This window comes from Syntrophomonas sp. DTU019, from assembly GCA_913757435.1.
In the GTDB taxonomy this organism is placed as follows: Bacteria; Bacillota; Syntrophomonadia; order Syntrophomonadales; family Syntrophomonadaceae; genus DTU019.
Genome location: CAJYDM010000005.1, coordinates 173,015 through 230,533, shown reverse-complemented (window position 1 = coordinate 230,533; position 57,519 = coordinate 173,015). Strand labels below are relative to the sequence as shown.

General features: G+C 51.4%; 56 protein-coding genes, 5 tRNA genes and 2 riboswitches (1 of these 63 running past the window's edge). Of the genes, 7 read left to right on the top strand and 54 right to left on the bottom strand.

The genetic code is table 11. From position 1 onward, the window contains the following. Positions 1–73: 73 nt before the first annotated feature. The 5 genes from AC15IQ_RS13075 to AC15IQ_RS13055 form a co-directional block, all read right to left on the bottom strand. Positions 74–161 (bottom strand) — tRNA-Leu (locus AC15IQ_RS13075). A gap of 17 nt (positions 162–178) precedes the next feature. Beyond that, a tRNA-Cys gene (locus tag AC15IQ_RS13070) sits at positions 179–254 on the bottom strand. A gap of 345 nt (positions 255–599) precedes the next feature. Further along, a tRNA-Gly gene (locus AC15IQ_RS13065) sits at positions 600–674 on the bottom strand. Positions 675–680: 6 nt separating this feature from the next. Beyond that, positions 681–756, bottom strand: a tRNA-Phe gene (locus AC15IQ_RS13060). 5 nt (positions 757–761) lie between these two features. Beyond that, a tRNA-Asp gene (locus tag AC15IQ_RS13055) sits at positions 762–837 on the bottom strand. Positions 838–940: 103 nt separating this feature from the next. Here AC15IQ_RS13055 and AC15IQ_RS13050 point away from each other — a divergent pair. Then, positions 941–1,483 (top strand): hypothetical protein, encoded by a 543-nt coding sequence (locus tag AC15IQ_RS13050; RefSeq protein ID WP_483179584.1) that lies wholly within the window; start codon positions 941–943, stop codon positions 1,481–1,483. A 10-nt stretch (positions 1,484–1,493) separates the two neighbouring features. On the opposite strand, the gene AC15IQ_RS13045 is transcribed toward AC15IQ_RS13050, so the two are convergent. Further along, positions 1,494–2,363 (bottom strand): NAD(P)/FAD-dependent oxidoreductase, encoded by an 870-nt coding sequence (locus tag AC15IQ_RS13045; RefSeq protein WP_483179582.1) that lies wholly within the window; start codon positions 2,361–2,363, stop codon positions 1,494–1,496. Between the two features lie 174 nt (positions 2,364–2,537). Beyond that, a complete protein-coding gene (locus tag AC15IQ_RS13040) occupies positions 2,538–3,224 on the bottom strand; it encodes a hypothetical protein (RefSeq protein ID WP_483179581.1) in 687 nt (228 codons plus the stop codon). Positions 3,225–3,403: 179 nt separating this feature from the next. On the opposite strand from AC15IQ_RS13040, the gene AC15IQ_RS13035 reads away from it, so the two are divergent. Next, on the top strand, positions 3,404–4,612 hold the full coding sequence (locus AC15IQ_RS13035) for a cofactor-independent phosphoglycerate mutase (RefSeq protein WP_483179580.1): 1,209 nt from the start codon (positions 3,404–3,406) through the stop codon (positions 4,610–4,612). Between the two features lie 131 nt (positions 4,613–4,743). Here the strand turns inward: AC15IQ_RS13035 and thrC are convergent, their stop codons facing one another. Then, on the bottom strand, positions 4,744–6,234 hold the full coding sequence (thrC, locus tag AC15IQ_RS13030; RefSeq protein WP_483179626.1) for a threonine synthase: 1,491 nt from the start codon (positions 6,232–6,234) through the stop codon (positions 4,744–4,746). 493 nt (positions 6,235–6,727) lie between these two features. Here thrC and AC15IQ_RS13025 point away from each other — a divergent pair, with 493 nt between their 5' ends. Next, positions 6,728–7,264 (top strand): DUF2726 domain-containing protein, encoded by a 537-nt coding sequence (locus AC15IQ_RS13025; RefSeq protein ID WP_483179579.1) that lies wholly within the window; start codon positions 6,728–6,730, stop codon positions 7,262–7,264. A gap of 145 nt (positions 7,265–7,409) precedes the next feature. Here the strand turns inward: AC15IQ_RS13025 and AC15IQ_RS13020 are convergent, their stop codons facing one another. The 3 genes from AC15IQ_RS13020 to nuoE are packed head-to-tail and all read right to left on the bottom strand — an operon-like array spanning position 7,410 to position 10,877. Then, positions 7,410–9,134 carry an NADH-dependent [FeFe] hydrogenase, group A6 gene (locus AC15IQ_RS13020; protein WP_483179578.1) on the bottom strand — a complete coding sequence of 575 codons (1,725 nt, stop codon included), beginning with the start codon at positions 9,132–9,134 and terminating at the stop codon, positions 7,410–7,412. 22 nt (positions 9,135–9,156) lie between these two features. Next, positions 9,157–10,380: an NADH-quinone oxidoreductase subunit NuoF gene (nuoF, locus tag AC15IQ_RS13015; RefSeq protein WP_483179577.1), complete on the bottom strand. Its 1,224-nt coding sequence runs from the start codon at positions 10,378–10,380 to the stop codon at positions 9,157–9,159. Positions 10,381–10,433: 53 nt separating this feature from the next. After that, on the bottom strand, positions 10,434–10,877 hold the full coding sequence (nuoE, locus tag AC15IQ_RS13010; protein ID WP_483179576.1) for an NADH-quinone oxidoreductase subunit NuoE: 444 nt from the start codon (positions 10,875–10,877) through the stop codon (positions 10,434–10,436). Positions 10,878–11,144: 267 nt separating this feature from the next. Between nuoE and AC15IQ_RS13005 the strand changes: the two genes are divergently transcribed. Then, positions 11,145–12,734, top strand: coding sequence for an aldehyde dehydrogenase family protein (locus tag AC15IQ_RS13005; RefSeq protein ID WP_483179575.1), 1,590 nt, complete (start codon positions 11,145–11,147; stop codon positions 12,732–12,734). Positions 12,735–12,861: 127 nt separating this feature from the next. Here the strand turns inward: AC15IQ_RS13005 and folE are convergent, their stop codons facing one another. The 38 genes from folE to AC15IQ_RS12815 all read right to left on the bottom strand — a co-directional run bounded on the left by folE (position 12,862) and on the right by AC15IQ_RS12815 (position 51,511). Then, positions 12,862–13,437 carry a GTP cyclohydrolase I FolE gene (gene folE / locus AC15IQ_RS13000; RefSeq protein ID WP_483179574.1) on the bottom strand — a complete coding sequence of 192 codons (576 nt, stop codon included), beginning with the start codon at positions 13,435–13,437 and terminating at the stop codon, positions 12,862–12,864. A 138-nt stretch (positions 13,438–13,575) separates the two neighbouring features. Then, the gene (locus AC15IQ_RS12995; RefSeq protein ID WP_483179573.1) at positions 13,576–15,243 is read right to left on the bottom strand and encodes a formate--tetrahydrofolate ligase; all 1,668 of its coding nucleotides are present in this window, start codon (positions 15,241–15,243) and stop codon (positions 13,576–13,578) included. Between the two features lie 141 nt (positions 15,244–15,384). Beyond that, positions 15,385–15,918: a spore maturation protein gene (locus AC15IQ_RS12990; protein ID WP_483179624.1), complete on the bottom strand. Its 534-nt coding sequence runs from the start codon at positions 15,916–15,918 to the stop codon at positions 15,385–15,387. A gap of 5 nt (positions 15,919–15,923) precedes the next feature. Next, the gene (locus AC15IQ_RS12985) at positions 15,924–16,514 is read right to left on the bottom strand and encodes a nucleoside recognition domain-containing protein (RefSeq protein WP_483179572.1); all 591 of its coding nucleotides are present in this window, start codon (positions 16,512–16,514) and stop codon (positions 15,924–15,926) included. Positions 16,515–17,048: 534 nt separating this feature from the next. Next, a complete protein-coding gene (gene ltrA / locus AC15IQ_RS12980) occupies positions 17,049–18,371 on the bottom strand; it encodes a group II intron reverse transcriptase/maturase (RefSeq protein WP_483177505.1) in 1,323 nt (440 codons plus the stop codon). A 550-nt stretch (positions 18,372–18,921) separates the two neighbouring features. Continuing rightward, positions 18,922–19,365 (bottom strand): GerW family sporulation protein, encoded by a 444-nt coding sequence (ytfJ, locus tag AC15IQ_RS12975; protein WP_483179571.1) that lies wholly within the window; start codon positions 19,363–19,365, stop codon positions 18,922–18,924. Between the two features lie 2 nt (positions 19,366–19,367). Then, positions 19,368–19,892 carry a DUF2953 domain-containing protein gene (locus AC15IQ_RS12970; protein WP_483179570.1) on the bottom strand — a complete coding sequence of 175 codons (525 nt, stop codon included), beginning with the start codon at positions 19,890–19,892 and terminating at the stop codon, positions 19,368–19,370. A 179-nt stretch (positions 19,893–20,071) separates the two neighbouring features. After that, entirely contained in the window at positions 20,072–20,641 is a 570-nt protein-coding gene (locus tag AC15IQ_RS12965; RefSeq protein WP_483179569.1) for a DnaJ family domain-containing protein, read from the bottom strand. Further along, positions 20,634–21,158: an SMC-Scp complex subunit ScpB gene (scpB, locus tag AC15IQ_RS12960; RefSeq protein WP_483179568.1), complete on the bottom strand. Its 525-nt coding sequence runs from the start codon at positions 21,156–21,158 to the stop codon at positions 20,634–20,636. Before scpB ends, AC15IQ_RS12965 begins: the two co-directional genes overlap by 8 nt. Then, positions 21,145–21,882: a segregation and condensation protein A gene (locus AC15IQ_RS12955; protein WP_483179567.1), complete on the bottom strand. Its 738-nt coding sequence runs from the start codon at positions 21,880–21,882 to the stop codon at positions 21,145–21,147. The genes scpB and AC15IQ_RS12955 overlap by 14 nt, the downstream gene beginning before the upstream one ends. 14 nt (positions 21,883–21,896) lie before the next feature. After that, entirely contained in the window at positions 21,897–22,520 is a 624-nt protein-coding gene (locus AC15IQ_RS12950; protein WP_483179566.1) for a site-2 protease family protein, read from the bottom strand. Further along, on the bottom strand, positions 22,504–25,143 hold the full coding sequence (locus AC15IQ_RS12945) for a CBS domain-containing protein (protein ID WP_483179565.1): 2,640 nt from the start codon (positions 25,141–25,143) through the stop codon (positions 22,504–22,506). Before AC15IQ_RS12945 ends, AC15IQ_RS12950 begins: the two co-directional genes overlap by 17 nt. 366 nt (positions 25,144–25,509) lie before the next feature. Further along, positions 25,510–28,608 carry an S-layer homology domain-containing protein gene (locus AC15IQ_RS12940; protein ID WP_483179564.1) on the bottom strand — a complete coding sequence of 1,033 codons (3,099 nt, stop codon included), beginning with the start codon at positions 28,606–28,608 and terminating at the stop codon, positions 25,510–25,512. Between the two features lie 237 nt (positions 28,609–28,845). Beyond that, positions 28,846–29,940 carry an S-layer homology domain-containing protein gene (locus AC15IQ_RS12935; RefSeq protein ID WP_483179563.1) on the bottom strand — a complete coding sequence of 365 codons (1,095 nt, stop codon included), beginning with the start codon at positions 29,938–29,940 and terminating at the stop codon, positions 28,846–28,848. 254 nt (positions 29,941–30,194) lie between these two features. Next, the gene (gene lysA, locus AC15IQ_RS12930; protein WP_483179562.1) at positions 30,195–31,487 is read right to left on the bottom strand and encodes a diaminopimelate decarboxylase; all 1,293 of its coding nucleotides are present in this window, start codon (positions 31,485–31,487) and stop codon (positions 30,195–30,197) included. A gap of 625 nt (positions 31,488–32,112) precedes the next feature. Next, a complete protein-coding gene (locus AC15IQ_RS12925; protein WP_483179561.1) occupies positions 32,113–32,436 on the bottom strand; it encodes a LapA family protein in 324 nt (107 codons plus the stop codon). An 80-nt stretch (positions 32,437–32,516) separates the two neighbouring features. Then, a complete protein-coding gene (locus tag AC15IQ_RS12920) occupies positions 32,517–33,407 on the bottom strand; it encodes a cation diffusion facilitator family transporter (RefSeq protein WP_483179560.1) in 891 nt (296 codons plus the stop codon). Between the two features lie 159 nt (positions 33,408–33,566). After that, positions 33,567–34,406: a protein translocase subunit SecF gene (gene secF / locus AC15IQ_RS12915; protein WP_483179559.1), complete on the bottom strand. Its 840-nt coding sequence runs from the start codon at positions 34,404–34,406 to the stop codon at positions 33,567–33,569. A 13-nt stretch (positions 34,407–34,419) separates the two neighbouring features. Further along, entirely contained in the window at positions 34,420–35,625 is a 1,206-nt protein-coding gene (gene secD / locus AC15IQ_RS12910) for a protein translocase subunit SecD (RefSeq protein ID WP_483179558.1), read from the bottom strand. Between the two features lie 24 nt (positions 35,626–35,649). Beyond that, the gene (locus AC15IQ_RS12905; protein WP_483179557.1) at positions 35,650–36,309 is read right to left on the bottom strand and encodes an HD domain-containing protein; all 660 of its coding nucleotides are present in this window, start codon (positions 36,307–36,309) and stop codon (positions 35,650–35,652) included. A gap of 2 nt (positions 36,310–36,311) precedes the next feature. Further along, entirely contained in the window at positions 36,312–36,590 is a 279-nt protein-coding gene (gene yajC, locus AC15IQ_RS12900; protein ID WP_483179556.1) for a preprotein translocase subunit YajC, read from the bottom strand. 65 nt (positions 36,591–36,655) lie between these two features. Further along, positions 36,656–37,756 (bottom strand): tRNA guanosine(34) transglycosylase Tgt, encoded by a 1,101-nt coding sequence (gene tgt / locus AC15IQ_RS12895; protein ID WP_483179555.1) that lies wholly within the window; start codon positions 37,754–37,756, stop codon positions 36,656–36,658. A gap of 179 nt (positions 37,757–37,935) precedes the next feature. Then, positions 37,936–39,012 carry a tRNA preQ1(34) S-adenosylmethionine ribosyltransferase-isomerase QueA gene (gene queA, locus AC15IQ_RS12890; RefSeq protein ID WP_483179554.1) on the bottom strand — a complete coding sequence of 359 codons (1,077 nt, stop codon included), beginning with the start codon at positions 39,010–39,012 and terminating at the stop codon, positions 37,936–37,938. Positions 39,013–39,062: 50 nt separating this feature from the next. Next, positions 39,063–39,290, bottom strand: coding sequence for a DUF2905 domain-containing protein (locus AC15IQ_RS12885; protein ID WP_483179553.1), 228 nt, complete (start codon positions 39,288–39,290; stop codon positions 39,063–39,065). After that, entirely contained in the window at positions 39,287–39,859 is a 573-nt protein-coding gene (locus AC15IQ_RS12880; protein ID WP_483179552.1) for an epoxyqueuosine reductase QueH, read from the bottom strand. Before AC15IQ_RS12880 ends, AC15IQ_RS12885 begins: the two co-directional genes overlap by 4 nt. Before the next feature lie 15 nt (positions 39,860–39,874). Further along, on the bottom strand, positions 39,875–40,918 hold the full coding sequence (ruvB, locus tag AC15IQ_RS12875; protein ID WP_483179551.1) for a Holliday junction branch migration DNA helicase RuvB: 1,044 nt from the start codon (positions 40,916–40,918) through the stop codon (positions 39,875–39,877). Between the two features lie 14 nt (positions 40,919–40,932). Then, positions 40,933–41,535, bottom strand: a complete 603-nt coding sequence (gene ruvA, locus AC15IQ_RS12870; RefSeq protein WP_483179550.1) for a Holliday junction branch migration protein RuvA — start codon at positions 41,533–41,535, stop codon at positions 40,933–40,935. A gap of 95 nt (positions 41,536–41,630) precedes the next feature. Further along, entirely contained in the window at positions 41,631–42,128 is a 498-nt protein-coding gene (gene ruvC, locus AC15IQ_RS12865) for a crossover junction endodeoxyribonuclease RuvC (RefSeq protein WP_483179549.1), read from the bottom strand. A 137-nt stretch (positions 42,129–42,265) separates the two neighbouring features. Beyond that, positions 42,266–42,835 (bottom strand): hypothetical protein, encoded by a 570-nt coding sequence (locus AC15IQ_RS12860; protein ID WP_483179548.1) that lies wholly within the window; start codon positions 42,833–42,835, stop codon positions 42,266–42,268. Between the two features lie 134 nt (positions 42,836–42,969). Further along, on the bottom strand, positions 42,970–43,725 hold the full coding sequence (locus AC15IQ_RS12855; protein WP_483179547.1) for a YebC/PmpR family DNA-binding transcriptional regulator: 756 nt from the start codon (positions 43,723–43,725) through the stop codon (positions 42,970–42,972). A 24-nt stretch (positions 43,726–43,749) separates the two neighbouring features. Beyond that, positions 43,750–44,436, bottom strand: a complete 687-nt coding sequence (locus AC15IQ_RS12850) for a methyltransferase family protein (RefSeq protein WP_483179546.1) — start codon at positions 44,434–44,436, stop codon at positions 43,750–43,752. Between the two features lie 42 nt (positions 44,437–44,478). After that, on the bottom strand, positions 44,479–45,228 hold the full coding sequence (gene nadE / locus AC15IQ_RS12845) for an NAD(+) synthase (RefSeq protein ID WP_483179545.1): 750 nt from the start codon (positions 45,226–45,228) through the stop codon (positions 44,479–44,481). Positions 45,229–45,475: 247 nt separating this feature from the next. Continuing rightward, positions 45,476–46,246 (bottom strand): UPF0280 family protein, encoded by a 771-nt coding sequence (locus tag AC15IQ_RS12840; RefSeq protein ID WP_483179544.1) that lies wholly within the window; start codon positions 46,244–46,246, stop codon positions 45,476–45,478. 6 nt (positions 46,247–46,252) lie between these two features. Then, positions 46,253–46,675, bottom strand: a complete 423-nt coding sequence (locus tag AC15IQ_RS12835) for an NIL domain-containing protein (RefSeq protein ID WP_483179543.1) — start codon at positions 46,673–46,675, stop codon at positions 46,253–46,255. Between the two features lie 5 nt (positions 46,676–46,680). Continuing rightward, on the bottom strand, positions 46,681–47,916 hold the full coding sequence (locus tag AC15IQ_RS12830; RefSeq protein WP_483179542.1) for a homocysteine biosynthesis protein: 1,236 nt from the start codon (positions 47,914–47,916) through the stop codon (positions 46,681–46,683). Between the two features lie 12 nt (positions 47,917–47,928). Beyond that, positions 47,929–50,421, bottom strand: coding sequence for a homocysteine S-methyltransferase family protein (locus tag AC15IQ_RS12825; protein WP_483179541.1), 2,493 nt, complete (start codon positions 50,419–50,421; stop codon positions 47,929–47,931). Between the two features lie 78 nt (positions 50,422–50,499). After that, a riboswitch (SAM riboswitch) is annotated at positions 50,500–50,608 on the bottom strand. 43 nt (positions 50,609–50,651) lie between these two features. Next, entirely contained in the window at positions 50,652–50,921 is a 270-nt protein-coding gene (gene tatB / locus AC15IQ_RS12820) for a Sec-independent protein translocase protein TatB (RefSeq protein ID WP_483179540.1), read from the bottom strand. A 248-nt stretch (positions 50,922–51,169) separates the two neighbouring features. After that, entirely contained in the window at positions 51,170–51,511 is a 342-nt protein-coding gene (locus AC15IQ_RS12815) for a phage holin family protein (protein WP_483179539.1), read from the bottom strand. A 168-nt stretch (positions 51,512–51,679) separates the two neighbouring features. On the opposite strand from AC15IQ_RS12815, the gene AC15IQ_RS12810 reads away from it, so the two are divergent. Then, complete coding sequence (locus AC15IQ_RS12810; RefSeq protein ID WP_483179538.1) at positions 51,680–51,913, top strand: hypothetical protein; 234 nt, start codon at positions 51,680–51,682, stop codon at positions 51,911–51,913. Positions 51,914–51,934: 21 nt separating this feature from the next. Here the strand turns inward: AC15IQ_RS12810 and AC15IQ_RS12805 are convergent, their stop codons facing one another. Both AC15IQ_RS12805 and AC15IQ_RS12800 read right to left on the bottom strand, forming a co-directional pair. Beyond that, on the bottom strand, positions 51,935–52,852 hold the full coding sequence (locus AC15IQ_RS12805; RefSeq protein WP_483179537.1) for an MBL fold metallo-hydrolase: 918 nt from the start codon (positions 52,850–52,852) through the stop codon (positions 51,935–51,937). 20 nt (positions 52,853–52,872) lie between these two features. Beyond that, the gene (locus tag AC15IQ_RS12800; RefSeq protein WP_483179536.1) at positions 52,873–53,091 is read right to left on the bottom strand and encodes a transposase; all 219 of its coding nucleotides are present in this window, start codon (positions 53,089–53,091) and stop codon (positions 52,873–52,875) included. A gap of 153 nt (positions 53,092–53,244) precedes the next feature. On the opposite strand from AC15IQ_RS12800, the gene AC15IQ_RS12795 reads away from it, so the two are divergent. Continuing rightward, on the top strand, positions 53,245–54,777 hold the full coding sequence (locus tag AC15IQ_RS12795; protein ID WP_483179535.1) for a YifB family Mg chelatase-like AAA ATPase: 1,533 nt from the start codon (positions 53,245–53,247) through the stop codon (positions 54,775–54,777). 94 nt (positions 54,778–54,871) lie between these two features. Beyond that, positions 54,872–54,994 carry a hypothetical protein gene (locus AC15IQ_RS12790; protein ID WP_483179534.1) on the top strand — a complete coding sequence of 41 codons (123 nt, stop codon included), beginning with the start codon at positions 54,872–54,874 and terminating at the stop codon, positions 54,992–54,994. Positions 54,995–55,040: 46 nt separating this feature from the next. After that, positions 55,041–55,162, top strand: a riboswitch (molybdenum cofactor riboswitch). Positions 55,163–55,837: 675 nt separating this feature from the next. Here the strand turns inward: AC15IQ_RS12790 and AC15IQ_RS12785 are convergent. From AC15IQ_RS12785 to AC15IQ_RS12775, 3 genes are all read right to left on the bottom strand, one after another. Next, positions 55,838–56,380 carry a cob(I)yrinic acid a,c-diamide adenosyltransferase gene (locus tag AC15IQ_RS12785; protein ID WP_483179533.1) on the bottom strand — a complete coding sequence of 181 codons (543 nt, stop codon included), beginning with the start codon at positions 56,378–56,380 and terminating at the stop codon, positions 55,838–55,840. 150 nt (positions 56,381–56,530) lie between these two features. Further along, the gene (locus tag AC15IQ_RS12780; protein WP_483179532.1) at positions 56,531–57,352 is read right to left on the bottom strand and encodes a bifunctional 5,10-methylenetetrahydrofolate dehydrogenase/5,10-methenyltetrahydrofolate cyclohydrolase; all 822 of its coding nucleotides are present in this window, start codon (positions 57,350–57,352) and stop codon (positions 56,531–56,533) included. 5 nt (positions 57,353–57,357) lie between these two features. Next, a protein-coding gene (locus AC15IQ_RS12775) for a deoxyribonuclease IV (RefSeq protein ID WP_483179531.1) crosses the window boundary here: on the bottom strand, positions 57,358–57,519 show its final stretch. The gene runs 687 nt beyond the window's last position; the window shows 162 of its 849 coding nt (coding positions 688–849); the start codon falls outside the window, past its right edge; the stop codon is at positions 57,358–57,360.

Below are 57,519 nucleotides of genomic sequence, written 5' to 3'. Positions count from 1 at the left end.
TGAGGTCTTGGCCTTGGCTATGCAGAAAACACTTAGCCGAGAGCCTAATGACTCTCGGTCGTTTTTGCTTAAGTGGTGCCCGAGACCGGGGTCGAACCGGTACGGCCTTTGGGGCCGCGGGATTTTAAGTCCCGTGCGTCTGCCTATTCCGCCACCCGGGCAATTGTTGGCATAAAAATGGAGGGCGGAGCCGGATTCGAACCGGCGCATGATGATTTTGCAGACCATAGCGTTAGCCTCTTCGCCATCCGCCCCCAACTGGCGCATTTCGCGCAGTCATAATTATATCAACTTTGCCGAGTTAATGCAACAGTAAGTGTAGGCCGTTGTTGTCAGTCAGCTGAAATGTCATCCCCTAGCCATTGGGCTACAACATCAAAGAACTTAACATCCTACATATGGTTGCAGGATCTATCCTGGCTAAAGGAAACTTATGAGATAAGCCAACCCCCAATGCAGATAACAGTGGTGGAGGTAAGAAGCATCCCTGATCTGTGGCTTTGTCCTAAATTGATACTGCTTCGTGCGTATAACTTCGGAAGGCTCTCTTTAAGAACCGCCAAAAGAATAAAGCGCCGCGAAAGCAGCGCTTGTTTTCATGGAGCGGAAGAAGAGATTCGAACTCTCGACCCTCGCCTTGGCAAGGCGATGCTCTACCACTGAGCCACTTCCGCATTTGATGGTGCCTCGGGGCGGAATCGAACCACCGACACGCGGATTTTCAGTCCGCTGCTCTACCAGCTGAGCTACCGAGGCTTATATGGCGAAGCCGAAGGGATTTGAACCCTCGATCTCCGGCGTGACAGGCCGGCATGTTAACCGCTACACCACGGCTCCGCAACGAATTTTATTATAGCATCCTCTGTTTTTTTAGTCAACACACCAGTTTTACTATGTGTCTTGGTTTTTTTAGACGCTGGAAATATAAACAGCGGAGTGCATGGCAAACGTTTTCAAAGGCAAGCACCCCGCTTTGGACCTGGCTGAATGGACGTTTTATCCCTGCACTGCCAGGTGTTGGCATCATGAATGCCGCCATGCTGCAGATACTAAAGCCAAAAGAGGTGTTATCATGCCCAGACACAAAGCGGATGTTCACCCCAAGCGGCGCAATACAGCTATGCAGATGGCCAAAGGCGACACCGGGCAAAACCGGCTCAATGATTTTTTCGGTGTATTCACTCAGAGTATAGACAATATGTTATTCGAGTTCGGTCTATTTAAGGATCAGGAAAACAGGCCCGGACCGGCCAAAAAGCCTTTAGAAGGGCAGGAATCTGCTCAGCCGCCTTCAGCAGGCACCGGAACAGAATCAGATGACAGCGGCCCTACTCCAGCAGGCCAATCACTATTTGAATATATCCAGCCACAGGTAGGCAATACCGGTGGGACATCAGTCATTATTCAACGGGCTACCGAAAGCCGACCGGTGTCTGAAGACCGGATGAAGCCAGAAGATTCTAAATCCTCTGATTCAAAATAGACCCTTTATGTTATGGCCGGATCTGTGAAGCCAATAAGCTGGCCTGCAGCCCGGCCACTTGCCCTTCACCGATGGATTTAGCCACCTGATAGGGCTTGCCGGTGCAGTCTCCGGCGGCCAGAACCCCATGCAGATTGGTTTCTTGTTTTCGGTTGACTTTGATGTGGCGGTCATCCATCTCCAATCCTGGCACCAGGCGACTGGGTGCGGTTTCACCGCCCAGTATGAACAAACCATCTAGCGGTATTACCTGGCCATTGGCCATGCGCACTCCGGTCACCTCATCCTGGCCTAGTATTTCCTGCGGCCTTTCTTGCAGAGCTTTGACCCGGGCATCCATAGTTCCTACCTTTTTATATAGCGGCACATAGTACACATTGCGGCAGATCTGCACCATAAAATCAGCCTCGGCCTCACCTTCCTGATCGTGGGAAATCAACATCACGGTTTTATCGCGGTACAAAGGCCCGTCGCAGGTAGCGCAGTATCCCAGGCCTTTGCCCAGGAGTTCCTCTTCCCGGGGCAGGGTGCTCTTATAGGGAACCCCGGTGGCGATGATTATGGTTTTGCTGTTTATGAATTGCTCCTGCAGCATTAGCTGATAGCCCTTACCCAGGTCGGTGATGAGATCGACTTTGCCATTTACGATTTCTATATCCATAGCCTGAGCATGGGCCATGAAACGCTCCAATAATTCAGACCCGCTCACCGCTGGCAGGCCCAGATAATTGTCTATTTTCTGCGCCTTATGCATAGGCGGACTGCACGGGTCGCCTCCGATGACCAGCACCTTTTTGTTGCGAATGGTGGCGTTCACCGCCGCTGACAGCCCGGCAGGGCCGCATCCCAGGATGACCACATCGTAGCCGCTATGTTTCATAATTTCCCTCCTTGCTCAATGGCATTCAACGGTTTCGCTGACTAGCTTGCCATGCTTGGTGGCTTTTCTGCCGACAGTATGCCCTTTAAGCAGGCATACGGTGCGCCAGCTGCTTTGCTAACAGTATGCACTCTAAACGGGTCCTATTACCGATGTGTTATTTATAAGCGAAGTTTAGATCTCATGGGCGATGCGGTTTAAATCATCGATGTCTTTGGCCAGCTCCTTGACCCGGTGGCTTAATATCTGTGTCAGACTGGCTTGCCGGTCGCTGCGCTGCAAGATGGTCTGCGCTTCATCAGCCATCATCTCCAGATCGGCCTTCATGGCCGTTAGCGCGCTGATGGTTTCCTCGCACAACGGCCCGCTGTTCTCGATCTTTTCAAGGGATTGCCGGATATTCTGAATACGCTGGTAAAGTGCGGCATTGTTGATCCTTACCCCATGGCTGTCCATGGCCATCCTTTTTAAGGCGATACCTATCTCAGCCATCCCCACCTGGAAGGTGTTGGCCAGGTTGCGCAGCAAAAAGGCACTATCCCGGCTCAGTGATATGGCGAAGGCACCCAGCAGCAAATCGGGCTGTTCTTCGTCAAATATCGGTGCCGCATATACTTTGATAGGTTCTCCATAATAACTGATGTCCAGTTCCATAGTGACCACCTGTTCAGTGCGTATCGCGGTGCCGGAGGGGCCATGAGCTACGTAGGGCTCCCCCACTTTCACCCCGGGGACCGCATCAGCCGGTGCCTTGAAGATCACTTTCTCCAGGTTGGAGAGATAAAAGGTGTATCCTGGCGGCAGGGCTTGCAGCATACCTTCAACGACTAGCGGATAGGAATCCCAAAATTTGCTGCCCATGATAGCGCCTCCTTCGTTCTATACATATAATTGATTCAAGCTATTTTAATTATACGGGTCATGCCATTATATAGCAATTACAGGACCCGATCGCCAATTATTGAGGGTTGCGGTGGCCATTTTACCATCCTGCCCCGAAGATGCTATACTGTTGCTAGTTGAAAAGAGGAGGAAACCAAATGAAATATCTGCTAATCCTGGCCGACGGCATGGCCGATGACGCCATCCCGGAATTGGGCAACAAGACTCCCTTAGAGTATGCCCAAACACCCAATATGGATTTTTTGGCCAGGACTGCTGCTATAGGCACCGCGCAGACCGTCCCTGAAAACTTCCCGCCCGGCAGTGATGTGGCCAATTTGTCGGTGATGGGATATGACCCCAGGCGCTATTACACCGGACGCAGCCCACTGGAGGCGGTCAGCATGGGAGTCCCCATGGATGATGAGGATCTGGCTCTGCGCTGCAACCTGGTTACGCTTTCCGAAGGCAAGGTTTACGGAGAACGGACCATGGTGGATTACAGTTCCGGGGAGATCACCACTGAAGAGGCGCGGCAGTTGATAGCCTTGCTGCAGAGTAATCTGGGCCGCGAGCAGTTCAGCTTCCATCCCGGGATAAGCTACCGCCACCTGCTGTTGTGGAAGAACGGTGCTCAGCGCAGCATGGATCTCACCCCTCCCCATGACATAACCGGGCGCGTGGTAGGGGATTATCTCCCCCAGGGGGCGGATAGTGCGGTGTTGATGGAACTGATGGAGAAGAGTCTGGCTTTGTTGGAAAACCACCCAATTAATATGGAACGACGCAATCAGAGCAAGAATCCAGCAGTATCGGCATGGTTCTGGGGACAGGGCAGAAGGCCCACTTTGGATAGCTTTGCCGACAAATACGGGTTAAAGGGCTCGGTGGTCGCGGCGGTAGACCTGGTCAAAGGCCTGGGGATATGCGCCGGGCTCAGACCGGTAGCGGTGCCGGGGGCTACCGGCGCAGTGGAGACTAATTTTGCAGGCAAAGCCCGTGCTGCTCTGGATGAACTCTTGAGCGGGCAGGATTTTGTCTATATGCATATTGAATCACCCGATGAGGCTGGACATCAGGGCAATCTCAAGGCCAAAGTGTGGAGCATCGAACAGATCGATAAAGAAGTGGTAGGATTGGTGCGCTCGGAAATGGAGCGCTTCGATGAGCTGCGGGTGATGATCATTCCCGACCATCCTACTCCACTGGCCATTAGAACGCACAGCAGCGGCATGGTGCCGTATATGATATTTGACAAGAACCGTCCGGTCAATGATGGCATCGGGCAGTATACTGAGGCTGCCGCCCGGCAGGGCCGCCACTTCCCGGCAGGCCACGAGATCATGGACTACTTCATCCGCGGGTAACAGCGGTGTGAAAGGGACAGGGACGGGGGAGGGGGATAGGACAGAGGACGGTTCTTTGTCACTTTTAAAAGTGACAAAGAACCGTCCCCGTCCCTATCCCCCGTCCCCCGTCCCTCCGTCACCCGCAGACCTTACAGGTTGAGGAACCGGGCTACAGTGCTCTGCATTTCCTCCGGGCTGGTGTTGGTATCGTGGAGCACGGGGCGCTTATCCAGATCGCGGATACCCGGGGGAACCGCACATCCAGTCCATTCGGAGAGGATGCGGATCAGGCTGAATTCGTCCTGGCCTCGGCGTACGGCTTCGGGGAGTATAGCTTCAGCCACGCTGCTGCCAAACTTGAAAGGACTGGCAGTGGAAACCACTATGGCATTAGCAGCATCCCCGGTTTTTTCCTGATAGCGCCTGTAAACGTGCAATGCCACCGCGGTGTGTGTATCGACCAGATACTGATACTGTTCCCAGGTGTGGCGGATGGCAGCAATGGTCTCTTCATCATTGCCGGAATCCGACCAGAACAGTTCCTGGATTCTATCCCGCACCGCATCCGAAACCTGGTAACGCCCATCTGCGGCCAATTGTTTCATCCAGTCATTCAGCTGCAAAGAATCATGCCCGCTGACTTCTGCCAGCAGCCGCTCCAGATTGGAGGAGATGAGTATATCCATGGACGGGGAGATAGTCTTGTAAAACGGACGGTTGCGGTCATACACCCCACTGTTAATAAAATCGGTCAGAACGTTATTAGCATTGGCAGCGCATATCAGTCGCCCTATCGGCAGGCCCATTTCGCCGGCATAATATGCTGCCAGGATGTTCCCGAAATTGCCTGTAGGCACCACGATGTTGACCTTTTCTCCGTAAGCCAGCAATCCTTTGTGCATGAGATCAGCGTAGGCTGACAGGTAATATACTATCTGCGGCAGCAGCCGCCCCCAGTTGATGGAGTTGGCTGAAGACATTTTTATCCCGCCATCCGCCAGACGAGTTATGAAGCCCTGATTGCTGAAAATGCGCTTGACTCCGTTCTGAGCGTCATCAAAATTGCCTAAAACACCGGCCACGTTTACATTGGCTCCAGTCTGAGTGACCATCTGCAAACGCTGCACTTCGCTGACCCCTTCAGCCGGATAAAAGACCACAATACTAGTCCCGTCAACGTCCTTGAAACCCTCCAGGGCTGCTTTGCCGGTGTCTCCGGAGGTGGCTACCAGGATGGCGATCTGCTTGCTCTCTCCGGTTTTCTTAATGCTGGTGGTCAACAGATAAGGCAATATCTGCAGGGCCATATCCTTGAAAGCACTGGTAGGACCGTGCCAAAGCTCCAGGATGTGCATGCGGGGCGATAATTCTATCAACGGGGCGATCTCCTGATGATCAAAGTTGGTCTGGTTGTAGGCGCCATATACACAGTGAGCTATCTCGTCAGGAGTGAAACCGCCCAGATAGCGCTGCAAAACAGCTTCTGCCCTACCCTGATAAGGCATTTGGGCCCATGTAATGAAATCCTCTGCACGCGCTGAGGGTATGTTTTCAGGTATGTACAGGCCGCCGTCCGGCGCGATGCCGTTTATTATGGCCTGAGCGGCGGACACCTCGGGGCTGTTTCCCCGGCTGCTCATATATTGCACTTAATCCATCTCCTTCTCGCTGCTCCTGGCGGACCGGGCTAGCCGGCTGCTTAACAGGGCCTGTTCTTCATTTTATACTGAAAGCACTCTATATAAAAGCCTGGTGAGAAATGGGTAACAAATAAGGACTGCCCCACTTGTCACACAATTGTCACACAGGCTGGGAAAGGCCGTTTGGCCGCACGACTAACCATGGCCAGCATGGGCAAGGATTCCTCGGTAAATAAAACTTGGGGCACAATAATTCTTAAACAAAAATCTTATTCAGCAACTCATGGCTGTTATCAGTATATAATATAGATATATACTAAGATAATTGGTGCAGGAATAAAACTCCTGCTGACCGATACGACATTCCCCAAAAAACGGTTATCAAAACGGGTTTGGCTTAGGATAAGTAACCGTTCCATTCCTAACAATATAATGACAGAATAACAAGTTATGGAATTATTTTTTTACACATTCTACCCGGGAGGTGTTATTTTTGGCCCAATTCCTAGCTTTATTAATCATAGCTATATTTGCTAAGCTGGCCTGGGATGCTTATCAAGAATACCAGACCAAAAACAAGCGCAATGGCAAGGTCATTGATCTCAGCAACGCCTGGGTTGATGTCAACGATATGCCTTACCGCAAGCGCGATTTTATCCTTAATGCGCGCGAACTGGCAGGTTTTCGTTTGATCTCAGAAACCCTGGATGACCGTTATGTGGTTTTTCCCAAGGTGCGCCTGGCTGACCTTCTGTCCATGCCAGCCGATGCCCCGCGCCGCCAGGAGTATCTGGAGCGGGTTAAAGACCGCCGGGTTGATTTTGTCATCTGTGCCAGTGATAATCTGGCTCCATTGCTGGTGGTGTTTACCATCAGTACCAGCAACAACAAAAAGAAACCAGCCGGCGATCGTTTTACCCTCAGAGCTTTGGAATCCGCCGGGCTGCCCTACACTAGCATGGATGTTGCCAACCTGCCTGGCAGTCAGGATCTGGCAAGAACACTTCAGGAAGCCGGCCTGGCCATATAATGTCACGGGGACGGGGTTGTTGACACACTCAAGAGTGTGTCAACAACCCCGTCCCCGTGACAACGTCCCCGTGACAAGAGGCTGCCCTTCAAAAGGGCAGCCTCTTTGCTATTTAGCAGCCTCTTTGCTACTTAGTATTGATGCTTTACAGGTACTTTTTCTTTTTGTCGTGATAATGGGTGTGCAGTAGTTCATGAGACTTGTGTCCCAACGGCTCATGCAGGAATTCATCGTAGAGCACCTTGACTTCAGGATTCTCATGGGATTTCCTGATGGGCAGTCCTTCGTCCTCCAGGTAAATGGCTTCAATGCGCTCAACGCGTTTCTGATTCCGCTTGGTGATGGGCTGTCCGCCGCCGCCAATGCAGCCGCCCGGGCAGGCCATAACCTCGATGAAGTGGTAGGGTGACTCTCCAGCTCTGACCTGATCCATCAGCTTGCGGGCATTGGAAAGGCTGTGGGCGATAGCCACTTTCACTTCCAGGCCGTTCAGGTCGACAGTGGCCTCCTTGATGCCGTCAAAACCACGGGTCGCAGTGAAGTTAACATCCTCCAGGGTGTTGCCGGTCACTACTTCATAAACCGTTCTTAAAGCCGCTTCCATGACCCCGCCGGAGGCTCCAAAGATAACGGCTGCGCCGGTGTAGGCCCCCATCCAGGAATCGAAGTTTGAAGGAGGCAGTTTGCTGAAATCGATGCCGCTCTGTCTGAACAAACGCCCGATCTCACGGGTGGTTAGGACGATATCCACATCTTTGTAACCGCTGTCTCTCATTTCGGGGCGATCCGCCTCAAACTTCTTGGCCACACAGGGCATGATCGACACACTGAAAATCTTGGCAGGGTTGATATTCATCTTTTCGGCCCAGTAGGTTTTTACCAGGGCGCCAAACATCTGCTGCGGTGATTTGCAGGTGGATAGATGATCTAACAAATCGGGATAGAAGGTTTCACAGAAGTTTATCCATCCCGGGCTGCAGGAGGTGAACATAGGCAGTGTGCCGCCTTCTTTCACCCTCTTTAACAGCTCGTTGCCTTCTTCCAGTATGGTCAGGTCGGCGGTGAAGTTAGTGTGCAAGACATAGTCGAAGCCAATCTGGCGCAACCCGTTCACAAACACATCCATCGGCAGTTCGCCGGTTGCCATGCCAATCTCTTCAGCAATGGCCACTCTGACTGCAGGGGCAATTTGAGTGACCACAATGGTCTCAGGATCAGCCACTGCGGCCAGGAACTGTTCGATATTTTCTATTTCACCGATAGCACCTACCGGGCAGGCATGTATGCACTGACCACACATTACGCACGGGCTGTCGATGAGGTCTTTGCCCAGAGTAGGAACCACCATGGCGTTATTGCCGCGGCCTTCAATCCCCAGGGCATTGACGCTCTGAACCACCGAGCAGGCCTCAATGCAGCGCCGGCATAAGACGCATTTATCAGGATCCCTGAACAATGACGGTGTAGAGGTGTCTTTTTCATAACCGCGGATCATCAATTCAAAAGGATTGTCGCGAATAATCAGTTCCTCAGCCAGGGTCTGCAGTTCGCAGACACCGTTCCTGATACAGTTCAGGCAATCCTGGGGATGGTTGGCCAGGATCAACTCTACTATAGTTTTGCGAGCTTCCAATACCTTGGGGGTGTTGGTTCTAACCACCATGCCTTCGAAGACCGGGGCCGAACAGGCTGCTTGCAGAAGCCTGTTGCCTTCAACTTCGCAAACGCACACCCTGCAGTTGGCTTTTATGGACTGATCAGGGTGATAACACAGAGTTGGAATATGAATACCGACTCGCTGTGCCGCCTGCAGGATGGTTGAGCCTTTGGGAACGGATACATTCATTCCGTTAATTGTGACGTTTACCAATTAGTTTCCCTCCTTTGCTCCCCTACAATAATTTGGCATTATAGTCGGCTTTGAAATGCTTGATAGTACTTAATACCGGAGTCGGTGCCGCCTGGCCCAGGCCACACAGGCAGGAATAGGACATAACCCGGCCCAACTTTTCTAACAAGGCGATGTCATCATTTGCCCCTTCACCCGCTTCGATCTTTTCCATCAATGCTGCGGTGCGCATGGTTCCTTCTCGGCACGGAGCGCATTTCCCGCAGGACTCATGTTCAAAGAATCCGGCAATTCGAGTGACCACGTCCACTATGTCGCGGCTGTCATCCAGAACGAATACTGCGCCGGAACCCAGGGTCGCACCAATCGCGGCCATGGCATCAAAAGCTACCGGCGTGTCCAACTGCGCCTCAGGAATAAATGCACCTGAGGTCCCCCCGATTTGGACCGCTTTGAATTTTCTGTCGCCGGGGATCCCCCCTCCCAGCTTGTAGATGATTTCTCTGATAGTAGTGTTGGTCGGTACTTCGAAGAAGGTTTTGTTATTGATGTCGCCGGTCAAGGTGAAAACTTTGGTTCCGGGATAAGCCGGGGCTCCGATGGCGGCAAACCATTCTGCACCTTTATCAACGATCACGGGGATGTTGGCAAAGGTTTCAACATTGTTGACGATGGTGGGCTTTTGCCACAAACCCTGGGCTGGCGGGAAAGGCGGTTTAAAGCGCGGCTCACCCCTCTTGCCCTCAATGGATTCAATCAAGGCAGTCTCTTCACCGCATACATAAGCTCCAGCTCCCATTCTGACTTCAATGTCAAAATCGCCCAAAACCCCTTTATCTTTCGCCTGGGCGATAGCCTGGTTGAGAACCTCCACTACATAGGGATATTCACCCCGGCAGTAAATATAGCCTTGGTTCGCTCCGATGGCATAGCCGCATATGGCCATCCCTTCAATAAGTGACTGAGGGTCATTCTGCATAATTAAACGGTCTTTGTAGGTTCCGGGTTCACCTTCATCAGCATTGCACACCACATATTTCTGCTCTGCCGGTGCCATGTAAGCAAACTGCCATTTCTGACCGCAATTAAATCCAGCCCCTCCACGCCCCCTCAAACCAGATTGCTTTATCTCTTCTATTAAGCCTTTCTGATCCATGCCGCGAGCCTTCTCTAATGCTTTATATCCACCCAGAGCAATATAGGAGTCTATATTGAGCGGGTCGATTTTGCCGTAGTTACGCAATACGATGCGCAGTTCTTCGGCCATCGTATGACCTCCTTTCTGAGGTATGTTATTAATCATGAATGGCGGACGCGCCTCTATCTATATTCCGCCAGAATTGCAGCAATCTGAGCCGGAGATACGCCTGCATAAGGCTTGCCGTTGATAGTTATCACAGGCGTGGACTGGCATTGGCCGACACACTCGGTATACTCTAAGGTGAACTTGCCATCAGATGTGGTTTCGCCCATAATGATGCCAAGTTCCCTTTCTAAAGCCGCAATAACTTCAGCTGCCCCTGCTATGTGACAGGGAGCGCTTTCACAAATGCGTATAATATTCTTCCCTCTGGGCTCTACGGACAAGTAAGAGTAAAAGGTTGCTACTCCATAGGCTTCGGCTACCGGCATATTGAAGATCTTGGCCGCTTCAACTATCACCTCTTCGGGCAGATAGCTCAGCTCTTTCTGTACAGCATGGTAAGCTTCGATGATTCCCCCCGGAACATCCTTGTATTTAGCAATAATACCCTGGTAATCCATTCGCATTCCTCCTTTCCCCTAAATTAAGCCTTAACCTAAAACAGGCTCACTTATATAAAAATACCTGATGGGGGCAAGATAATAAAAAGCTGAGGAAGGTTGTTTGTCTTGATTTAGGGCAATTTTTATTAAATTTCTTTGTATTAGTTTGTTTGTGTCATCCTTCCTTCGCCTTAGTCATTAATGCTCTGATTTCTTTGTTAAAATGGCATTTGTAATGCCTGCATCAATGTGCATACAAATTCCCCTAATTTTCGAGGTATTTTTATGTTAGTTGTATCTAATTTTGACATGCGAACCGTGCCTGAGAATTACCGTATCACACCGGTCAATGATGGTTTGGATTACCTGATCGATGGCCAGGTATTTACCTGGAGAGGCCCCAATTCACCGGTTTACTCCCCTATCGGTAAGAGTTCCCTTAAAAATGATGGGGTTTACCTGGGGTCGGTTGGTGAGCTCACTCAAGATGAGGCCATAAGGGCTTTGCGTTCAGCCCGGAAAGCTTATGGGAACGGTGCCGGAGGATGGCCATTGATGACCACAGCCCAGCGCATCTCCACTCTGGAGTGTTTCCTGGAGATGCTCCGTGAAATGGAGGAACCCTTTATTCGCATGGAGATGTGGGAAATCGCCAAACCTCACCCAGCCTGCCGGGATGAGTTCGAGCGCACCGTCAAATATATTCAGGCGTCGATCTCCTTTTTGGAGGATAACCTCGATTCATCAGCACGGCTCAGCCGCATCAATAACTATGTTTCCATTCTACGCCGCACGCCTTTGGGTGTGGTCCTGTGCATGGGGCCTTTCAATTATCCCTTGAATGAGACCTTTGCCATGCTCATCCCGGCTCTGTTGATGGGTAATACTGCGGTAGTAAAACCTCCCCGCTTCGGCTCTTTGTGCACTATGATGCTGCTCGATGCCTTTGCAGCCGCTTTTCCTCCGGGGGTAGTGAATGTAATCAATGGTGACGGGGAAACCATAATCGACCCCTTAATGGCCTCGGGCGAAGTTGACACGCTGGCATTTATTGGTTCTACTTCAGTGGCTAGTCACCTCATCTCCCTGCATCCCGCCCCCAATCGCCTCACCACTGTATTGGGACTAGAGGCTAAGAATCCGGCTTTTGTTTTTGCCGATGCCGATCTGAAACTGGCCTCAGATGAGTGCCTGGCCGGGGCTATGGAGTACAACGGACAGCGCTGCACGGCTATCAAGCAGGTATGGGTGCATAAGCAGGTGGCTGAGAAATTCGTACAGCTCATCAGCGATAAAGCCGATGGTATCCATTGCGGCATGCCCTGGGAAGAGGACGTAGTGATAACCCCGTTGCCCGCAGAGGACCGGGTGGAGTGGCTGCAGGGGCTGGTCGAAGATGCGACGACGCAGGGTGCTGCAGTGAGCAACCAGCGCAGCGGTTCAGGGGAAGGTACGATGTGGTATCCGACTATACTGTACCCAGTAGATCTGGAGATGAAGATCTCCCAGGTGGAACAGTTCGGGCCAGTTTTGCCGATCGGGGTATTTACAGATCAAGATGAGCTTATAAAATATATGCAAGATTGCAGATATGGTCAACAGGCCAGCGTTTTCAGCCAGAATCCAGAGACCTGTGCTCAGTTTATAGATGTGTTAAGCAATATGGTGGCTAGAATCAATTTAAATGCGCAGTGCCGCCGCAGTCCCGACGAATTACCGTTCACCGGGCGCAAGGATTCGGCCGAGGGTACCCTGTCGGTGGGAGAAGCCCTGAAAACCTTCTCTCTGCCCTCACTGGTCACAGCCAATCCCAACGGTCAGGCCTTGTTCTGGGATCTATTCAAAAGTAATCGATCTCAGTTCATGCGGATTTAGTGGGGTCAAAGGTTTTACGCACCAAAAAGGCTCCAAAATTCAGCTAATAACTGAAACTTGAGCCTTGATATACCGGACACACCGGTATGCGTCGTTTCTGGATAGACCGGAACCGTGTAACATTGCCCTAATCGTTGAGGATCAGGGTCAATAGTTCATTACGGGTCTGGGCGCGGGTCTCGAAAAGTCCGCGCACTGCTGAGGTTACCGTCAGGGCCCCCGGTTTGCGGATACCACGCATGGTCATGCACATGTGTTCGGCTTGAATGACCACCGCCACCCCAAACGGTTGGACGGTGTCGTAGATGCAATCAGCAATCTGTGAAGTGAGCCGTTCCTGCAGTTGCGGGCGCCGGGCATAGGCCTCCGCCACCCGGGCCAATTTGCTTATGCCGACTACCCTCCCGCCTTTGGGAATGTAAGCTACGTGGGCTTTGCCGTAGAAGGGCAGAAGATGGTGCTCACACATGGAATACAAGGGAATGTCCTTGACTAAGACCAGTTCATCATGATACTCGGTGAAAGAAACCTTCAGAAACTCGCGAGGATCCTGATCACACCCGGCAAAAATCTCCTCATACATGCGCGCCACTCGCTTGGGGGTATCGATCAAACCTTCACGCTGCGGGTCTTCCCCTACTGCTTCTAATAACATCAATATGGCTCGCTCGATTTTTTCCTTATCGATCGGTTTGCGCTCCATTATTCAAACCCTCCTGTTTTTGGGACGTTTCAGGTACATGCGGGTACAGAGAGACGGTTCGACGGTTCTGTCGTCCCCAATTTTCGAACCCAACAAAAAGAACGTCCCTCTGTTGGCCCTGTTGGCCCTGTTGGCCTTTTAGAACAAACCTACGATCTCGCCGTTGGCCTTGATGTCGATGTTGTCTGCAGCCGGGGTCTTACCCAGACCGGGCATGGTCATTATATTGCCGGCAATGGCCACTATGAAGCCTGCCCCGGCAGAGAGGCGCACTTCGCGGACATTGACATCGAATCCCTGTGGCCGCCCTTTTAGATCAGCATTATCAGATAACGAATATTGGGTTTTGGCTATGCAAATGGGCAGTTCTCCATATCCCAATTGTTCGAGGGTCTTTATGACCCGATCAGCTTCACCGCTGTAGGTAACTCCATCAGCACCATAGATTTCCTGGCAGATAGTTTTGATTTTCTCCTTTACCGGGAGCTGTAAGGGGTACAGGAAGCGGAAGTCGCTGCCGCCTTCAGCCGCGGCGATCACCTTGTGAGCCAGTTCTTCGCCGCCGGCTCCGCCATCGGCCCAGACCCTGGAAAGCGCGCATTCTACACCCATGCTCCGGCAGCAATCGATCACATAATCGATCTCTTCCCTGGTATCAGTTGGAAATTCGTTCAGAGCCACTACCGGGGTCACCCCGTATTTTTTAACGTTTTCCAGTTGTTTCTTCAGGTTGGCATAACCGGTCTTTAAGGCCTCCAGATTAGGCCTGGACAGGTCTGCTTTGGCCACTCCGCCATGGTTTTTAAGTGCTCTTACGGTGGCGACCACTACCACTGCATCGGGTGTCATCGCCCCGTAGCGGCATACTATATCGAAGAATTTTTCAGCTCCCAGATCTGCACCGAAACCGGCTTCGGTAATCATGTAATCACCCAGTTTCAAGCCCAGGCGGGTGGCGATAATGCTGTTGGCACCGTGGGCTATGTTGGCGAACGGTCCGCCGTGTATGAATGCCGGAGTGCCCTCTAAAGTCTGCACCAAATTGGGCTTAATGGCATCCTTCATCAACAGCGTCATGGAGCCGGCAGCTTTTAGATCATCAGCGGTGACCGGTTGTCCATCGTAGGTATAAGCCACCACGATGCGTTTGAAGCGTTCCTTAAGGTCCATGAGATCGGTGGCCAGGCACAATGCCGCCATAACCTCTGAAGCCACACTGATATCGAACCCTGATTCCCGTGGCACTCCATTTATTTTTCCGCCCAATCCCAGCACGATGTTGCGCAGGGCGCGCTCATTCAGATCCATTGCTCGGCGCAAAACTACCTGGCGCGGGTCGATGCCTAGAGCATTGCCCTGGTGCAGGTGGTTGTCCAGCATAGCCGCAAGCAGATTATGGGCGGTGGTCACAGCGTGAATGTCGCCGGTAAAATGCAGATTGATGTCCTCCATGGGAACCACCTGGCTGTACCCTCCCCCGGCGGCCCCGCCCTTGATGCCGAAACTCGGACCTAGCGAAGGTTCTCGGAGGCCGATGATAGCCTTCTTGCCAATTCTATTCAGAGCCTGTCCCAGCCCAACCGTAGTAGTGGTTTTGCCCTCCCCGGCCGGGGTGGGGGTGATAGCGGTGACCAGGACTAATTTTCCTGAAGGTCGGTCTTTGAGGCGCTCCCACACCGGCAAAGCTACTTTGGCTTTGTATTTGCCGAATAGTTCAATGTCGTCATCATAGAGACCGAGTGACGCGGCAACATCAACTATGGGCCTCATCTGTGTTTCTTGGGCTATTTCAATATCGCTTTTCAAGGTGGTCCCTCCATCATGCAAATTTTGCGTCAATATGTATGATTTTATCATAATTTGGCACAGAAACCATGCCTGGCCAAAGATATTCTATTCAGATACCTGGCCCTCTATATAAGGCGAGGAACTGAACTATTTCTTAGTTTAACCAAAAACGCGATGGCATAAGTAGAGGGCGGCCAGAAAACCGGTAATATCAGCACTGAGCCCGGTCAAAACCGAATAGCGATAGCGGGTAATCCCGATGGAGCCGAAGTAAACGGTGAGCACGAAGAAGGTGGTGTCAGTAGTGCCTTGCATCACTGAGGCCAGGCGGCCGATGAAAGAATCCGGCCCGTGAACCCGCATAATTTCTGTGGCCATACCCAAAACCCCACTGCCGGAAAGCGGGCGCATGACCGCCAAAGGGATAATCTCGGCAGGCGCGCTGATCAGCTCGGTGATAGGCTTGATCAGGTTGGCAAAGACCAGCATGGCACCGGAAGCCCTAAAAACTGAAATGGCCACCATCATTCCCACCAAAAAAGGGATAATCCGGATTGCGGTGTGAAAGCCTTCCTCAGCACCTTCCACAAACTTCTCGTACACCGGAACCTTTTTGATGAAGCCATATAATGGGATGCTGAGTAGCAAGAATGGTATGGCCCATTGCGATATAGTGTTTAATGCGTTGACCAGCACGGCTATCTCCTCCGCCGGCGGTTGCGCCGCCGGAATAGGTAATCCAGGGTCACCGCTACCGTCATGGAGGTTGCAGTGGCCAGAATACAGGGACCAACGATCTCTGTGGGATTGGCGGAATTAAATGAAGCTCTCACCCCAATAATAGTGGCCGGCAAGAGGGTTATGCAGGAGGTATTCAAAGCCAGAAAAGTACACATGGCTTCAGAAGCCACCCCCGGCCTGGGGTTGATTTCCTGCAGCCCCTGCATGGCTTTCATGCCGAAGGGTGTGGCGGCGTTGCCAAGACCCAGTACGTTGGCGGACAAATTTAAGATGATCGCACCCATAGCAGGGTGATTGGGAGGCACAGTGGGAAATAGGCGAACCATCAGCGGTCTCAGCATACGACCCAAGACCCTAATCAGGCCGCCAGACTCGGCTATTTTCATAATACCCAGCCACAACGCCATCACGCCCACCAAATTGATGCACACCTCTACCGCATCATGGGCAGCCTGCAACGCTGCTTTGGTGACCACCTCGATATTGCCATGCCAGGCCGCCACCACAATGCCCGAGGCCAAAAGGACCAACCATATAAGATTTAGCACGGACATCCCCCTTAAAGCCTTCTAAAGAAGGGTTATGTCCAGCTGTAGAAAAATAGAACGAATCCCAGGAAGGATGCCTCGCGCACGAGAAGATACTGTTTCAGGAGGTTGAACAGGTTCCCGGCGGCAGGGCTACAGTATGGAGGCCATAGGTGGGGCATCTATAAACTGCAATGCGGTTTTCGCATGGTCTGATATCATTGCTACAGAAGATGGAGCAGATAATACTTGCCCGCGTGACACCCGCGTATCATAGAAAGAAAGCATATATAAAACCATACCCGCATATTCAAATGACACAGACAAAGGGTCCCCGCGTGACACAGATAAAATGACACAGTGAAAGTCGAGTAGGCAGGGCCTCTCGCCAGATGATTAAGGTTAGGTTGAGCCTACTCGGTTTCTGCCCCTTTCGGTTGGCAGTGTCTCACTAGCTCAACCGTACTTAATTTCCATACGATTGTACCCTTACCCCTCACAGAACCGTACGTGCGCTATTAACGCATACGGCTCTTCGTATTATCATTTGCCTTCTCAGCTAGAGATTTCCCACCTCATGTCAAATATGTTTACAGCTATCTTTGGCCTTGGTAGTGGGTACTTTCTTAGCATTTTCTGGAATTTGTCCCATCCAAAACTCTTCCTCTGACTTCGTCGGTTTAGCCACTTGAATAGGAGTCTCTCTATCTGTTCCTTGTACCGATAGAGCGCGTCGCTGTTATCCGTCACTGCATAGTACTGATAGTAGCCCTGCAGCTTCCTCTTCAGCACCTCCATAATATCCGGCACCGGAATGTGTCGATGTGACTTTATCCATTCCTTTGCCTTGGCTACACTAATTTTGAATTTCTTGCGACAGGTTTTCCGCTTTACACGAAATTTACCATGCCTGCTCTTTCCGCAATAGTGTGTGAAACCTAGAAAGTCGAAAGTCCCGGGTTTGGGCAGCCCGTTTGCTTTAGCCTCTGCCTCCGCCTTCTTTCCGAATGCTATGATCTGGCTTTTGTCAGCGGCCAGCTCGAGGTTGAATTTCGCCAGTCTCTTCTCTAGTGCGACGTAGAATCTTCGGGCGTCTTCCTCAAATTCAAAACAGCATACAAAGTCGTCTGCGTACCTTACCATATGGGCCGAACCACGGCAATGCTTTCGCACTACTTTCTGAAACCATAGATCCAATACATAGTGTAAGTACACATTTGCCAGTATTGGTGATATTACCCCGCCCTGGGGAGTTCCCTCGGGGGTATCATATCTTACCCCGGCTTCTATCACCCCTGCTCTGAGGAATCGGTAGATGAGTCGTAGCATGTTCGTGTCTGCTATGCGTTCCTTTAGAAATTCCATTACCCATTTGTGATCCACATGGTCAAAGAATCCCTTGATGTCAGCGTCCACGATGTAGTTTACTCGATGATCCTCTATGAGCTTGTTAAGGTGCTTTAATGCATCGTGCGCACTCCGCTTGGGTCGAAATCCATAGGAGAAACCCATGAAGTCCTGTTCATAGATGGCGTTTAGTATCTGTGCTGCTACTGCCTGTACAAGTTTGTCTTCATAGGCGGGTATTCCGAGCGGACGCGTTTTGTCTGTTCCTGGCTTGGGGATGCGAACCCGCCTGACCTCTTGCGGTTTGTAGGCTTGTTTCTTCATTCTTGACACCAGGTTTTTGATGTTTTCTTCCAGGTTTTCGCCGTAGTCTTTTCTGGTTACCCCATCCACTCCTGGTGCTTTTCGTGCTGCCATCTGGTTATGTGCAGCACTTAGCGTATCCTCGTTGATGAGATGGATTAGGGTCATGAATTTGTACTTGGGATTTTCTCTTGCTCGTTCGGCTATCCTTGCCAGTTGCGTTTCCACTGTCTTCTCCTCTCCAGTAGGACAATGTTTCCTTGACTAAGGGCTATAATACGTTGCCGCCTTTCCTCCCCAGGCATTACCCTGTTCATCAGTACTATGCAGCAATCCGACTCCCTGACAGACTTTTGGCTCCCTTGCTTTGTATTGCTTGTCGGCCATACTCCCCTGCGGAAGAACTGTCAGGGTCTCCCGAGTTACCGTGACTTAACAATGTGTAACGTGCCAAGGTCTCTGACCCCGGAGGAGCCTCAGCGTTCTCGCCCTATCGACCGCTGAGGTGTTGCCTTCTGCTGGACGTACGGCATCGGCCTCCTCATCCACACACATTTCGGGGCTCATTCCCTTCAGCCTCTGGCTTTCGGCCCATTACCTCGCCTGCCTACGCTTAAACGCTTCTGTTGCCAGTTGCGCTCCAAGGCTGGCTACGAGTGGTTGGCTAGTCCTTTCTCGGTGGGCTTCTCACCCACTATATGTCACGACCTTGCTCGGTCGCTCACATCCCCGCGTGTCCCCGCGTGTCATTCGTTTCCTGTGTCATTTTAGTCGGTTATTATTGTATGGGGTTAGTCGGTTGTTGCTCAGAGCCGCGGTTCTGGAAAGCATTCTGGATTTTGTCCACGAACTGCGGCAGAAGGTCCAGGGCCCTCTCGGCTACGTGATTGCCGTTAGTGGAGAGCAGTCTGACGTCATTGGCGCGTACTACTAAAAAGCCAATAGGCTTTACGGACACTCCGGCACCGCTGCCCCCTGCGAATGGCTTGTCGCCTTGCTGCCCGCCTTCCACCTCATAATCGCCACCACCTGCCGCGAATCCGCAGGCCACCTGCGAAATAGGAATAATCACGCTGCCATCATTGGCCTCTACGGCATCGCCTACCACGGTATTGACGTCCACCATCTCTTTGATGCTCTGCATGGCAGTCTTCATTAAGCCTTCGATAGGATGGCTCTGGTCGCCAGAGCGCTGTTGCTGCTGCTGATACCCTTCGTCCATTTTTATTCTCCCTTCGCTTTAAACCTCATCCAATTGACTATATAGATATAATGCACCAGGCGTATTTTGAATATGCAGTCCAGCTGCGATGTGCAGCGCCAGGCGCAGAAATCTGGGTTGACTTCCAGCTTGCAGGCCCTGATCACACTGAAGCGGTTAAGATGACTGACAGCGGCTCCCTTGAGTCCCCATAAGGCTCCGCTGCCGACTGCGGTGAGCATGGCATCATCCAGGCCCAGCCAGGTTCGCCATATCACTTTCTGCACCCCCAGTTGCTTGAGGAATTGGCGCACTAAGAATTTCTTGGCCTGTGTTGAATTGCCTGAACCCATTTTTAGCAAGGCCTGACCGAGTTGATCGGCCTGCAGACGTTGACTATTGTTAAATCGGCGCAGTTTGGATTTCGTTTCTATTTCGAGGGAAAGCGGCTGGGCCTCAAAGGTGACCCGCAGCGTGATCGTGTAAGGAAGCTGCGCGAACGCGGCCAACCCGGCTACAACCACCACTATGATAATGGCATACCACATCGTGATCTCCGTTTTACCATATTATTACCGGGTTGGGACACTTTATGCAATTTAGCCAGGAACGGCCTGCAAAAGCTGTGCGCTAGAACCAGACGCAATTAGGGTATTTATTCAATTTAGCCAGCTGGCACGCAAAGGCCGTGCGATAAAACCATACGCAGTAAGGGTACTTATGCAATTTAGCGAGATGCTTGGCGAAGGGTTTCCAGATATGCTTCCATCTGGGTTATGACTTCCAGCATGATTTCTTCTACGGCAATGTTCTGCCGGCCCAGATGGTAGGTGGGACACATCAGATTGTAGTCCAGGATCTTTTTGTTGATGGCTTCAAGCCGCACTCGTTCTTCAAAATACAGCGACTCTTTGCGCTTTTCAAAGCGCTCCACCGCCTGGCGGTTATGCTTGGAACCATAGAACATGACCGCGTATCTGCGGAATTTTTCCAGTTCCCGCTGGTGTCTATCAAAGTCCGCGTCGATCTCCTTGCCCAATTCGATCCAGTAAGGGGCACAGTCATTGTCCTTAAGAATTTTGAATATCATGCGCAGCTCCGGCGGTTCATACGGGTTTTCATCAAAGCGCAGCGGTTTGCCATGACCGTCGAGGTTGTTGAAATCGCCCCGTTGCTGAGCTTTTAGAATCTGATTCTCCACCAGGTCGGCGGTACTGCTCATATAGCGAGCCAGTTTGCGCGCCTCTTGGGATTTTATCTTAACCTGTTCTTCCATGGATTTGTTTTGCTCAGACATTACCTGAATCCTCCTCTAAAACGGGCAGGTCTTTCAGACTGGTCAAACCGAATATTTTCAGAAACTCGGGGGTGGTCTGATACGACATCGGTTTGCCTGCTACCGGCTTATGGCCGGCCTCTTCGATCAGGTTTTTTTCTAATAACATGGTTATGATACGGTCGATCTTCACCCCGCGCACTGCTTCGATCTCGGCACGGGTGACCGGCTGCTGATAGGCGATCACCGCCAGGGTCTCCAGAGCTGCCCCGGACAGGCGTTTGCGCAGCGCTGGCCGTGTTTTGGCCAGCAAGCCAGCAAATTCCGGCCGGGTGCACATCAAATAGCCGCTGCCGGTGTCTACGATCTGCAGGCCGCGTTTTTCTTGATTATACTGTAAAATCAATTCCCGCATAATGGGTATCAGATCCAGCAATCCCACATCCAGGATCTCCACCAGTTCCTCCAAGGAGACTGCTTCGGCGCGGGTAAACAGAATGGCTTCTACGGCCGCTTTTACCTCATCACGCATCAACATGTTTATTTCCTGCCTGTAAGTATATTCTAATTTCAGCCCGGTGTTCGCTCTGCATGGCCCTCACCCGATGCTGCCTCAACAGCTCCAGCAAGGCCAGGAAATAGCCCAGCAATTCCTTGCGGCTGGCCGCGCTCCCCAGTAGTTCATGAAAAGCCATGCCACGGCGCTTTTTCTCCCCCAGCATAGACATCAAACGGTTCATCATCAGGTTTATGTCCACATCTCCGCCGGGGATCTCCATTTGCTGCTGGCTCTGCTTGAGCTGTTCGCGCAAGGCTTTATAAGCCGACACCAGTGATTTGACATCGGCCACCAATTCTTCCTCACGCGGAGTGTCATCAGGCTGGCGGTAGAAAACCCGATGCACGTCACCTTGTTCCATGGCGGCCAGATAGTTGGCCACCTGGCGGTAGCGTTTGTAGGACAATAGCTTTCGTACCAGTTCCTCTCGAGGATCAATGTCGCTCTCTTCCGGCTCCTGGCGTTCCAGGGGACTTTTGGGCAGAAGCAGGCGGCTTTTCAGCTGCATCAGGTATGAAGCCATCACCAGAAAGTCGCCCAGGCGGTCCAGGTCCCAATCCCCGGTATCGGAGAGATAGGCCATATACTGGTCGGTTATCCTGGCGATAGGTATATCATAAATATCGAGCTGATTCTCCTCGATCAGGTAGAGCAGCAAGTCCAAAGGCCCGTGGAAAGCCTCCAGGGCTACAACGTAGGGCATATAGCCATCCCCTCTTAGAAAAATACCAGGGCATGGAGTAAACCATATAAAAACCCGGCTATGGGCAGAAATATCTTGGATGCCACCCCGGTCACGATCAACAGCAACAGGATAAACATGCCGTATTGTTCCAGAGAATACATCAGACGGGTACCACTATCAGGCAATATCCCAGCTAGGATCTTGGATCCATCCAGGGGTGGCAAAGGGATTAAATTGAAGGCCGCTAGTATGATGTTTATAGTTACCAGCGGCTGCAGCAACTGCAGGGCAATGAGCCCCCATTCGCTCTGGTGAAACGGGATCAACAGACGCAGGGCAATCATGCCGGCCAAGGCCAGAAGCAGATTCATCCCTGGCCCGGCCAGGGACACCAGCATCATGCCCTGTTTAATAGAGGTCTGCTTGAACCTATAAGGGTTTACCTGTACCGGTTTGGCCCAGCCGAAGTGAAAGATGAACAGCATGGCAAAACCGATCCAGTCGATGTGTGGCAGGGGATTTAAGGTCAGCCGGCCCTGCAGGCGCGGGGTATCGTCTCCTAAAGCGTTGGCCACCCAGCCATGGGCAAATTCATGGAAAGTAATGGCTATTAAGATGCCGGGCAAAAATATCATCATATCATACAGGGAATTCATTTGAAAAACGCTCCTCCTTCAGCCATTTCCTGACTGTTTCCAATTCTTCCTGGCTGTCCTTGATCACGCCGTCCAGTTTCAATTTATACAGTTCGGAAAAAATCTCCGTGAACACCGGTCCCGGGGATAAGCCCAGGCTTATTAAAGTTTGACCGTCCAGGCTGACTGTCACTCGCTCCTTCTGGTCCAAATAGAAAACCAGCCTTTCCCAGGTTTCCTCATCTTTGATGCACAGCAATAGATAGATGATGCCTTCCCAGGTCCAATTGTACAGGTCGCCGTCCATATCGCTGGGGCGTACTTGAGGATTATCGCGATAAGAGGCTGCCAAGGCCGGGGCCAAAAAGGATTCATCGATGCAGCGATACGCCGCTTTTTTCAGGGGAAAGCGCGAAACCGCCAGCAAGGCTGACTCTCGGGTCAATACGGACAGAAATGCCAGGAGATAAACCAGCCAGCCCTGCACCCCGGTAATATGATAACGCTCTTCGAACCAGCCCAGGAGCACACTTATACGGCGCATATCATTCCAATTGAGCAGTTTCAAATCGATCTCGGGGAAAATATAGGCCCACACCCCTATCTCCTGCATGCGGTTCAGAGCCGGCAAGGGGTCCTTTTCATTTAATATCAGAATCAATTCGTTGAGAATGCGCCCATATGACAGCTGGCCCAGCATGCGGCGCTCGATGGCGTCACAGGCGAAGCGCAGGGTGTCGGCTTCCATGGTAAAGTGGTAGCGCTGTTCAAAACGGATGGCGCGTATTATCCGGGTGGGGTCTTCCACAAAGCTGAGATTATAAAGGATTCGAATCAAACCGGCTTCGATATCGCGGCGCCCCCCGAAAAAGTCGATCAATTCGCCAAAACAATTGGGATTGAGAGCAATGGCCAGAGTATTGATGGTAAAATCCCGGCGATACAGATCTTCTTTAATAGAAGACCGCTGCACCTGCGGCAAGGCTGCCGGGAACTCATAATACTCCGCCCGGGCGGTAGCCACATCAATTTTGAAGCCATCGGCCATGATCAGCACGGCGGTTTTGAAGCGCTGATGCACTCTTACCCGGGCTGGCAAGGCTTTCCCCAATAAACTGGCGAATTCAGGCCCATCCCCTTCAACCACCAGATCAACATCAAAATTAGGCACCCTTAGGAAAAGGTCGCGCACCAGCCCCCCCACCAGATAAACCTGATAGCCTGCATCTTGCGCCACCTGTCCGATGCGTTCCAGGATGTTCACCATCTGCTCGGGCAACTGCTCCCGCATCAACTCCAGACAACTGGATTCATTGCTATAGTTCTTATCGTAGAGCACCGCATGGTCCTCGGGATAATCATCCCCGTGCAGGGTGCGCAACACGTCGGTCCTGGAGACTATTCCCACCATATCGCCCTCATCGCCAAGTATGGGCACCCTGCCGATATCGTGGCTGATCATGGCTTTCTGGATCTCATTTACCGGAGTGTCGGGGTTGGCAGTGATGACCCGGGCGCTCATGAAGCCTTTCACCGGAGCATGGCCTAAATTGTGCTGCCGGGCTTTATCCACGTCGCGGCGCGAGATCAAGCCCACCATTTTATTGCCGTCCATAACCGGCATACCAGTATGTCCATAGCGCAGCATGATCTTGCCGGCTTCTTCCATGGACACATGTACCGGAACGGTCTTAACTGGCGAGGACATGATATCTCTGGCTACCAGCGGAGCTTTGGTTTTTTCCTTAATGGCCTCTAAGAGCAGAGGAGCGATCTGCCCGTCGTCCTTGCCCTTGATACTGGCCGAAGCGGCTTTGCTGTGGCCGCGCCCTTGAAATACGGCCAGGATTTCATTGACGGGAATATTAGCAGTGCGGCTGCGGCCGATGATATTGATCTTTCCTGCCTGGCTGGCGATCACAAACACAGCATCGCAGTTTTCGATAGTCAGAAGTCGTTCGGTAACCGTTACCAGGCTGACATATTCCCGGCTGTGGCAGCTGGCTACCACGATATCGTAATCTTTGATATGGTAGCGCATGGTGCCGTTGAGCAATTCCTGCATCAGGCGGCGCTGAGTGCGGGATAAGGGCTGATCAATGAAATTGGCGACCACACTGAGATTGGCGCCCTGTTCCACCAGAAACGCGGCCGCTCTGATATCCCGAGCAGTGGTCGAACTAAACAACAGGCTGCCGGTATCCTCGTAAACCCCCAGGGCTAAAATGGTGGCATCAAAAGCATTTACATCCAATCCCCGGGCGATGATCTCTTCAACCAGTATGGTGGTGGTGGCACCTATAAGATGGACTTCATGACGCTCGCCTTTGATATCGTCGGGCATTGCAGGGTGGTGATCGAATACATCGAAAGCCATGCCCGGCTGGCTGGCCAGAGCACGAAGTTGATCGAGGCGTCTGGGGTTGGCGGTATCCACCACAATCATTTTCGTTACCTCTGCCGGTTTGATGTCCTGCGGCTGGTAAATACTGATGAGATCTTTATACAAGGCCATGAAACGTTTGACATTGGGCGATTGAGTTCCGGAAAAGACCTTTACCGCCTGGGGGTAGAGCAAATTGGCGGCCACCATGGCGGCCAGACCATCGAAATCCAGTGCTGTATGTGAAACGATTATCTCCATTCCATAACTTTCCTTCCCAAGGATATAAGCATTATATCATACCTGCCCATTGCCCGCACCGCAGAGGCACCCAACAGTACCCAACAGAGGGACGTTCCTTTTGTTGGCTTAACAGCCAACAAAAAGAACGTCAGACCGTGCGAAAAGTGCTCGAATTCATGGACTGTGCTCTCATAGTGGGGGACAGTCGTGCCACTAGGAACTAAATGCCAGCCCCCATCCCATATATCAGCCCTAAAACAGCCAAAAGTGGGGCGCCCAAAAAACGTAGAATAGTTTTTACACAGTCTGACGTCCCTCTGTTGGGTCGAAAAAAGGCTCCTTCGGGCTGCTTACCCGAAGGAGCCAGTAGGTTCTATTGAAGTACTAATTCAATGCGTTGTAGATGACGGTTACGGCTTCCGCCCTGGTAGCATTGTTCTGAGGCCGGAAGGTATTGTCCTCATAACCACTCATCAGCTGGTTGTTCACCGCACTCATTACCCAGCTGTAGGCCCAGACTGAGACTTTGCCACTATCGGCGAAACTCAGCTGTCCGCTGGCTTGCTGCAGTTTGGCAGCCTTGACGATCATGATTGCCATTTGCTCGCGGGTGATGAGATCATCCGGTCCGAAACGGGTATCGTCATAGCCCTGGATAATACCGGCTGCATAAGCGGCTGAGATGTAGTCCTTGGCCCAGTGGGTGGTAGTGTCATTGAACACCTTACCCTGTCCGTCCGGCAGGTCGAAGGCCTTGACCAACACGGTGGCGAATTCCGCTCTGGTGATGGTGTTGTCCGGCCTGAAGGTTTTATCGGGATAGCCAGCAATAGCATCCATTCCTACCAGGCTCTGGATAGCATTTTCAGCCCAATGTCCGCTGATGTCAGTCAGTAAAACTGGATCCGGTTCTACCGGTGGCTCCACCGGCGGTTCAACCGATTTCTCAGTTGCAATTACAGCGAAGTAGCCAGTTTTGAAGGTTTCGCCGTTGATACTGTACGTCTTCACTTCTACATTTTCCAGCTCCACCCATTCATCCGCATCTTCATCAAATCTGTAGATGGATAAGGTGTATTTGTCGATGTCTACTGCACCCTTGTCGTATGGCAGTTTAATGTTGACCGGTTCGAGAAAGTTACCCGGGGCTTCTTTGCTAAACTCGTAGATGTAGCCCAGGATAACGCTGTCCTCAGGGGCGTTGATCTCATCATTGTCCAAGCGCTCAATGTCCCCTCTGGTGTCCTCATCTACTGCACCCTCAGGTATATCGACCACCATGTTGTACATTTCCGCTGTGGTTCCGCTGGTGCGGATGGCAAAGCCTGAGAGGCCTCCTCCGCCACCACCGCCACTGGAAGATTTCCTAGTGATAACGATGGTATAGGTTGTGGCACCATATCCTGCACCAGTTACATCGATTTCAAAAGTATTAGCTCCGACTACGAGGTCGAAGGTACCAGTTCCTGATGCAGTCAAACCTACATTAGAAACAGTTTCAATAGTCACTGATTTTACCGAATTCGCAACTGAGGCAGTGTAATCAAATGTCTCTGGATCAAATGTCGGGGTCAGAGTTCCCTGGCTGATGGTCAAGTCGATTAGCAAAGCTGGCTCATATACCTTCAGGGTATAATCAGCTGTTGCCGTAGACACAGGAGCAGGAGCCTGATTATCACGCGCAATGACGGTGAAACTGTAGTCACCTGCTGCTGTGGGTGTGCCAGTCAGGGCTCCGGTAGCCTCATTCAAAGCCAATCCCGGAGGAACAGTTGATCCTGCATCAATTTCCCAAGTAATAGTCCCAACTCCGCCCCCGGTAGCCATAGCAAGCTGCCATTCATATGGCATTCCCCGGGTAGCCGCGTTCAAGCTCCCACCGTTTATAAACAGGGCAATCTTAATATCGTAGCTGGCCGAGAATGCCGGATTGGGATTATCGGCCTGTACCTCAAGTATATCCCCGGCGGCTAGAACCGTATCACCCGCTTGAACCGTTCCGTTGCGGGTTACAGTGTATTCCTGCGGGGAACCATCAGTGGCTTCAATGCCAGCCAGGAGTTGGCTTACAGTGGTCCCGTTTGCAACAAAAACCCTTTCTGCATCTGTACTGTTGTCGACGTGCTTAACGACATCGTCATGGCCGGTTATAACCTGAATGGTAGTAACTTCGCTCTCACCGACTTGAATGGTTACTGACCAATCCTGGGTTGAACCGTCCTCGGCAGTAACCGTATAGGTTTGTGGATTGGTAAAGTCTAGTCTGGTTCCATTAACAGGGTCAATGGTTGCACCTATTGATAAATCGAAATACGGAGCCAGATCTGTAAGAACGCTTCCGTAGGGAAGAGTTATAGTTACTTTATGGGTTACGAAATCAGTACTGTCGTTATAGTGTTGCAACTCAACTGCTGAACCGGAACTAAAGTCCTCTACTTTCAAGACCCCAAGTATTGCCTTTTCGCTGCTGGGGGGCCCCGACCCTTCCACCGTCACAGTAAACTTGTATAACCAGTCATAATCCGGGTCAGCGCCATCATAGTCACGGTACACAATCAACTCGGTCTCGCCCGGAGCTATGGCTTCAATGACAAAATTCCCGGTATCGGGGTCCTCGCCTATGTCAACCACACTGGAATCAGCGCTTGCCCAGGCTACCAGGTCGGTGGCATAGCGTCCCATTATTTTAATGGTGTACTCATCCACGTCTGTACTGCTTCCCACCTGTAAGGTAGTAGGGCCTGCCTCCAGCACGGTCTCAGAGCGAACCGCGGCCAATGCCAATGAGATCCTGGCGTTTCCGGCGGTATCCACTATTTCGGCCAGGGCTTCTTGTTGGTTAATCAACATGGATGAGGACCAGCCGATCGCTGACAACCTGCCGCTAAAAGTTAAATTCTCGGGCAGCGATAAGGCGTCATCCATTGCCGCTACCAGGTAATTCGGCATTTTCTCCAGCAGATACTGGTTGTCCTCGGTGGCCAGCAAGCCAGCTTGTGATTCACTGAAAGCGCCAGGCAGCGCTTCGCGGGCATCGAAGAATAACCCATAGAGCTCATCCAAGGTGATATCGTCCCCGAAGAGGGTCTTGAATTCATCATTATACTTGTCTTTGAAGTCCTCCAGGGTGGTTCTCAATTGTGTGGAGTCAGTGGAATAATAGACATTGCCCAGTCCGGTCACAATATCCTGAGCTGCGGCCCGGGCAGCAGTCTCATCACCGAATCTGAGGATCACCTGATTGGTCAAAAGGTCATTAAGAACATCATCCCATTGGGGATCGGTATCGTCGGTTGCAAAACTCTGCAGTTCATCGCGCGCCGCGCTAATATTGTCCTTGTCATAATCACTCATGAATCCGTAAATCTCCTGCATTTGAGCGACCATGTCATCAATAGCGTCCGCAGCAGCGTAATTGGTCATAGAGAAAATACAAAACAAAGCTAGCAACAACACAAAACCTGGTTTTCGCATCCATTTCATTTTGATAATCTGCTCCTCCCTTCCAAAAAGTACAAATTCTGGACAGCCATTTACCCCCCCTCCGTAATACCCTTGTTTATCGCACCTTACTACCTTGAGACTGCTTTCGCCAAGCTGTACCGCAGCCTTTTTCCCATACCAACTGTTGGTCCAAAACAAATTCCCTAAAAACCGCATGCTGGTTAAGCACCCAGTCTAAAGGGCTCTTACAGGTATATCGGTTGAAACTATAATGTACTAAACCTCATGTAACAACTGATATACTTTTAAAATTACTACCGTTGCTTCAGCACGAGTGGAATCCTGTGCGGGAGCAAAAATACCTTGACCCCGACCGGCCATGATTTCGTTGGTAAGACAGAATGCCACTCCTGATCTAGCCCATGGGGAGATTTGACTCTGGTCGGAAAACGCACTGAGGATCAGCGGGATCTGGCTTTCACTAACCTTGGCCCCTTTTTCACGTAACAGCAGAGCACGACTGATGATCACGCTGATCTGCTCTCGGGTTATGGGATCTTCAGGTCCAAATTGAGTCTGGCTGTAGCCGTCTACTATGCCCAAATCGGCAGCTTGATTAACAGCGTTGCAATACCAGGCGGTGAGCGGAACGTCATCGAACCTGCTCTGGTTATAAGAACCGGGCTGCTGCCCCAAAGCCTGCAGCATCAAGGTTGCGAATTGTGCTCTGGTGATGGGTGTCTGAGGACTGAACTGGGCCGGGGTCATGCCAGCCACTAGCCCCTTTTGGGAGGCCTCAGTAATGGCATCTTCAGCCCAGTGATCGACGATATCTGTGAACGGGCTCTTAACCAGAGCCGGGGTAGGGATAATATCCTGGACTGGCTTAGGCTTTTCCTGATCGTTTTTGTCGCCTGAGGATGAGCCTCCTCCCCCTCCCCCGCCTCCAGGCGAATTAGGTTCAGTGCCCGGATCTTTGGGGTCTTCCTCCTCACTGCTCAGTAAAACCTCCATGATGGCATCATGTATTGGCATCAAAGAAGGGTGCAGTTCTTTGTTTTCCTTGGTGTAGTCGATTTCATCCCCGTAGCTGGTCAGCAGGGCATTAAAGAAAGTACGGTGCTTGCGCCACAGTACAACTTCCTGGAAGGATTGATACATGATGGAATCAAAGTTCTCTTCGGTGAGGGTGCCGTATTCGGCAACGGTGCTCTCCAGGTCTTTCAGAAACGATTCTATGTCGTCCTCGGAAGCTCCACCGGCGACGATATTGTCAACCACTTCCGAATAATCTTGTTTCAGTATCTGGTAACTGGATAAAAAATTGGCTGCTGTACACGGCTGAAGGACGGGAAATAGTATAGTCAGCATAAAAAGCATTAACATGACTAAGGCAATATTCCTCGGATACGCACATCTATACATTATCTGCTGCTTACCTCTCTCTTACCAAACTATAGAATATTTTGGCATAATATTATCTTTTTTCTAAATCTTCGCTAGGGGATCCATAATCTCCTGCCAAAAAACATAAAATATCGGGATAAACGCACAAAAGGGGACCTGCTGGTCCCCGCGGTGATACATACGTTTATGCTATATTAAGGTAGCAATTGAAATTAGGTTTACTTGAGATATTCTGGCAACAGGTCGTTGCGGACGATATCCTGATAGGTCTCACGCTTGAGAATCGGATAGGATTTGCCATCTTTGACCAGCACCATGGCCGGTCTGGGCAGGCGGTTGTAATTGCTGGACATGGCGTAATTGTATGCGCCGGTGGCAAAAACCGCCAGTATATCGCCGCTTTCCACTGGGGCCAGCCTGGCATCCCAAATCAGCATATCCCCTGATTCGCAGCATTTGCCGGCGATGGAGACCAGTTCCGTGGCCTCCAGGTTCGCTTTGTTGGCTATGACCGCCAAGTATTTGCTGTCATACAAGGCAGGCCGTGGATTATCGGTCATGCCACCATCCACCGCGACATACTTTCGAATGCCTGGAACTTCTTTGCTAGAGCCGATGGTATACAGGGTTATCCCTGCCGGTCCGACAATGGCCCGGCCTGGCTCTGTAATAATGCGCGGTCTTTTTAAACCGTATTGAGCCGCTCGGGCTTGTACCGCTGCATTCACTGTCTGAGCCCAATCACACGGTTTGCCGGGCTCGTCACCGGGGAAATAGTAGATCCCAAATCCCCCTCCAATATCAAGTTCATCGAATTCATGAGCGGTTAGTTGTTTCACCTCAGCCATGAACTGCATCATCAAGTCGACCGCGTGTTCAAAGGATTCCATTTCAAATATCTGCGAGCCTATATGACAATGCAGTCCCACCAAGCGCAATGCCTCACACTTCAAGGCCGCCTGCACTGCTTCCATAGCCTGACCGCCGGGCAGGGTAAATCCAAATTTGGAGTCGATTTGTCCGGTCTTGATAAATTCATGGGTATGGGCTTCGACACCGGGAGTGATACGCAGCAGAATATCCTGCCGGACCGCCCGTTCCGTACAAATGTCGTTCAAGGTCTCTAATTCCTGAAAGTTGTCGACTACCATCCGGCCCACTCCCGAGGCCACCGCCATTTCCAATTCTTGCGGAGATTTATTGTTGCCGTGAAAATAGACCTTTTCCAGGGGAAAGCCGGCGTTCATAGCGGTGTACAGTTCTCCGCCAGAGACTACGTCCAGCCCCAGGCCCTCTTCAGCCACGATTTTACATAGGGCTGTGTTGCACAGAGCCTTGCTGGCATATAGTACCAGATTGTCGCCACATACCTCAAAGGCATTGCGGAAAGCTCGGCAGTTTTCCCGGAAACCGGTTTCATCAATGACCCATAACGGGGTCTGATATTGCTCCACCAGTTTAGTGGTGTCTACCCCTCCGATCTCCAGGTTGCCAAATTCATTTATTTTCATAGTGCCTGTCAAATGCAATATTTCCAGCTCCCCACTCACCAAATCGTGACTATTGTATCATTTAGGGTTATTCAGGGTCAACCAACCCAGGCCGATATACAGCATACATGCATCGAACATAAGAGCATTGGTCGGAATTGATTTGCGTTACAGCAGGCAGGCATGGAAACCTGCCCCTACGGGCGGAGCAGAGCCCTGCCCCTACGGGCGGAGCAGAGCCCCGCCCCTACGTTTGCGAATGATGCTGCCGAGACAATGGTCTAAGAAGTTGACCATATCCCCTTGAGGTATACAAAAGGCCCCCTCTTTTCCCAGGGAAAGCTCCGTCGGCTGTAATTAAATTTGACAACATGTTAACTAAAAGACCGTATCTTCGGTAATTGCGGGCGCCCCCATACCACCTCTATTGTCCTGGTATACAAAAAGCCCTCCCTTTTCCCAGGGAGAGCTCTCTCGGCTGTTATTAAATATGAAAACACGCCTATCTTACCTTGGGTGACAGACAGTTGTGACAAAAAAGGAACGCCTCCATCTGTCACCCGGCGATAGGGTCATCGCCCCCTACTACGCTCTCATCAATGCATTCCTAATTCCTCGCATTGTGAAAAACGTGCCTTCATTGGCGTTAGGATGTTGTACTACCGCTATTCTTATTAGCATCTTTTTCCAGCTTATCCTTGGCTGCTTGCAGCTCATGAATCTGCTTTTGCAGGGTGCCGTTGTTGTTGCGCAAGTCCTTGATAGTGCGGGCGATTTTAAAATACCTGACACTATCCAATAGAAAGGTTATCAATGCCCCGCCCAGGGCAGCGATCAATACCACCAGGGCCAATGATATCTGCGGAGTGCTCCAGGTCAAAAAATTGATCTCCACGGCAGCAGGATTCTGAAAGATAAAGGTTACCATAGCCGCCAAAAAAATCACTGCTCCAATTAAATAAACCTGCATTCTAACAACCCCATTTCCCTACGTTTTCATTTCTATGAGCATATATTTCTTTCTTTTTGACAAAATTCCTGCATCACCGCTCATTGCTCCAGGAGCCTTTGCTTGATTTCGCCACTCGGTTCAACATGTATCAAAACCGATGAAAAGGGTACTCTTTCCCCGATGGACTTCTCAATGGAATCACACAGGTCGTGGGCCTCCTGTACGCTAGCCTGGGCATCTATGACCAGATGCAGGTCGATATGGGCTTCGCGCCCAGAACGGCGGGTGCGCAAATCATGATATTCCAGATATCTGTACTCATATTCGGCCAGGACGCATTGCACCGCTTCAAGGTGGTGATCTTCCAACGAGGTGTCCAGCAGGGGAACGAAAGCCTTTTGGGTAAGATCATAAGCCGCTTTGATAATGAGACCGGCGACCACCATGGCTGCGATGGGATCGATGATCTGCAGCCCGGTTACCTTAATGAGCAAAAGACCTGCAAAAACGCCTAGAGATGTATAGACATCGGTGCGAAGATGCATGCCATCGGCTTCCAGTGCAATAGAATGGTGTTCTTTAGCAACCCTCAGCAAGTATTCTGAGACACCCAGATTTAAGACAACGGACACGCCCATCACAATCAATCCCCAGGTAGGCTCAATGACACCTTCGCCGAACCTGATTTTTTCCACCGCCTCTTTAATAATTAAGGCAGCGGCCAGAAATATTAATAGTGCTTCGATGGTTCCGGAAATATTTTCAATTTTGCCATGACCGAAAGGATGCCTGTCATCAGGTGGTTTGGAGGATTCTCTGACTGCAAAAAGGGCAATAAACGAAGCCAAAAGATCATTGGCGGAGTGGATGGCTTCGGAAATCACACTTATAGAGCCGGTCAGGAATCCGACTATGAATTTGGCAGTCATCAGAAACAGATTGCTTATTACTGAAATAACGGCTGCTTTGGTTTTTATCTGCGTATCCATGGCACCCTCCGTAAGAAAAAGCGGGACTCCATATTTGAATGAAGTCCCGCGGTGTTCCGCTGCTCAGTGAGCCCAGCCTACGGCCTGACCAAATGTACCAATATCACTTTGTTAAATTTTAGTATAGGTTACCAGGCCTTATCCTGTCAAAGGAATATATTAGGCTGCTTTTTTGATCTCATACCATAACGAGCTGGCTATGCAGATGGATGTATAGGCACCTACCACAAAGCCGATCAGCATAGCGGCTACAAAATACTTGAGAGTGGCCCCGCCAAGAAGCAGCAAAGCTACCAGGACTAGAGTTGCAGTAAGCACCGTATTGATGGAGCGGTTTATCACCTGTAGGATGCTCTTGTTCAACAGATTAAGGTAATCGGGCCTTCTGCTGCCGCGCAGGTTCTCCCTGACCCGGTCGAAGACCACTATGGTGTCATTGATAGAAAAGCCCACCACTGTCAGGATAGATGCTATGAAAAATGTATTTATTTCCCACTGAAATATGGAGAAAGCTCCGACCACTACCAATACATTGTGCACCAGGGCCAAGACCGCCGCCACCCCGAAGGTCCATTCAAAGCGGAAGGATATATATACCAGCATCAAAGCCAGACCTATACCTAAGGCCAGCAGGGCGTTCAAGCTCAACTCCCGCCCTATAGTCGCACCCACGCTCTCAGCGCTCAGCAATTCAACCTCTCCAAATTTGGACTCCAGCGCATTGAGCAGAGCACGGGTTTGTTCCTGGTCCAGTTCATGGCTGCGAATATAATAGGTATTATCGGCGCTCCGCTGCACCTCGGAGGCATCCAGTCCCACCGGAATCAAGGCTTCCCGCACTTCGGGCGCGGTTACGTCGGCTGCCATGCGCACTTGTACGATGGAACCGCCTTTGAAGTCAATGCCCAGGTTGAGCCCATTGATAAACAGCGAGGCCAGTCCCGGTAAGATCAATATCAGCGATATGATGTAGAAAATCTTGCGTCGTTCAATAATCAATGTTCTCCCCTCCTTATACCCCGTATAGCCGAGTGTTCTTGGTGAAGTTGGAAGCCAAAACCAGCAGATAGCGGGTAAAGGTCAGGGCGGTGAACATATTTATGACCAACCCTATGGAAAGTGTGACCGCAAATCCTTTTATCGAGCCGGAACCAAAGTACATCAATACCAATGCGGCTATTAATGTAGTGAGGTTGGAGTCGAATATGGTCCAGAAGGCCCGTTTAAATCCGGCGTCGATAGCGGCCTGCAGGGTTTTACCCCACCTGATTTCCTCTTTGATGCGTTCATAGATGATTATATTGGCATCCACCGCCATGCCTATGGACAATACGAAGGCAGCGATGCCCGGTAGAGTCAAGACCGCATTGAGCAAGACCATACTGCCTAAGACCAGCAATCCGTACAAGATGATGGAGATGTCGGCAATTAATCCCGGCAAGCGGTAATAGCCGAGCATGAAGATGAATATTGCCAGTATGCCGATTATACCAGCTTTAAGGCTCTTGTCCAGGGAGTCTGCGCCCAGACTGGGTCCAATGGAGCGTTTCTCCATAACGGTGAAGCTCACCGGCAAGGCGCCGGAGCGCAGCAGCACCGCCAGATCCTGTGCCTCTTTGGCCTCAAAACCGCCTTCTATGATCGCATTGCCATCAGTAATAGCCTGCCTTACAGTGGGAGCACTGATCCGTTTCCCGTCCAGGACTATTACCAGGGGTTTGCCCACATTGGCAGCAGTGGCTTTGGCAAAGGCCTCAGCCCCTTCTTTGTCAAATTTCAGCTCCACATAGGCTTCTTGGGTGTTCTGATTGAGGCGCGCCTGGGCATCGATCAGGTTCTTGCCGCTGACCAGCACATTGCCGCCTTCATCTTGGAACTCCAGTTGGGCCACATTCTTTAAAATATCGACCGCAGCCTCGGGATTATCCTCCCCGGCTATCTCGATGACCACTCGATCTTTACCCTGTGGGTAGAGGCTGGTCTCTCTGACACCCAGGCTGTCCACGCGGTCGCGTAATATGCCTACTGCTTTTTGAATAGTGTCCTCGGTGATCGGTTCACCTGGCTTTTCCTCAGCCTGCAGGACCACCCGCAGACCACCCCTCAGGTCCAGACCCAGGTCAAGGTTGTTGACCAAGGGCTTCTGCAGGAAAAACGCGGCTAGTGCCAAAGCGACTACAATCACCACACTGATAGCGATACTCATGGTTCGGTTCACAAAAATATCCCTCCGCAACTTAACTTAAATCAGCTTGGCTCCATTTATAATGAGTTCAAACTCACATCTCAGAAACTCCGCAGCATATCGACACATCAACATGCGGGTCATAAAAATCTCGAAATACTCCATCACCGGGCAGATTTCAGTATCAATGGCTATCTCCATGGAGATGACACGTTCCTCGGCATCAATATTGACTATGGAGTATTCCACCGCGTAGTTTACCCGGTCATGGATGTCGAAGGTGGCCACATCGGTATTCCTTACCCGGTTGCGGTGCACATGCGATTTGTCAGCCAGGATCAGAGCGGCAGCTACCTCATTAACCGGCTGGCCGCAGCCTTCATCATGGTTCCCGATGGCGGCGCAGATCACTGCGATTTCTTCCTGGGGCATGTTCATTCGATGGAGCAATTCCCAGGCGATCAAGGCGCCGGCCTGGCTGTGGCCGTTGCGGTTGATAACATTGCCGACATCATGCAGGTACCCGGCTATGGCTGCCAGTTCAGCCCTACGTTGAGGATACTTCAGTTTAAGCAGTATCTCCCGGCTGAGCCTTGAAACCACTGCAACATGGATCGGCCCGTGATCTGTAAAGCCGATAGCCTCCAGATGTGCATTGCCTTGTTTAATGAAACCTTTCACCAGGGGATGATGTTTCAGATCAGCGGCCTCAATCATCCTTATTCGGCCTCATCCTGGCGGTATGCCACCGCGGTCTTAAGAAACTCAATCTCGGTGTTGTCATTGACCCTCAACATGATGGTCTTTTCTTTAATGCGAGCAACTTCCCCCCTTATGCCGCCGATAGTCACAACCTTCTCGCCCCTTTTAAGCGTTTCCAGCAGTTCTTTATGACGTTTCTCCTGCTTCTTGCGAGGCTGTATAATAAACACATAAAAAATCGCAATGAACCCGCCAAAGTATAGGATCATGGTTATTACTGAATTGTCCAATTGCATGCTTTATCACCCCTTATTTATGTTCAACTTAGTTTAAATTCGTGACTAATGCCCAAAATCCTCTATTATATTTTGTACCCGGCCAGAAAATCATGGTAAAACTCCATATAACGGCCCTCACGGATAGCCTGGCGGGCTTTTTTCATCAGGTTTACCAGGAAATATACGTTATGGTAGGTTATCAGCCGGTGAGCCAATATTTCACCTGCCTTGATCAGGTGTCTGATGTAAGCCCGGCTGAAACCCTTACAAACCATGCAGTCGCAAGCCGGGTCCAGAGGCAGGAAATCCTCGGCATAGTCACGGTTGCGTACCGTGATCCGGCCCCCTCTGGTATAAGCGCTGCCATGGCGGGCCAGTCGGGTAGGCAGTACGCAATCGAACATGTCCACTCCATTGCGCATACCCTCCAGAAGATCCTCCGGCGCACCCACTCCCATCAAATAACGCGGGCGCTCCCGGGGCAAGAGGCTGTCCATATTCTGCATTACATGATACATATCGGCTTTAGATTCACCTACACTGAGGCCCCCGATGGCATAGCCCGGAAAATCCAGGGCCATCAATTCCTGCGCGCTCTTAAGGCGCAAGTCCGGAAAGACATTGCCCTGCACGATGCCAAACAACACCTGGCTGCTAGAATGATGGGCTTCCCGGCACTTTTTAGCCCACAGTGTCGTCCGTTCCACCGCTTGCCGGGCTTCCTCGTAATTACAAGGGTAGGGGGCGCATTCATCAAAACACATGGCGATATCGGCCCCCAAGTCCATCTGGATGTGCATCACCTTTTCGGGGGTAAGGAAATGGGTCGATCCGTCGATGTGGGATCTGAACTCCACCCCCTCATCGCTGATAGTCCGCATGGCGCTGAGGCTGAACACCTGGAAACCGCCGCTATCAGTCAACACCCCCCGCTCCCAATTCATGAAGCGGTGCAGACCGCCGGCCTGCCTGATCAGCTTCTCACCGGGGCGCAGATAGAGGTGATAGGTATTCGATAATATTATGGACGCCCCGATCTGGTAGAGATCGTCGGGGGTCAGGGTTTTTACTGTGGCCTGGGTGCCTACCGGCATGAACACCGGCGTTTCAGCTTTGATATGACCGGTTGTAAGGCACCCGACTCTAGCCTGACACAAGGGATCATTCTTCTCTATTGTAAACATCATGCATCCTCAACTGTACTTGTAATTTTATCCGTGTACCCGGGGCCTAGCTTTTTGCCGTCTCTGAAAAACCCTTCAGCTGCCTGCTGATACAAACGCCGCTTCCCTCGGCATTGACATATAATCGTGGCATCCGACCGGGGCGAAGGCGTTATCTCTTTAAGTAACCGGATCGGTTGTCAATATATGAACATGGCATCTCCATAGCTGAAAAACCGGTACCTCTCTGTTACTGCATGCTGATAAGCCTGTCTCGTCTTCTCCACCCCCAAGAAAGCGGAAACCAACATCAACAATGAGGACCCCGGCAGGTGAAAATTGGTTATCAAACGGTCAATGGCATTAAAATCGTATCCCGGGTAGATGAAGCAGTCGGTTTCTCCTTGTCCGGCCAGGTAGCCCCGTTCTTTATCGTAGATGGACTCCAGCGTGCGCACCACAGTGGTTCCCACTGCAATGACCCGTCCCCCATTTTGCCGGGCTCTATTGAGCATTTGCGCGGTCTCCGCACTGACCTGGTAGAATTCGCTGTGCATCTTGTGCTGACGTATATCCTCACAACTTACCGGACGGAATGTTCCCAGGCCAACGTGCAGCACCAGAGTGGCCACCTCTATCCCTTTAGCCTGGAGATTCTCCAGCAGGGAGGCTGTAAAATGCAGCCCCGCGGTCGGGGCGGCTGCCGATCCGCTGTGGCGGGCGTAGACGGTCTGGTAACGCTCCGCGTCAAGGGGCTCGTCATGGCGCTCGATGTACGGCGGCAGGGGGATATGCCCTGCCCGGGCTATAAAATCCTGCTCGTCGCAGTTTACTAGCTTAAGCAGCCTTCCGCCGGGCAAATCCAGCTCAGCGGTAATGACGGCTGCAGCGTTTTCGAAACCGGGAAAGAGAATGCGATATCCGGGGCGCAGGCGGCGGGCTGGTTTCACCAAAGCTTCCCATTCTTGACCTTGTTTGCGCAAGAGCAGGATTTCCACCTGCCCGCCACTCTCTTTTACACCCAGCAAACGGGCCGGGATCACCCGGGTATCGTTTAAGACCAGAACATCACCCGGATGGATATAGTCTGCTACATCATGGAAGTGGCGGTCATGCAGAATCCCGCTGCTCCGCTCCACCACCAGCAAGCGCGAGCTGTCGCGGGGCTCCACCGGGTACTGGGCTATCAAATCCGGGGGCAAATGGTATTGGTACTGTTTCAGGTCATAATAGCAGCTGTGTTCGTCGGCTGACAATAGTGTTATCTCCTCTTTCATAGATCAGACCGACCTGGATGCGCCAGCCTGGTCGCCGCCAGTCAATCGTATTATCTCCTCAAAAACAGATTCAGCAAAACAGTCACGATAATGCTCAAAATTATACCGCTGGCCAGAGGGAAATAGAGCGTGAAATTGCCGCGGCGAATCACAAAATCACCTGGAATGCGATACCCGCCCCCACCCAGTTTACTCATCAGCCAGAATCCCACTCCGAGTAAAAGTATTAATATCCCCATGGTAATGAGCAGTCTGGCTATACTATCCATCCCGTTCATGGTGTCACGTCCTCCTTGTTCCGTTTCGCTTGGCGTGCTGGTGACGCGTAGCGTTCTTGCTCACTGTACAGACACCCGCAATATTGCTGCCGGTACAGCCCGGCCTCCCTGGAGCGGCTTACAGTTTCTTTATACTGATCGCGGAAGTCTCGATAAAGGAATGGCACCCCGTATTTCTCTGCTGCTATTTCCCCGGCCTCTTTTATAAAGTGGTGTTTTTGAAAAGGGCTGACCAGGAGTGTGGTGGAAAAATAATCGAATTTGCCCGAGCGGGCCATTTGCGCCGTCTTCTGCAGCCTGATCTGATAGCATAGCAGACAGCGCTTCTGCTCTCGAAAGGTGATGTGGTGAAAATATTCCACTGGATCGTAGTTGGCATCACCAATGATTTTTAGCTCCTGTTGTCGGGCATACTCTTGCAAGGCATCGAAGCGCTGCCGGTATTCGGTGTAAGGGTGGATGTTGGGATTATAAAAAAAGCCCATGACATCAAAACCCTCTTCACGGAGGGCAGGAACAGGTACTGTGGAACACGGTCCACAGCAGGTATGCAGCAGTACTTTAGCCATGCTTAACCCCATTTACTATACTTCAGTGTCGGCGCCGAAAAGGTCGGATTTCCAGGAGGGGCTCACCGGGTATCCCATATGCCGGTAGGCACTTTCGGTAGCCACTCGCCCCCTGGGGGTCTTTTGTATCAACCCTAATTTAATCAGGTAGGGTTCATACACGTCGCTCAAGGTATCGCCTTCTTCAGAGACGACTGCGGCCAGCGTTTCCAAGCCCACTGGTCCGCCCCCGAATTTATTTATCAAGGCTTCCAGTATCATTCTATCCACGTTGTCCAGGCCGCATTCATCTATCTCCAGGCTGTTCAAGGCCATTTTAGCCAGTTTTGCACTAATAACGCCGTCGCCTTTGACCAGCGCAAAATCCCATACCCGGCGCAGCAGGCGGTTGGCGATGCGCGGCGTCCCCCGCGCCCGGCGGGCGATCTCCTCAGCGCCCTGTTTATGAATACTGAGACCCATAATGGCCGCAGCCCGCTCGATGATCAGTAACAAGTCCTGGGTGTTATAGAAATCCAGGCGGCAATTGATGCCGAAACGGTCCCTCAAGGGGGAACTCAAAAGGCCCGGGCGGGTCGTGGCTCCAATCAGGGTGAAAGGCGGCAGGTCCAGGCACAGCGTCCTGGCTCCGGGGCCTTTGCCGATCACAATGTCGATAGCGTAATCCTCCATAGCCGGGTACATGATCTCTTCCACGGTGCGGTTGAGGCGGTGGATCTCATCGATGAACAAAATCTCCCCGGGCTCCAAATTGGTGAGTATGGCGGCCAGATCTCCCGGTCTTTCAATGGCCGGTCCCGAGGTTTTGCGGATCGGCTTGCCGAGTTCATTAGCGATTATGGCAGCCAGGGTGGTTTTGCCCAGGCCCGGCGGCCCGCTTAAAAGGATGTGGTCTATGCTCTCGGCCCGGCCCCGCGCGGCCTCTATAAATACCTGTATGTTATCCTTGACCTTGCTCTGCCCGATATAATCCGCCAGCTTGAGCGGCCGCAAAGTGGTATTCTCCTGATGATCTTCTTCGCCGATAAAGTGAGGCGATATCAAGCGTTCATCCCGCATCTTGTGCCTCCCGCCTATTTCTTCATCCGCTGGGCTTTACTCTTAAGCACCAACTTGACATTCTCGGCCACATTCTGGCCGAGCTGGCCTTGGTTATTTAATTCCAGCAGTTCGGGAAAAACCTCGCTGCGGCTGTATCCCAGTGCCTCCAGAGCCTCAATGGCTTCATTGATGGGCAGAGCAGGTTCGGTATCCAGGGGAGTCAAGGCCAGCTCAGCAGCAACCTTGTCTTTCAATTCGAACATCAGGCGCTGAGCCATTTTCTTGCCCACCCCGGGAATGCGCAACAGGGCTTTTTCATCCTGGCTGGCAATGGCTTTATAAAATTGGGCCGGGTCCATAGTGCCGAGCACATTTAGGGCTGCTTTGGCACCTATGCCGGATACCGATAAAAGCAATCTGAACAGCTCCAGTTCGCCCTGGTCCAGGAATCCATATAGTCTAAATTCATTTTCCGAAACCGCCAGATGGGTATAGAGCATTACCGGTTGTCCCGGCGAGGGCAGTCGGTTAATGGCCCGCTGATGAATATTTATCTCGAAACCCAGGCCGTTTACATCCACTACGGCTTGATCGGTGCCGCTGTCGTGGAGTAGGCCCTTGACGAAAGCGATCATATCGCAAACCCCATTTGTACTTTAATTATTCCTGGCAGGTGATAGATGGGGACAGTCCTTTTTTGTCACCTGTCACCTACCCGAACTGGTCTTAATTATACTTTATATCCATAAATGTCGGTAAGGCGATGGAAGTGCAGATGGCAAATGGCTGCCGCCAGGGCGTCAGCAGCATCGTCAGGTTGAGGCACCTCTTTTAACGACAAAAGCTTCTGCACCATGTATTGTACCTGCTTTTTGTCAGCATTGCCATATCCGGCTACCGCCTGCTTGACCTGCAGAGGAGTGTATTCGCCTATACTAAGGCCGGCCTGGGCGCTGGTCAACAGTATCACTCCACGGCTCTGGGCCACCGTAATAACCGTTTTGGCATTCTTGAAATAATACAGCTGCTCCACCGCCACCGCATCAGGCCTGATGGTGTCGATCAATCCTGCCAATTGGCGATTGATGACCTGCAAGCGCTGCGGCATCTCCATATCCGCAGTGGTGGTGATCAGCCCGTAATCGAGCGCCTTGAGCCGGCCGCTGCGGTATTCTACCGCCCCATATCCGGTGCGGGCGGTTCCCGGATCGAGTCCTAAAACCCTCATAACAATAATTTCCTTACCTTAAGCTACACTTATGATACTTGATATTTGGGGCCAGTGCTATGCATAAATGGCCCAGAAAACAAAGATAAAGGCCAGATAACCGGCCTTAGTCTGCCCAAACTTGTGTTCGGGGGTGTTTACATATATTCGTCGAGGCTCTCTAGTGCATCGTTCAACATAGTTTCGTCTGCAAACTCATAATTCCCGTTGCGGATGGCGGCAATAAGATCTGCAGGCAAGGAGTCGACTCGTATGCTGGTGACCTTCAATAGTTGGTCATGGCTGGCATCAGGGCCTTTATACACTGCAATCCGTCCCTGATATTCCTTGAAACGGGTTTTCTCATATTCCTGTGGACACCAATCATTGACCTGCTGGCGCAGCGTGATGGTGTTGTTGCTTATGCTGATCTGATAACCGTTCTGTTCGTTATAAAGTGCCCGGATTTCATCTATGGTCTTCCCAATCAGTTCCAAGGCATTAGGAAAGTCAGAAATGACTACATGACCGCATTGCTGATATTCCCGTTCATATATCACCTGCGTATTATTGTCCACCCTGCTCTGTACAGGCTGGACCTCGAGCAGTGGTTTACGTTCATTGACCAGTCTATCGAAGGTCTCTCCCCCGGTAACAAAGAACACCAGTCCCAGACTTAGCAGCAGCATAGCTGTCAATAGCACGACGGTCACGGCTTTGTGTTTCACGGTTATCACCTCTTTCGGCTTATTATTGCCAAATTATGCCGATTTATACCCAACAGAGGGATGTTCTTTGTTGGCTTCTAAGCCAACAAAGAACATCCCTCTGTTGGATTCTATTGGATTCTCTGTTGGGTTCTTTAGCTGAGTTTGGCCAGGACCTCATCACTCAGGTTCATATTGGTATACACCCGCTGCACATCATCATGGTCTTCTAAGAGGTCGATCAGTTTAATGATCTTCAAAGCCGTTTCCACGTCATTGATTTCCACCTGGTTTTCAGGGAGCATGTCCAGGTCCGCCTCTGCAACGCTGACCCCTGCCTTTTCCAGGGCTTCTTTGACCTCCAGGAAGTTCTCCACGCTGGTTATGATATCAAATGTGTCCCCTTCGTCGCGCACATCGTCGGCTCCGTATTCCAGGGCTAAGAGTATCAGTTCTTCCTCATCGGGGGCTTTTTCTTTTTCTATGCTGATCAGACCTACCCTCTTGAACATCCAGCTAACACAGCCGGCCTCACCCAGATTGCCATTATGTTTGGAAAACAGATGGCGGATATCCGGCGCCGTGCGATTGCGGTTGTCGGTGGCTATATCCAGCATCACCGCTACCCCGGCAGGGGCGTAGCCTTCATAGCAAAACTCTTCGATGGCCTCGCTCTGAATCTCCCCGGTGCCTTTCTTGATGGCCCGGGTGATATTGTCATTGGGCATATTGATGCTCTTGGCCTTCTGTATGGCCAATTTCAGCTTGGCGTTGCTCTCCGGGTCTCCGCCTCCGCCACTTTTCACTGCAATAGTGATCTCTTTGGCCACTTTGGTGAATTCCTTGCCGCGTTTCTCATCGGATTTGGCTTTCTTGTGTTTGATATTGGCCCATTTTGAATGTCCTGACATAAAAAACCCCCTTACTAACGATTGTTACCATAACCCCGGTATCAGCTTTTTGCTCGTCTTCATATAATCCCTATACTGCTCCCCGAAGTGCTTCTGCATGAAGGCTTCTTCAAGGTTGATACGATAGATCAACAGGGGTAGGATACCTAAAACGGTGATAAGCAAGGCTCCCCAGGAGCTAAATATCAAATCGATGCCGATCAGGCTGATAAAAACCCCCAGGTAGAGAGGGTGCCGCACCGACCGGTAAGGACCGCTGGTGACCAATTGATGCCCCTCATAAACCGCGATGCGAGGGTTAAAATATTTGCCGATAGCCCTTAAACCCCACCCCCGATAGAAGCATGAGAAAAGGAACAGAGCCATGCCGACATAAATGATGCCTGGCTCCAGAGCATAAATGCGGGTCCAGTGAGTAGAGACAAAATCTATGGCCGCGTAAAACAGCGCGATCATGGACGCCAACTGCAGGTAGGCGTATGACCATTGATCTTCGTCTTCGGTTACAAATACATCCGGGTCTTGGTATAAGACCGTTTCAGATATGATGGTCCAGATGAAGTAAATGCCCACGAACGATGTTATGACATTAAAATCAAATCGGGGCAGGCGCCCGCTCAATACATAATTGTTAGCCACATAAGCTACATACAGAAATACCAAGACCGCCAGCGTGATACGGATCAATACGCTCTTTTGCCTGGAATTCAAAACACCATCCCTTTCTGATCCCCTGTTGATATTAGCCCTGGTTTACTGCTTTAACCGGTCAGGAAGCACCGCCACCTTGGGCAAATGCTGTTTATGCTGGTTGGCTTTCATCATCGCCTCGATTCTGGCGATAACTTCTGCATCACCCTGACCGCTGCTCAGGTAGGCATCCAATTGCTGGTAGGTGAAGCCCATCTCGGCCTCATCGGTCTGTCCCACCCATAGGCCGCCTGAAGGAGGCTTGTTGATGATTAGATCCGGCACCTGTAAATAACGGGCCAGAGCATAAACATCCTGTTTGAGAAGATCGCCTAAGATCTGCAGATCGACTGCATTATCCCCATGCTTGGTGCTGTAGCCCACACTGATCTCACTCTTGTTGCTGGTACCTACCACCAGGTAATTCCTGGCCTGGGCTGCATAGTACAGGGTCAACATACGCAGGCGCGGTTTCATATTGGCTTTTAAGAGCCGTCCCGAATCAGCATCCACCTTTAAGTAGGCTTCAAATTGAGCTACCAGGAGGAGATAAGGATTGTCCAGATCCACGATCTGATAAGGGATGTCATTTTGCTCGGCCAGCAACTGGCCATGCCACAGGTCGGTCAGATCGCTTTCACAGGGCAGCAGCAAAGCCTGCATATTTTCGGGGAAGGCCTTTTTGGCTATTAAAGCCGCCACTGCAGAATCGACCCCGCCGCTTACCCCCATCACCACTCCGGATTTCCCGGCTGCTGCCACTTCAGACTGCAGCCACTCTACCAGATAGTCTACCACTGCCTCTGGGTTCATGGTTTTACACCCCTTTAAGAAGTACTGCATGCTTCCATTAAAGGCCTGCAGGCCTTGACCCGATTGGATTCACTGTGCCAGCGGCTGTTGTCGACATGCCTTTACGGCCCATGTTGGCCAATACCAGCTCTCGATGTCGATTTTAACAGAATTGTAATAACAAATACAGAATTCCACACTCTTATGCTGAATCCTGCCCACTCCGGTATTCACCGTTTTATAATCATTCCGGTCTTTTAACCCGGCATTAAGACGGTTCAGTCCGCTTAAGCGGCACTATCTCCATCTCGCCCCAGGCTGCCAGCTGATCGCCTTTTATAGCCAAAACTCCAGTTACTCCGGGTATATCCCGAGCAAAATCGATGGCCTTGACCAGTTCGGCCTTGCTGCTAACCATGTTGCCGGCCCCGGTAGCAACTGCATCAGCCAGGGCTGCAGAGGTGGCTTTGATGACTACTGCATCGGCTCTTCCCAGGCTCAGACTATGTCCCACCGTCCCTGAAGAGGTGCAGATACCCAAACCTTGACTACTGACGGGAATCTTTATACCAATACGATAACTGAAATCAGACTCACCTGCAAATACTGCCACAACCCTTTCCACACTGCTCTTTAAGTAGATGTCTCCGCCATTTTCTACCACTACTTCCTGGCAGCGCTCTGTAAGCTTCTCACCCACCATCTCAGCGATAGTCCCAGCTACCGCTGCCATTGGCCCGACCCGGGCCAGGTGTGCGGCCCGGCTCATCCTTTTGGCGATCTCCGGCGCATCACTGCGCAGTTTTATGGGCAGCAGAGTAGTCTGAAAAAGGGGCTGCAGTTTGATATATTCTTCCAACTCACTGCGCAGCTTAATCAGCTGGTTTCTGCATAAAGACATGAGGCTATCAAGGTAGCTCTGTTCGTCTACCCCGATAGCCAAGTCGCTCTGTTTGACCTGCACGGTAAAATAGTGCAGATTGTGTCCTTCGTGCCAGGCGCGGTAGTCCCGCTGTACATATCCCCGCTGACGCTTCATCTGGACTTAAACCGCCTCCTTGACTTCAAAGTGCAGTTTGATGGCCAGGGTGGGACAGCAGTCCAGACACATGCCACAAACCACACAGCGGGAGTTGTCGAAGGAGACGATCATGCTATCTCTTTCAATGGCCAGGGCCTGAGTAGGACAGAAGGATGCACAGGCGCCGCATTGGATGCATAATTCATCATGCCAGACCACCGTCTGGCTTAAGGGCTCTACGATAACCCCCAGGTTTTTCAGAAATTTTATGCCAGCCTCATAGCAGTCTTTTTCCCCTTCCAATTCAACCACCAGATAGCCTTCTTTTTGCGGATTGATGTCGGCCTTGAGGATATTGACGATCAAGTCGGTATTCTTTATCAACTGGTATATAATGGGCCGTTCTGATTGTGCCGCTGAAAAATACAAAACCACTCTGTTTTTCATTTCCGCTACCTCCTGTTCCTGATCATGGAAATAACCCCATTGGGCTGGCGATCAGGGAGTGATTTGAAATCTATCGGGCTATCCGCTCCGGGCAGACTTGCCACCGGCTGGGTGAGTTCGAATTTTTCGGCCTGTATCCAGGCTTTGAGGATGGCTGCGATCTGTCTAGCCCTCGGATAGCTGGACTGCGGTGTGGTCACTACTTCCTTGCCCTGGATATTTACCCGGCCGCTCTTGAGATCTCTAAAACTGACAAAGCCCAGGTCAGTATGATTGCCATAAGGATAGCCCTGATGGTAATCCACCACCGGCAGGAAAATGTCCTTATCTTCAACCGCTGTATAGCGCAGCATTTCCTCATCCAGGATGGGAATGGGGATGCCCACGCCCACCGCCAGGGTAGGTCCATATCCGAGATAGCTTAAGCCCACCAGCCAGTTGGGGTCCATCTGTTTCAGGTCGCCAATCAGCGACAACGTCCCCGCAGTTACCATGGGAACACCGTTTTCCCCACGCTGCACGTTGGGATGATGCTGGGTGCCGTTCCAAGCCACATAACCTATGCCCCCACCCAGGAAAATGCGGGTGCCGATCCCAGTGGTGCGGTAATGCGGATCATTGAATAAGGGGCTCAGTTGCCCGGAGGTCGAATAAGCCGCATTTCCCATCTTGGGTTTTAAGACCCCCATGTAGGTGTAAATGGTTTTGTCGCCCAGGTTGACCGCGCAGTTATAATTCTGATAAGCGTTGCGCGGATTAAACATGAACGCCTCATTAACATCGGCCAGGGTTATGACTGTATCCACGCTTTTATTGGGATAGCAATCAGTGCCATAGGAAATGGCCTCCAGACGTATCTCCTTGCCGGCCACCAGGTCATGGATGACATGCCCGCCGCCATACATGAACCGGCCCGGATACACTTTATTTTCGGGATCATTCTCCGCCACCTGGGCGGCTCCGATATAGGCATCGACAGCAGCGATGCCGCCGTAGGCCTCGACCCCATTGAGCCATACCTTCTGCATGCGGATGCGTGGTTTAGCGTGGCCAAAATTTATGAATACCCCTGATGAACACATCGGTCCGAAGGTTCCGGTGGTGACTACATCGATTTCCTTGGCCGCTTGGGCATAGCCTTTTTCCGCCACCACATCAATCACTTCTTCAGCGGTAACCACTACGGCTTCCCCCCGGCGGATCTTTTCATTGATTTCTTCATAAGACTTCTTGTAGGTCATGGCTCCTCCCCCTTAGTTTATATCCACCAGCCCGGTGGCAACCGTGATTGCTTTGCGGGCGTCTGCTGCAAATCCATCAGCGCCGATCAAGTCGGCATATTCCTGGGTCAATACTGCTCCTCCCACCATCACCTTGCATCTCAGACCCTGCTCTCGCACCCCGGCGATGACTTCTGCCATGCGCGGCATGGTGGTGGTCATCAGGGCGCTCAACCCGATTATATCAGCCTGGTGGCGTTCAGCCTCTTGCAGAATGGCTGCTGCCGGCACGTCTTTGCCCAGGTCTATCACCTTAAGGCCATAGTTCTCCAACATTATAGCCACGATGTTTTTGCCGATGTCGTGAATATCCCCCTCCACAGTGGCCAACACCACGGTACCCCGGGAATGCAGAGCACCCTCGGTGAGGAGCGGTTTCAAATAACCGAAAGCCTTTTTCATGGTCTCAGCCGCCATCATCAGCTGGGGCAGGAAGTACACCTTTTGATCATAACGCAAACCGGCCTCCTCAATGCCCGGGATGAGATCCTGATTGACCACCGCCATAGGATCGCGGCCGGGCAATGCTTCCTTTAGCAGGTGGATGATGTTCTGCTGATCCCCCTCCAGAACTGCCCGGCCCAACCTGCTCAGGCCCTCCTGGGGAAGTGCTGGCGCACTTTTTTCAGGCACTGGCATACCTTTTTCGGGTGCAGCCGCTATGAGCAGATCGGGTATGTTGCAGCTCTGGCACAGCTGGTGCCTTACTGATGTATTGGCGGATCTCGGCTGGTTTTGATAATGCTCGATATATGCCCCAGCTCCGGGATCCCGGTTCAAGAGCACTGCCGCCGCCCGGGTAGCATCCCGCACTCTGTCGTCGAACGGGTTCATAATGGGCAGATCCAGCCCTGCAGCCCAGGCCATGGCCAGGAAGGTGGAAGTCAGCACTTCTCGCTGCGGCAGCCCGTGGGAAACATTGCTCACCCCCAGGACTGTGCCCACTCCCAGCTCTTGTTTGACCATTTGCATGGTTTTCAGGGTCTCCATGACGCGGGCTTGCTCAGCTCCGGCAGTGGTAACCAGGCAGTCGATATAGATGTCCTGATTCCTTAAGCCGTAAAACCTGGCCCGCTGATATATCTTCCTGGCCAGTTCCAGTCTGTCCTCAGCCTTGGGGGGTATGCCTTTCTCATCCAGGCACAAGCCTAAAACGGCGGCCCCGTATTTTTTAGCCAGGGGCAGGATCACATCCAATTGTTTATCTTCAGCCGTGGTAGAGTTTATCAACGGCCTCCCTACATAGTTCTTGAGCCCGGCCTCAATGGCCGCCGGGCGGGTGGAATCAATCGAAATGGGCCGGTCGACCGCCGCCTGTATCTCTAGGACCGCACGGGTCATAGCCTCAGCTTCGTCAATACCGGGGACCCCCATGTTCACATCCAAAATGGGAGCTCCGCTCTCCACCTGCAGACGGGCCTCCTCCACTACCAGGTTCATCTGCCCGGCCTTGATATCTGCGGCTAGTTTCTTGCGGGCGGTGGGATTGATGCGTTCACCGATAAAGGCCAATTCATTGCTGTCACCGATTAAAACCGCCCGAGAACGTGAAGCCAGGGCTCGGCTGTGAGCTGAGATCCGCTTGACCGGGGCCATACCGCGCAAGGCCGCTGCCATAGCCTGTATATGCTCCGGGGTGGTTCCGCAGCAACCGCCGATGATATTGGCCCCCACCTGGCGCAGGCGCAAGGCCTGTTCGGCCATCTCTTCAGGAGACTCAGGAAACACTGTATTACCATCAACCAGCAACGGCAGCCCGGCATTGGGCTCTACCGATAGGTATATGTCACTCAATTGTCCCATGGCTGCAATGACCGGCAATAACTCCCTGGCTCCGCCAGAACAGTTAGCCCCGATAGCCAGAGGGCTCAGGGCTTCCAGGATATACAGTGCGGTGGCAGCATCGGTGCCCATCATGGTGCGGCCTCCGTTTTCGAAGCTCATATGCGCGATGATGGGCAGCTTAGAGCAGTCCTGCGCGGCTATCACCGCAGCCCGCAGTTCCCCTATGTCAGTCATGGTCTCGATGCAGATGAGATCTGCTCCTGCCTTTTCACAGGCGATGATCTGCTGGGTAAAGACCTTAAACAGGTCATCAAAATCGACTGCACCCATGGGTTTTAAGAGCTGCCCGGTAGGGCCTATGCAAGCTGCCACCAGGGCTTTGCCAGCGCTGGCCTGCCTGGCCACCCGGACCGCCTCTTGATTCAGTTCTGCCACCATATCTTCCAGGCCGTAAGCCTGCAATTTATAGTAATTGGCACCGAAGCTGAAGGTCTCGATGATGTCAGCCCCGGCATTTACATATTGATAATGGATGTCCTCCAGAAGGGCTTCATTCTGTATGGCGAACAATTCCGGACACATACCCGGCTGCATACCGTGTTTCTGCAACATGGTGCCCATAGCACCATCCATAATCAAGCATCTCTTTTTCAGTAATGCAGATACATCCCATGCAGCCATTGTTAATCCTCCCTTATATATAAAATCAATGCCAACTCAAAGTAAAAAAACCCTCTAATCGAGAGGGCGTGGAAAGCTCTCTCATCTTTCAGGAGTACTACTCCTGCAGGATTTAGCACCATACCTCCATAAAGGAGGCGGTTGCCGGGTTTCATCGGGCCCGTCCCTCAACCACTCTTGATAAGATTTGAGTATATTAAATTCGATGCTGTCGTCACATACGCAGGCCGTTATTTCGAGCCTTCTTCAGCCTCAGTCTCAGACGGGGCGGTTTGGCCCGCAACTATCGACGGCTGGCTCTCTGCTTTGGGAGGAGCAGCCGGTTCGTCTACTGATTTGATGGCTTCATCAAATTCCTTTTTTATTCCAGTAGTGGCCTTCTTGAACTCGCGAGTAGCCTTGCCTAATGATTTGGCAACTTCAGGGAGCTTGCCCGGCCCGACTACTATCAAGGCCACGACCAGAATCAAGATCAATTCCCAGGGACCGATGTTAAACATCAATACACCTCTGATTCTTTAGTGTTAAAACCTAGGGCTTATCATCTCAGTACATTTTACTTGTCTTTGCTGCGCTTGGCAATGGTTTTTGAGGCCGGCTCTCCGGGCAAGATCAGGTTAATCCCCGGCTGTGCCCATGTTTTATCCGGCCTTAAGGTAAAATGACAATACCAAGACCACCCATAAAAAATCAGGTCGATGAACCCGACCCGATTTTCATTACTGCCGTTAAGTTTTTTAGCGCGTAACTATCTCAGTTCGGTAGGTACAAAGGCATCCACGATTCCTATCACCAGTGCAGCCAGCAGAGCGCCTAAAACCGACACCGATAACCAGTTGGGGATAAGGAATTGAGCGACATAGATAACCACTGCTGCGGTTAAGAAGCCAACCAGCCCTCTGGAGCGCGGCGAGATTTTGTCACCCATTACAGACTCAACGATGTAGCCGATAGCCGCAATAACTAAGGCCGCAATTAAAGCTCCCGTAAAGCCTGCCACTCTGATTCCCGGCAATAGATAAGCAATCAGCAATAGAACGATTGCAGAGACGATAAAGCGTACAATGGTGCCTATCCAATTCCCTTTCATACTGAATCCTCCTTTATTTTAAGATTAAAAGCTTGTTGTGCTAATATATAATTCCCCTCCTGGAAGCGAAAATATGCAGACTTATCGTAATCCACATTGTGCTTGCATTCATATCCAAAGAAGTCAAAAATATAATTATGTAAAAATTCAAAAAGAGGAGTTATGACGGTGTCCAAAGCTAAAGTGAAAGAACGCCGGGCATTAAAAGAAGCAAAAAGAGAAGAGAAAAAGCAAAAGAAATCTCAGCCCCAAAAAACGCCTTTCAAGGAGAGACATGCCAACATATTTAAATATTTCTGGGTAGTATGGTTTACCGGAGTGGTGATTTTCCTGCTTATAGTCCTGTTCCAGCTCTATCAGATGGGCAGACTGGATATTCTGATCCCCAAGCAGAGGTTCTAAGCACACTACAATCGCTGTGCGCTAGGCTTCATAGCGATGCCTGGCCAGATGGGCAACTCGCGCAGTGGCGTTTATCAGATAGGCAGCTTCAGGCTGTTTAGGGTAAGGCATAGGATCATAATGAGCGCTTTTCAAACGCTTGACAGTGTTTTCCACAGAGCCATGCTCTTCATCGAGGAGAAGGTAGATTTCATCCCGGAGGTTGAGAGTGGCCTGTATGGAGCGCTGGAAAAAGGACTTGACCGTCTCCCTGCCCATCACCACCATTAGATGTCCCTGACAGAGGATCTCGACCGGCAGTGCTGCCAGCCGTTGCAGCGAGTCCAGATATTGCTGAAAATCGGAAACGAATTCACAGTTTAGTACCCCAGACGGGTACAATAGTCCGGCGGCTTCCCCTGCCATGAGGATCCTTTGTAGTGGCATATAATAGCAGAGATGATCGCGGGTGTGGCCAGGCGTCGCCATAATCTCTACCGTAATCCCAGCCCCCAGTTCGATTCTGTCCCCGTCTCGCACCTCCAAATCCACCCTGAAACCTTCATAAGGCTGCATTATTAAATCCGAGACCTCAAACTCACCACTTGCGGCCACAACCGCTGCGGTCTCGCGATTCAGTTCACTGATAAGTTTCACCGCGTTAGCCCTGGAATGGATTTGTGTTGTCTGCGCAGAAGCCGCTATCTTTAATCCCGGGAAGGCCTCTTTTAGGTAGGCCGCCGCTCCGCAATGGTCCCAGTGTCCATGGCTGAGAAACAGCATTTGTGGTTGGCGGGGGTTCATAATGGTCCTGATGGCGTTAACGTACACCTTCCCCAAACAGGTAATGCCCCCTTCAAACAGCGCCGCAACAGGCGCGTCGCAAAGGTAGGCGCGAAAACCGCCCGGTCCGAATATATGCAGATTATCTGTTATGGGCCCCGAATCTGTTATGTACATAGCTTATTCTCCCGTAGGTGTCAGAAGGATTCTTTTCCAACCTTTATCAACAGATGAACATGATTGCTCATCAAACAATATGCATGAATTGTATAGCCGCATTTTGCTTTGCACTTCAATATGGTCTGAAGAAATTTTCCATAATCTTCTTCGTCTTCAAATATCGTCTGCCGGTTTATTCCTCTCATCATTACATGATAGATTCCGCTACTACTTTTTTGCCGGGCCTTTCTTGGCATAAAAACACACCTGATTAAGGCTAGCCTTAGATTGATAATATTGTCAACAACCCCGTCCCCTTGACATTTGCTAATTATTAGGCGAATCCGGGTTGTTTATGGTAATATTTGGGTATACACTGCAGATTGCAATCAGTCCAAAGGGGTTTTTGTATGCTGGCAAGCGTGAATACCCTGGTGATAGCCGGTGTCGATGCCTTACCGGTGAAGGTGGAGTGCGACATTCACTCCGGGTTGCCGGCCTTCGATGTGGTTGGTCTGGCCTCGACCGCCATTAAAGAGGCCCGGGAGAGGGTCAGAGCCGCTATCAAGAATGCCGGCTACAAGTTCCCCAACCAGCGTTTGACAGTCAATCTGGCTCCTGCTGATATTAGAAAAGAAGGCAGCCATTTTGACCTGGCCATTGCGGTCGGCATTCTGGCAGCGTCAGGGCAACTGGATTTGCCCTGCTCAGAACCGGTTTTTCTGGCCGGCGAACTGTCCCTGGACGGCAGCTTGCGCCCCGTTCCGGGTATACTGCCCATGTCCTTGAGCCTGGCCAAAGAGGTGCCCGGTACAGCTTTTGTGGTGCCGGACAGCAATAAAGTCGAAGCTGCCGTGGTTGACGGCATCACCGTGATTGCGGCTGGCGACCTGAAACAGGTCTGCGCTCACCTAGAAGGCACGGCGCTTATCGCTGCCACCCCGCCAATTGATATCGACGTACTGCATGCATCTCGGTTCTGCCCGGATTTTGAGGAAGTGCGCGGGCAGGAAAGCGCCAAACGGGCTCTGCTCACCGCGGCCGCCGGGATGCACAACGTTCTCATGATCGGCCCTCCAGGAGGCGGTAAAACTATGCTGGCACGCCGTTTTCCTGCCATTATGCCTCCCATGAGCCGGGAGGAGATCCTTGACACCACTCGTATTTATTCGGTTGCCGGCCTGCTGAGCACTGACCAGCCCTTGATTCTAAACCGTCCCTTCCGCAGTCCGCATAAGAATGCCTCCGCAGCCAGCATAATCGGAGGCGGCAAGGTGCCCCGCCCCGGTGAGATCAGCTTGGCCCTCAACGGGGTGCTGTTCCTGGACGAATTGCCTGAATTCAATCGCGATGTACTGGAGGCCTTGCGGCAGCCGCTGGAGGACCGCACAGTGACTGTAGCCCGGGCCCAGGCTACCTATACTTATCCGGCCCGCTTCTGCCTGATCGCTTCCATGAATCCCTGCCTGTGCGGCCTTTTGGGAAGCGACCGCGAATGCCACTGTACCCCCCTGCAGGTGCAGCGTTATTTGAGTCGCATCAGCGGCCCGTTATTAGACCGCATGGATATCCATCTGGAAGTGCCTCAGGTGCAATACGAGGATTTGACCGGCCTATCACCCGGCCTTACCACTGCGGAGATGAAAGTGGCTATCGTCGCTGCCCGGGATGTTCAAGCCCGCCGTTTCCGGGACCATCCCGGAATGCTGAATGCAACCATGGGCAGCAGAGAAATAAAGGCCTATTGCCGCCTCGGTGACGAAGCCGACCGAATGTTAAAAATGGCCTTTAAACATCTGCACATGAGTGCCCGGGCTTATGACCGAGTTCTTAAATTGGCGCGCACCATTGCCGACCTGGAGCAGAGTCAGGCAATAAAGCCTCATCACCTCGCTGAAGCCATACAGTATCGCAGCCTGGATCGAAAATATTGGAATCACTGATCTGGAGATTTTATCACTTGGACTGCGCACCCCGGCCGTATAAAATAAGATAAAGTGGTCAGGATTGACTAGAAAGACCGGTGGGGGTGGTGTTATGCCGGAAAAACCGGCATCTGTCTGGGAAAAACATAAAGCTGCTATAGTATTTGGCAGCTTTACCATTCTTTTAGTCGCCATGCTGATTTTTTTCCTGCTAAAGCTGAATCTTGTTCTATAAAATACTATCCGGATGTCATAAAGTATGATAATATGACTAATATGACAATTGCATATAACTCCGAGCCTTTCAGTCTAAAGCTTCGGTTATGAGTGTTAGGCCTGTGGGTATGGCTGGAAACGGTCGTGCCTCCCCGTATTTTTGGAAAGGAGTTTATTGTGCCCTCTTAATCCTGATGGGTGTAATGATTCAATTCAGCCCAGGATTCAGATGTTTGTGATGCCTGGTTCTTCCATGGTGTCAATAAGGCACGGTAGCCATACCTGTACGGGTATGGTTTTTTTATTTCGGTTGCCGGCTCTTGACGAGCTCTAACATATGATCCCATTTTTTTTGTTCCCGCTTACTGCGGGAATCTTCTTTTTTGGGGTTCGCCCAACTGAAGAATGGGGGCGGGCTCCGGTTTGATGAAGTAAAACAAGGTTTTATCAGTAAGATCCGGTAAATACATCAGACTCGCATGCAGTAAACCACTTTTAGGGTTTGGTGAATAGTATCGCCTTGGACCTAAAAAGGCTACAAACTCAATGTGACCCCAAAGTACTGCCAGAATTGACCACTGCCTTAAGAAAGATCATAACCCGTACCGAACTCAACTTAGCCTGAAGACATATAAAACAGGCCGGGGCGTATTAAGTTACCTTATCACCCCGACCTTGATGTACGCTGTGCTATGATTATGTTTTTAAAAGCTCTGGCTGTTGACCTTATTATACGTTATGCCCGCACCTCAGAAAGTGGTGCTGGAACAAGGCTTACTTGACAACAACTGTATCCTGGTTGATCAGCAACTAAAGCAAGTCTTTAACTATTTCCATTGGTGATGGTGAGCAAGCAGCCCTTTTATTTCTCAATACCTTCCCGGGCCGGCACTCCTTGCTGATAATAATGTTTGACCTCTACCATCTGTGTGACCAAGTCGGCAGCCTCGATGACCCGGTCATGAGCCTGAGGGCCGCCGGTCAATACCAGTTCTAAACCTTCAGGTTTGCTGGCGATGAGGTCCAATATGGCCTCAACCGGAATGAGGTGAAAATAGTTGGCGGTGTTGATCTCGTCCAGCACGATGATATCGTATTGCCCCGAGGCTATGGCCTGTTTAGCCTTTTCCAGGCCTGCCATGGCCAGGTCGACAGCTTCCTGTGGCGGCGGGTTGGTCAGCTTTATGAAGCCCTTTTTGCCATACTGTTCGATGGTTATATAAGGGCTGACCATTCTGGCTGAATCCAGTTCAGCATATTCCCCGCCTTTCATGAACTGCCCCACATAGGTCTTTAAGCCTTTGCCCATAGCCCGAAAGGCCAATCCCAAGGCAGCCGTGGTTTTTCCTTTGCAGTTGCCGGTATATACCTGCACATAGCCCCTTTTAAGTAGTTCTTCGTTCATGGTTTACCCCTCTCCTTATCTAATTTTGCTATCTACTCGCATCTAATTCTATTTACCCATGTATTTTATATACCGGCTCCAAAATCCTGCTTTGCTGACCCATTTATTTTGTACAGAAATTAAATCCCCGCTGATCAGTGCCAAAATACATCATACATTTTGCAGCTTTAGGGTTAGCAGGTTGTCGAATAATTCGCCCACAGTGATCATCCCGATGCCCCCTGGCACAGCGCTGGCTATGCTGGCCTTGCCTTTAGCCTCGGGGTGGACATCGCCCAGGATAGCGCCGCTGTCATCCACATTGATGCCGGCGTCCATTATAACGCAGCCTGCACTCACCATTTCGGCAGTTATTAGATTGGCTTGGCCTACCGCGGCAACGATGATATCTGCAGCCCTGGTCTCCGCAGCCAGGTCACGGGTGCGAGTGTGACACAGGGTCACAGTGGCATCTTGTGCGGTCATCATTGCCGCAAGGGGATGGCCCACGATGATGCTGCGCCCCACTATGGTGACCTTTTTGCCGCTGATTTCGACTCCATTGGCTGCCAGCATGCTCATCACCGCTTTAGGAGTCGATGGTCTCACTCCAGGCGCTTTGGTCAACAACTTTCCCAGATTATAGTAATGCAGCCCTTCCACATCTTTATTATAATCGATGGTATGCATCAGTCTGTTGTCATCGATATGCGGGGGCAGGGGTTTCTGTATCATTATCCCGGTAATATCAGGGTTGCTGTTCAATTCCTGAATCACCCGGCAGGCCTCGGCCTGGGTACACTGTTCATCCAGGCGAATTACCTCTACCGGGATGCCGGTATCTCTGCCGAAGTTGACCAAGCTGTTTACATATGATTGCGACGCCTTATCGTCGCCGATCTTCAATATCGCCATCTGCATAGGAAGCATTTCAGCCTGAGCTTTGATGCGGGCTTTCATCTGTTCGCGCAATTCCTTGCCGTATACCAGCATTTCTGTCATCCTCTCCACTGTTGTTGACGTAGTCTTTTCAATTTTATGATATCTTCCTGCAGTCCTTCAAGCGGTGTCTCCACGATCATAGGCAGTTGACCCCAGAAGGGATGGGACAACAATTCAGCAAAACCATCCAGGCCGATAAATCCTTGTCCCACATGGGC

Excerpts from the sequence above, each read along its gene's own strand:
- AC15IQ_RS13050 (WP_483179584.1), top strand. The coding sequence starts at position 941 with ATGGCAAACGTTTTCAAAGGCAAGCACCCCGCTTTGGACCTGGCTGAA.
- AC15IQ_RS13045 (WP_483179582.1), bottom strand. The coding sequence starts at position 2,363 with ATGAAACATAGCGGCTACGATGTGGTCATCCTGGGATGCGGCCCTGCC.
- AC15IQ_RS13040 (WP_483179581.1), bottom strand. The coding sequence starts at position 3,224 with ATGGGCAGCAAATTTTGGGATTCCTATCCGCTAGTCGTTGAAGGTATG.
- AC15IQ_RS13035 (WP_483179580.1), top strand. The coding sequence starts at position 3,404 with ATGAAATATCTGCTAATCCTGGCCGACGGCATGGCCGATGACGCCATC.
- thrC (WP_483179626.1), bottom strand. The coding sequence starts at position 6,234 with ATGAGCAGCCGGGGAAACAGCCCCGAGGTGTCCGCCGCTCAGGCCATA.
- nuoF (WP_483179577.1), bottom strand. The coding sequence starts at position 10,380 with ATGGCCGAAGAACTGCGCATCGTATTGCGTAACTACGGCAAAATCGAC.
- nuoE (WP_483179576.1), bottom strand. The coding sequence starts at position 10,877 with ATGGATTACCAGGGTATTATTGCTAAATACAAGGATGTTCCGGGGGGA.
- AC15IQ_RS13005 (WP_483179575.1), top strand. The coding sequence starts at position 11,145 with ATGTTAGTTGTATCTAATTTTGACATGCGAACCGTGCCTGAGAATTAC.
- folE (WP_483179574.1), bottom strand. The coding sequence starts at position 13,437 with ATGGAGCGCAAACCGATCGATAAGGAAAAAATCGAGCGAGCCATATTG.
- ytfJ (WP_483179571.1), bottom strand. The coding sequence starts at position 19,365 with ATGGACGAAGGGTATCAGCAGCAGCAACAGCGCTCTGGCGACCAGAGC.
- AC15IQ_RS12970 (WP_483179570.1), bottom strand. The coding sequence starts at position 19,892 with ATGTGGTATGCCATTATCATAGTGGTGGTTGTAGCCGGGTTGGCCGCG.
- AC15IQ_RS12965 (WP_483179569.1), bottom strand. The coding sequence starts at position 20,641 with ATGTCTGAGCAAAACAAATCCATGGAAGAACAGGTTAAGATAAAATCC.
- scpB (WP_483179568.1), bottom strand. The coding sequence starts at position 21,158 with ATGTTGATGCGTGATGAGGTAAAAGCGGCCGTAGAAGCCATTCTGTTT.
- AC15IQ_RS12955 (WP_483179567.1), bottom strand. The coding sequence starts at position 21,882 with ATGCCCTACGTTGTAGCCCTGGAGGCTTTCCACGGGCCTTTGGACTTG.
- AC15IQ_RS12950 (WP_483179566.1), bottom strand. The coding sequence starts at position 22,520 with ATGAATTCCCTGTATGATATGATGATATTTTTGCCCGGCATCTTAATA.
- AC15IQ_RS12945 (WP_483179565.1), bottom strand. The coding sequence starts at position 25,143 with ATGGAGATAATCGTTTCACATACAGCACTGGATTTCGATGGTCTGGCC.
- AC15IQ_RS12940 (WP_483179564.1), bottom strand. The coding sequence starts at position 28,608 with ATGAAATGGATGCGAAAACCAGGTTTTGTGTTGTTGCTAGCTTTGTTT.
- AC15IQ_RS12935 (WP_483179563.1), bottom strand. The coding sequence starts at position 29,940 with ATGCTGACTATACTATTTCCCGTCCTTCAGCCGTGTACAGCAGCCAAT.
- lysA (WP_483179562.1), bottom strand. The coding sequence starts at position 31,487 with ATGAAAATAAATGAATTTGGCAACCTGGAGATCGGAGGGGTAGACACC.
- AC15IQ_RS12925 (WP_483179561.1), bottom strand. The coding sequence starts at position 32,436 with ATGCAGGTTTATTTAATTGGAGCAGTGATTTTTTTGGCGGCTATGGTA.
- AC15IQ_RS12920 (WP_483179560.1), bottom strand. The coding sequence starts at position 33,407 with ATGGATACGCAGATAAAAACCAAAGCAGCCGTTATTTCAGTAATAAGC.
- AC15IQ_RS12905 (WP_483179557.1), bottom strand. The coding sequence starts at position 36,309 with ATGATTGAGGCCGCTGATCTGAAACATCATCCCCTGGTGAAAGGTTTC.
- yajC (WP_483179556.1), bottom strand. The coding sequence starts at position 36,590 with ATGCAATTGGACAATTCAGTAATAACCATGATCCTATACTTTGGCGGG.
- tgt (WP_483179555.1), bottom strand. The coding sequence starts at position 37,756 with ATGTTTACAATAGAGAAGAATGATCCCTTGTGTCAGGCTAGAGTCGGG.
- queA (WP_483179554.1), bottom strand. The coding sequence starts at position 39,012 with ATGAAAGAGGAGATAACACTATTGTCAGCCGACGAACACAGCTGCTAT.
- AC15IQ_RS12885 (WP_483179553.1), bottom strand. The coding sequence starts at position 39,290 with ATGAACGGGATGGATAGTATAGCCAGACTGCTCATTACCATGGGGATA.
- AC15IQ_RS12880 (WP_483179552.1), bottom strand. The coding sequence starts at position 39,859 with ATGGCTAAAGTACTGCTGCATACCTGCTGTGGACCGTGTTCCACAGTA.
- ruvB (WP_483179551.1), bottom strand. The coding sequence starts at position 40,918 with ATGCGGGATGAACGCTTGATATCGCCTCACTTTATCGGCGAAGAAGAT.
- ruvA (WP_483179550.1), bottom strand. The coding sequence starts at position 41,535 with ATGATCGCTTTCGTCAAGGGCCTACTCCACGACAGCGGCACCGATCAA.
- ruvC (WP_483179549.1), bottom strand. The coding sequence starts at position 42,128 with ATGAGGGTTTTAGGACTCGATCCGGGAACCGCCCGCACCGGATATGGG.
- AC15IQ_RS12855 (WP_483179547.1), bottom strand. The coding sequence starts at position 43,725 with ATGTCAGGACATTCAAAATGGGCCAATATCAAACACAAGAAAGCCAAA.
- nadE (WP_483179545.1), bottom strand. The coding sequence starts at position 45,228 with ATGAACCCAGAGGCAGTGGTAGACTATCTGGTAGAGTGGCTGCAGTCT.
- AC15IQ_RS12840 (WP_483179544.1), bottom strand. The coding sequence starts at position 46,246 with ATGAAGCGTCAGCGGGGATATGTACAGCGGGACTACCGCGCCTGGCAC.
- AC15IQ_RS12835 (WP_483179543.1), bottom strand. The coding sequence starts at position 46,675 with ATGAAAAACAGAGTGGTTTTGTATTTTTCAGCGGCACAATCAGAACGG.
- AC15IQ_RS12830 (WP_483179542.1), bottom strand. The coding sequence starts at position 47,916 with ATGACCTACAAGAAGTCTTATGAAGAAATCAATGAAAAGATCCGCCGG.
- AC15IQ_RS12825 (WP_483179541.1), bottom strand. The coding sequence starts at position 50,421 with ATGGCTGCATGGGATGTATCTGCATTACTGAAAAAGAGATGCTTGATT.
- tatB (WP_483179540.1), bottom strand. The coding sequence starts at position 50,921 with ATGTTTAACATCGGTCCCTGGGAATTGATCTTGATTCTGGTCGTGGCC.
- AC15IQ_RS12815 (WP_483179539.1), bottom strand. The coding sequence starts at position 51,511 with ATGAAAGGGAATTGGATAGGCACCATTGTACGCTTTATCGTCTCTGCA.
- AC15IQ_RS12805 (WP_483179537.1), bottom strand. The coding sequence starts at position 52,852 with ATGTACATAACAGATTCGGGGCCCATAACAGATAATCTGCATATATTC.
- AC15IQ_RS12800 (WP_483179536.1), bottom strand. The coding sequence starts at position 53,091 with ATGCCAAGAAAGGCCCGGCAAAAAAGTAGTAGCGGAATCTATCATGTA.
- AC15IQ_RS12795 (WP_483179535.1), top strand. The coding sequence starts at position 53,245 with ATGCTGGCAAGCGTGAATACCCTGGTGATAGCCGGTGTCGATGCCTTA.
- AC15IQ_RS12790 (WP_483179534.1), top strand. The coding sequence starts at position 54,872 with ATGCCGGAAAAACCGGCATCTGTCTGGGAAAAACATAAAGCTGCTATA.
- AC15IQ_RS12785 (WP_483179533.1), bottom strand. The coding sequence starts at position 56,380 with ATGAACGAAGAACTACTTAAAAGGGGCTATGTGCAGGTATATACCGGC.
- AC15IQ_RS12780 (WP_483179532.1), bottom strand. The coding sequence starts at position 57,352 with ATGCTGGTATACGGCAAGGAATTGCGCGAACAGATGAAAGCCCGCATC.